At 76.9% G+C, this 42,201-nt stretch carries 42 protein-coding genes and 1 pseudogene; 25 read left to right on the top strand and 18 right to left on the bottom strand.

All coding sequences use genetic code 11. The annotated features are described in order from the left end of the window. Positions 1-64 precede the first annotated feature (64 nt). The gene (locus tag NT8_RS08525) at positions 65-562 is read left to right on the top strand and encodes a MarR family winged helix-turn-helix transcriptional regulator (RefSeq protein WP_245646088.1); all 498 of its coding nucleotides are present in this window, start codon (positions 65-67) and stop codon (positions 560-562) included. Positions 563-737: 175 nt separating this feature from the next. On the opposite strand, the gene NT8_RS08520 is transcribed toward NT8_RS08525, so the two are convergent. Next, positions 738-1,223, bottom strand: a complete 486-nt coding sequence (locus tag NT8_RS08520; protein ID WP_174549543.1) for a GNAT family N-acetyltransferase — start codon at positions 1,221-1,223, stop codon at positions 738-740. Between the two features lie 193 nt (positions 1,224-1,416). On the opposite strand from NT8_RS08520, the gene NT8_RS08515 reads away from it, so the two are divergent. After that, positions 1,417-2,049 carry a DNA-3-methyladenine glycosylase I gene (locus NT8_RS08515; RefSeq protein ID WP_067966041.1) on the top strand — a complete coding sequence of 211 codons (633 nt, stop codon included), beginning with the start codon at positions 1,417-1,419 and terminating at the stop codon, positions 2,047-2,049. 77 nt (positions 2,050-2,126) lie between these two features. After that, complete coding sequence (locus NT8_RS08510) at positions 2,127-2,669, top strand: DinB family protein (RefSeq protein WP_067966039.1); 543 nt, start codon at positions 2,127-2,129, stop codon at positions 2,667-2,669. Positions 2,670-2,717: 48 nt separating this feature from the next. Here NT8_RS08510 and NT8_RS08505 read toward each other — a convergent pair whose 3' ends face one another. Next, positions 2,718-3,044 carry a putative quinol monooxygenase gene (locus tag NT8_RS08505; protein ID WP_067966037.1) on the bottom strand — a complete coding sequence of 109 codons (327 nt, stop codon included), beginning with the start codon at positions 3,042-3,044 and terminating at the stop codon, positions 2,718-2,720. 57 nt (positions 3,045-3,101) lie between these two features. Between NT8_RS08505 and NT8_RS08500 the strand changes: the two genes are divergently transcribed. Then, entirely contained in the window at positions 3,102-3,440 is a 339-nt protein-coding gene (locus NT8_RS08500; protein ID WP_067966035.1) for an ArsR/SmtB family transcription factor, read from the top strand. Between the two features lie 345 nt (positions 3,441-3,785). Next, positions 3,786-5,204 (top strand): MFS transporter, encoded by a 1,419-nt coding sequence (locus NT8_RS08495; protein ID WP_067966033.1) that lies wholly within the window; start codon positions 3,786-3,788, stop codon positions 5,202-5,204. Between the two features lie 55 nt (positions 5,205-5,259). On the opposite strand, the gene NT8_RS08490 is transcribed toward NT8_RS08495, so the two are convergent. Next, positions 5,260-5,754, bottom strand: a complete 495-nt coding sequence (locus NT8_RS08490; protein WP_067966030.1) for an anthrone oxygenase family protein — start codon at positions 5,752-5,754, stop codon at positions 5,260-5,262. An 81-nt stretch (positions 5,755-5,835) separates the two neighbouring features. Next, positions 5,836-6,654, bottom strand: a complete 819-nt coding sequence (locus NT8_RS08485; protein ID WP_067966028.1) for a Rossmann-fold NAD(P)-binding domain-containing protein — start codon at positions 6,652-6,654, stop codon at positions 5,836-5,838. A gap of 181 nt (positions 6,655-6,835) precedes the next feature. Between NT8_RS08485 and NT8_RS08480 the strand changes: the two genes are divergently transcribed. Next, entirely contained in the window at positions 6,836-7,807 is a 972-nt protein-coding gene (locus NT8_RS08480) for an AraC family transcriptional regulator (protein ID WP_067966026.1), read from the top strand. Here NT8_RS08480 and NT8_RS08475 read toward each other — a convergent pair. From NT8_RS08475 to NT8_RS08460, 4 genes are all read right to left on the bottom strand, one after another. After that, on the bottom strand, positions 7,795-8,958 hold the full coding sequence (locus NT8_RS08475) for an acyl-CoA dehydrogenase family protein (protein ID WP_067966024.1): 1,164 nt from the start codon (positions 8,956-8,958) through the stop codon (positions 7,795-7,797). The two genes, NT8_RS08480 and NT8_RS08475, sit on opposite strands and share 13 nt — an antisense overlap. Positions 8,959-9,008: 50 nt before the next feature. After that, the gene (locus tag NT8_RS08470) at positions 9,009-9,806 is read right to left on the bottom strand and encodes a TIGR03084 family metal-binding protein (protein WP_067966022.1); all 798 of its coding nucleotides are present in this window, start codon (positions 9,804-9,806) and stop codon (positions 9,009-9,011) included. 398 nt (positions 9,807-10,204) lie between these two features. Then, complete coding sequence (locus NT8_RS08465) at positions 10,205-10,834, bottom strand: nucleotidyltransferase domain-containing protein (protein WP_067966020.1); 630 nt, start codon at positions 10,832-10,834, stop codon at positions 10,205-10,207. Further along, positions 10,831-11,388, bottom strand: a complete 558-nt coding sequence (locus NT8_RS08460; RefSeq protein WP_067966018.1) for a CGNR zinc finger domain-containing protein — start codon at positions 11,386-11,388, stop codon at positions 10,831-10,833. Before NT8_RS08460 ends, NT8_RS08465 begins: the two co-directional genes overlap by 4 nt. 96 nt (positions 11,389-11,484) lie before the next feature. On the opposite strand from NT8_RS08460, the gene NT8_RS08455 reads away from it, so the two are divergent. Further along, on the top strand, positions 11,485-12,306 hold the full coding sequence (locus NT8_RS08455; RefSeq protein ID WP_067966016.1) for an alpha/beta fold hydrolase: 822 nt from the start codon (positions 11,485-11,487) through the stop codon (positions 12,304-12,306). Between the two features lie 1,539 nt (positions 12,307-13,845). Further along, a complete protein-coding gene (locus NT8_RS08450; RefSeq protein WP_157515611.1) occupies positions 13,846-15,114 on the top strand; it encodes a DUF418 domain-containing protein in 1,269 nt (422 codons plus the stop codon). 45 nt (positions 15,115-15,159) lie between these two features. Here NT8_RS08450 and NT8_RS08445 read toward each other — a convergent pair. Further along, positions 15,160-16,032 (bottom strand): annotated as a pseudogene (locus NT8_RS08445) (winged helix DNA-binding domain-containing protein); the annotation flags it as partial. 1,388 nt (positions 16,033-17,420) lie between these two features. On the opposite strand from NT8_RS08445, the gene NT8_RS08440 reads away from it, so the two are divergent. From NT8_RS08440 to NT8_RS08425, 4 genes are all read left to right on the top strand, one after another. After that, a complete protein-coding gene (locus NT8_RS08440) occupies positions 17,421-18,437 on the top strand; it encodes a tyrosine-type recombinase/integrase (RefSeq protein ID WP_245646087.1) in 1,017 nt (338 codons plus the stop codon). 43 nt (positions 18,438-18,480) lie between these two features. Then, entirely contained in the window at positions 18,481-19,275 is a 795-nt protein-coding gene (locus NT8_RS08435; RefSeq protein ID WP_067966051.1) for an exodeoxyribonuclease III, read from the top strand. 49 nt (positions 19,276-19,324) lie between these two features. Beyond that, complete coding sequence (locus NT8_RS08430) at positions 19,325-20,143, top strand: alpha/beta fold hydrolase (RefSeq protein WP_084468756.1); 819 nt, start codon at positions 19,325-19,327, stop codon at positions 20,141-20,143. A 97-nt stretch (positions 20,144-20,240) separates the two neighbouring features. Further along, positions 20,241-20,900, top strand: a complete 660-nt coding sequence (locus tag NT8_RS08425; RefSeq protein WP_157515613.1) for an HAD-IA family hydrolase — start codon at positions 20,241-20,243, stop codon at positions 20,898-20,900. Positions 20,901-21,351: 451 nt separating this feature from the next. Here NT8_RS08425 and NT8_RS08420 read toward each other — a convergent pair whose 3' ends face one another. Next, positions 21,352-21,891, bottom strand: coding sequence for a PadR family transcriptional regulator (locus NT8_RS08420; protein WP_067966010.1), 540 nt, complete (start codon positions 21,889-21,891; stop codon positions 21,352-21,354). Positions 21,892-21,973: 82 nt separating this feature from the next. Here NT8_RS08420 and NT8_RS08415 point away from each other — a divergent pair, with 82 nt between their 5' ends. Then, the gene (locus NT8_RS08415) at positions 21,974-23,095 is read left to right on the top strand and encodes a serine hydrolase domain-containing protein (RefSeq protein ID WP_067966008.1); all 1,122 of its coding nucleotides are present in this window, start codon (positions 21,974-21,976) and stop codon (positions 23,093-23,095) included. Between the two features lie 25 nt (positions 23,096-23,120). On the opposite strand, the gene NT8_RS08410 is transcribed toward NT8_RS08415, so the two are convergent. Further along, positions 23,121-24,056, bottom strand: a complete 936-nt coding sequence (locus tag NT8_RS08410; RefSeq protein ID WP_067966006.1) for a DMT family transporter — start codon at positions 24,054-24,056, stop codon at positions 23,121-23,123. A 111-nt stretch (positions 24,057-24,167) separates the two neighbouring features. Between NT8_RS08410 and NT8_RS08405 the strand changes: the two genes are divergently transcribed. Then, a complete protein-coding gene (locus NT8_RS08405) occupies positions 24,168-24,749 on the top strand; it encodes a TetR/AcrR family transcriptional regulator (protein ID WP_067966004.1) in 582 nt (193 codons plus the stop codon). 56 nt (positions 24,750-24,805) lie between these two features. Continuing rightward, the gene (locus tag NT8_RS08400) at positions 24,806-25,552 is read left to right on the top strand and encodes a metal-dependent hydrolase (RefSeq protein ID WP_067966002.1); all 747 of its coding nucleotides are present in this window, start codon (positions 24,806-24,808) and stop codon (positions 25,550-25,552) included. 347 nt (positions 25,553-25,899) lie between these two features. Here the strand turns inward: NT8_RS08400 and NT8_RS08395 are convergent, their stop codons facing one another. Together NT8_RS08395 and NT8_RS08390 are read right to left on the bottom strand one after the other, a co-directional pair. Beyond that, positions 25,900-26,502 carry a response regulator transcription factor gene (locus tag NT8_RS08395; RefSeq protein WP_067966000.1) on the bottom strand — a complete coding sequence of 201 codons (603 nt, stop codon included), beginning with the start codon at positions 26,500-26,502 and terminating at the stop codon, positions 25,900-25,902. Next, positions 26,499-27,644, bottom strand: coding sequence for a sensor histidine kinase (locus NT8_RS08390; RefSeq protein WP_067965998.1), 1,146 nt, complete (start codon positions 27,642-27,644; stop codon positions 26,499-26,501). Before NT8_RS08390 ends, NT8_RS08395 begins: the two co-directional genes overlap by 4 nt. A 212-nt stretch (positions 27,645-27,856) precedes the next feature. Between NT8_RS08390 and NT8_RS08385 the strand changes: the two genes are divergently transcribed. The 5 genes from NT8_RS08385 (at position 27,857) to NT8_RS08365 (ending at position 31,590) form a co-directional block, all read left to right on the top strand. Then, positions 27,857-28,714, top strand: a complete 858-nt coding sequence (locus NT8_RS08385) for a GPP34 family phosphoprotein (RefSeq protein WP_245646086.1) — start codon at positions 27,857-27,859, stop codon at positions 28,712-28,714. Then, positions 28,624-29,355, top strand: a complete 732-nt coding sequence (locus NT8_RS08380) for a CPBP family intramembrane glutamic endopeptidase (protein WP_067965996.1) — start codon at positions 28,624-28,626, stop codon at positions 29,353-29,355. Before NT8_RS08385 ends, NT8_RS08380 begins: the two co-directional genes overlap by 91 nt. 70 nt (positions 29,356-29,425) lie before the next feature. Further along, positions 29,426-29,809, top strand: coding sequence for a hypothetical protein (locus NT8_RS08375; RefSeq protein WP_067965995.1), 384 nt, complete (start codon positions 29,426-29,428; stop codon positions 29,807-29,809). Positions 29,810-29,896: 87 nt separating this feature from the next. Further along, positions 29,897-30,886: a GlxA family transcriptional regulator gene (locus tag NT8_RS08370; protein ID WP_067965994.1), complete on the top strand. Its 990-nt coding sequence runs from the start codon at positions 29,897-29,899 to the stop codon at positions 30,884-30,886. A 71-nt stretch (positions 30,887-30,957) separates the two neighbouring features. Further along, positions 30,958-31,590 (top strand): DJ-1/PfpI family protein, encoded by a 633-nt coding sequence (locus NT8_RS08365; protein WP_067965993.1) that lies wholly within the window; start codon positions 30,958-30,960, stop codon positions 31,588-31,590. A 34-nt stretch (positions 31,591-31,624) separates the two neighbouring features. On the opposite strand, the gene NT8_RS08360 is transcribed toward NT8_RS08365, so the two are convergent. The 4 genes from NT8_RS08360 to NT8_RS08350 form a co-directional block, all read right to left on the bottom strand. Further along, on the bottom strand, positions 31,625-32,299 hold the full coding sequence (locus tag NT8_RS08360) for a response regulator (RefSeq protein WP_067965992.1): 675 nt from the start codon (positions 32,297-32,299) through the stop codon (positions 31,625-31,627). A 78-nt stretch (positions 32,300-32,377) separates the two neighbouring features. Continuing rightward, positions 32,378-32,866 (bottom strand): hypothetical protein, encoded by a 489-nt coding sequence (locus NT8_RS31445; protein WP_369406291.1) that lies wholly within the window; start codon positions 32,864-32,866, stop codon positions 32,378-32,380. Positions 32,867-32,905: 39 nt separating this feature from the next. After that, positions 32,906-33,505, bottom strand: a complete 600-nt coding sequence (locus tag NT8_RS31440) for a methyltransferase domain-containing protein (protein WP_369406290.1) — start codon at positions 33,503-33,505, stop codon at positions 32,906-32,908. 196 nt (positions 33,506-33,701) lie between these two features. Then, positions 33,702-34,970, bottom strand: a complete 1,269-nt coding sequence (locus NT8_RS08350) for a sensor histidine kinase (RefSeq protein WP_084468755.1) — start codon at positions 34,968-34,970, stop codon at positions 33,702-33,704. Positions 34,971-35,396: 426 nt separating this feature from the next. Here NT8_RS08350 and NT8_RS08345 point away from each other — a divergent pair, with 426 nt between their 5' ends. From NT8_RS08345 to NT8_RS08335, 3 genes are all read left to right on the top strand, one after another. Further along, positions 35,397-36,740, top strand: coding sequence for a DegT/DnrJ/EryC1/StrS family aminotransferase (locus tag NT8_RS08345; protein ID WP_084468754.1), 1,344 nt, complete (start codon positions 35,397-35,399; stop codon positions 36,738-36,740). Between the two features lie 9 nt (positions 36,741-36,749). After that, complete coding sequence (locus tag NT8_RS08340; RefSeq protein ID WP_084468753.1) at positions 36,750-37,934, top strand: MFS transporter; 1,185 nt, start codon at positions 36,750-36,752, stop codon at positions 37,932-37,934. A 307-nt stretch (positions 37,935-38,241) separates the two neighbouring features. Next, on the top strand, positions 38,242-38,493 hold the full coding sequence (locus NT8_RS08335; protein WP_245646085.1) for a hypothetical protein: 252 nt from the start codon (positions 38,242-38,244) through the stop codon (positions 38,491-38,493). 27 nt (positions 38,494-38,520) lie between these two features. On the opposite strand, the gene NT8_RS08330 is transcribed toward NT8_RS08335, so the two are convergent. Beyond that, positions 38,521-39,000 carry an HIT family hydrolase gene (locus NT8_RS08330; protein WP_067965985.1) on the bottom strand — a complete coding sequence of 160 codons (480 nt, stop codon included), beginning with the start codon at positions 38,998-39,000 and terminating at the stop codon, positions 38,521-38,523. A 407-nt stretch (positions 39,001-39,407) separates the two neighbouring features. Between NT8_RS08330 and NT8_RS08325 the strand changes: the two genes are divergently transcribed. Then, positions 39,408-40,751, top strand: coding sequence for an amino acid permease (locus NT8_RS08325; protein WP_067966046.1), 1,344 nt, complete (start codon positions 39,408-39,410; stop codon positions 40,749-40,751). A 202-nt stretch (positions 40,752-40,953) separates the two neighbouring features. Next, positions 40,954-42,129 (top strand): ABC transporter substrate-binding protein, encoded by a 1,176-nt coding sequence (locus tag NT8_RS08320; RefSeq protein ID WP_157515609.1) that lies wholly within the window; start codon positions 40,954-40,956, stop codon positions 42,127-42,129. The last annotated feature ends 72 nt before the right edge of the window (positions 42,130-42,201 follow it).

Raw genomic sequence — 42,201 nt, 5'->3', positions numbered from 1 at the left:
GGAGGGGCGGGACCGGGGGAGCGGCGGCGCGGCCCGGGCGCGGCGGATGGGCTAGCCTCGGCGCGTGGGCGACGTCGACGCGATGGCCGAACGGGTGGGGGAGCCGGCGGGGTTCGAGCTGCCGCTGCGGCTGCTCATGGGGTTCCGCGTGCTCATCGACGACCTGCACACCGAACTCGCCCGGCAGGGCCACCCCGACGCGCGCCCGATGCACGGCTTCGCCCTCCAGGCCGTCGGCCGCGACGGCACCACCGCCGCCGAACTCGGCCGCCGCCTGCAGGTGTCCAAGCAGGCCGCCGGCAAGACCATCGCCACCCTGGAGCGCCTGGGCTACCTGGAGCGCGCCGAGGACCCCGCCGACGCCCGCCGCAAGACCGTCCGGCTGACCGACCGCGGCCGCGACCTCCTGGCCCGCTCCGCGCACATCTTCGACCGGCTGCGCCGGCGGTGGGCCGAGGAGGTCGGCGAGGACCGCCTGCGCGCCCTGGAGGCCGACCTGCGCGCCCTCACCCCGGGCGACCCGATGCGCCTGGACGCCCCCGGCTGGTTCGGCACCGGCTGACCCGCCCGCCCCGGTGCCCGCTCGCGGTCCGCTCCGCGTCTCCCGCGGGCCCTCCGGTGCGTCCGGCGCCCCGGTCGGGCCCGGCCGGTCCGCCCGCGCGGCCGCCCCCTCGGGGCGCGGCGCCGTGCGGCGCCCGGCGGCCCCGACCGCTCCCGCGGACCGGGCGGCCGCCCCGCTACAGCCGCCGGTGCATGATGTGCAGCCCGACGTAGCCGTGCCGCGGGTGCCGGAACCCCTCGGGCAGGGTGCCGATGACCTCGAACCCCAGCGAGCGCCACAGCGCCACCGCCCGGGTGTTGGTGGCGACCACCGCGTTGAACTGCATCGCGCGGAACCCGTCGGCCCGCTGGACGGCGATGACGTGCTCGCCCAGTGCCCTCCCGACACCCCGCCCGGCGTGGTCGGGGTCGACCATGAAGCTCGCCGACCCGATGTGGGCGCCCGGCCCGCGGTGGTTGCGCACGCTCACCGCGCTGCCCACCACCGCGCCGCCGTCGACCGCGACGAAGGTGCGCCCGGGCGGCGGCGGGAACCACCGCAGGCGGGCCTCGTCCTCGGTGACGTCGGTCTCCCAGGTGAAGGTCTCCCCGGCCGCGACGATGCGGCGCAGGAACGGCCATATCGCGGGCCAGTCCTCGGCGGGGGCGGGGCGGATCAGCATGCGCCCCAGCATGGCCGCCCACCCGCCCCGCCCGCAACGGCGCACCCCCGCCGCCGCGCCGGCCACCACCGCGCCCCGCCCGTCGGCGGGGATCGGACGCCCGGCCGCCCGCGCCCGGCCCGGGCGGCTACCCTGGACCGCGCCCGGGCGGCCCCGCCACGCCCGGCGACGACCCACCCGAGGAGCCGCACCCATGACCTCCGAGACCGCCCCCGCCACCCCCGCCGCGCCCGCACGCGCGGCCGTCGTCGGCGACGACGGGCTGGCCCGCTGCCCGTGGGCGGTCTCCCACCCCCTCAACCGCCACTACCACGACACCGAGTGGGGCCTGGTGGTGCGCGGCGAGCAGGCCCTGTTCGAACGCGTCACCCTGGAGGCGTTCCAGTCCGGGTTGAGCTGGCTGACCATCCTCGCCAAGCGCCCCGCCTTCCGCACCGCCTTCGCCGACTTCGACGTCGACGCCGTCGCCGCCTTCACCGACGCCGACGTCGAGCGCCTGATGGGCGACGCCGCCATCGTGCGCAACCGCGCCAAGATCGAGGCCGCCCGCTCCAACGCCCGCGCGGCGATCGACCTGCGCGCCGACGGCGGGCTCGACGCCCTGATCTGGTCGCACCTGCCCGCCGCGACCCCCGCGCCGCGCACCACCGCCGAGGTGCCCACGGTCTCGGCGGGCTCGCGCGCCCTGGCCCGCGACCTGCGCGCCCGCGGGTTCCGCTTCGTCGGCCCCACCACCGCCCACGCGCTCATGGAGGCGATCGGGCTCATCGACACCCACCTGCTCGACTGCCACCGCCGCGCCACCTCCGGCGTCCACCCCGCCTGACCCCCGGGGCCGGCCCGCGCCGCGCCGGCGAAAAACGCGTTGCCCCCCGCCGCGGCCCGCTGCCACACTCGGCGCCCATGACCGTACCCCGCATCCACCTGCTGACCCGCCAGCTCGACATCGCCTGGGCGCTGTTCGAGCACCACCTGGCCGACCTCGACGACACCGCCCACCTGTGGGAGCCCGCCCCGGGCGCCTGGACGGTGCGCCCCGACGCCGAGGGCCGCTGGGTCCCCGACTGGCAGGTGCCCGAACCCGAACCCGTCCCCACGCTCACCATCGCCTGGCTGACCTGGCACATCGGCTACTGGTGGACCACCACGCTGGGCCACTGCGTCGACGGGAGCGCCCCCGACCGCGAGGAGATCTTCTGGCCCGGGTCGGCCGACGCCGCCGCCGCGTGGCTGCGCGACCTGCACACGCGCTGGCGTGCCGTCCTGGAGCCGTTGACCGACGCCGACCTGGACTCCACCGAGCGCACCGCCACCCTGCCGTGGGGGGCGGGCATGACGCTGGGCGACGTCGCCGGGTGGGTCACCGTGGAGCTGACCAAGAACGTCGCCGAGATCGGCATCGTCCACCACCTGTACCGGGCGCACACCGCCGCCCCCTCGTCCTGACGCGCCCCCGCGCGGCGGCCCCGCCCCCGGGCCGCCGCGCGGCGCGTATCAGGGCGCCGCGCTGAGCGGCGTCAGCCAGTGGACCTCCAGGTCCTCGCGCAGGTAGTCCATGCGCCGCTCCTGGAAGCGGGCGAGCTCGGGGCGGGCCAGGTGGGCGCGCAGGTCCTCGGCCGAACGCCACAGCTCGTAGAACACGAGGGTGCCGGGGTCGGCGGCGTCGCGGTGGACCTGGTACTGCAGCGAGCCGGGCTCGGCGCGGGTCGGCGCCACGAACGACAGCAGCAGCCGCTCCAGCTCCGCGGCGCGCTCGGGCTTGGGGCGGGCGAAGCCGTAGAGGCCGACGGGCCCGTCCGACGAAGGTACGATGATCGTCATACCTGCTGAGGGTAGCCGCCCGTAAGGTACGATGCAATCCGTACCTGAGGGGGACGCATGGACCTGGGCACGGTGTTCGCCGCCCTCGCCGACGCCTCCCGCCGCCGGGTCGTGGCCGAACTCGCGGCCGACCCCGGCGGCCGCGAGCGCGCCTGCGGATCGTTCGACCTGCCGGTGAAGAAGGCCACCCGCACGCACCACTTCCGCGTGCTGCGCGACGCCGGGCTGATCACCCAGCGCGACCACGGCAACGGCAGCACCGTCGCGCTGCGCCGCGACGACATCGAACGGCACCTGCCCGGCCTGCTGGCGCTGCTCGTCGCGGAACCACGACCCGCCACCGGCCCCCGGGACGGCGCACCGCACAGCACGGACCCCGCACCCACCGCCCCCTGACCAGACCGGCCCGTTCCGGCGCGCCCTGCCCCTACCCTTCCTCGGCACGCCCCGGCACCCGCGGTCCGATGCCGGACCACGACCCCGCCCACCGCCCCAACCCGCGCCGCGCCGCGACCGGGTTCGGCGGCGGGTTGAGGGTTGCGCGCCCATCGGCGCCGGTGGGCGCCGACCGGCCTTCCGGGACAGGCTTAACGACACGCTGGAGGCCATGCACCGCAACGACCAACGGGGCCGCACGGCCCCCGCACCCCACCCCGCGCGGCCCCGCCGCGCACCGGCCGCCGCCGACCGCCCCGCGGCCCGCCCGGCCGCCCCCGCCGCCACGCGAACGGGGACACCCGCATGACCACCACGCCCGCGCCCGTCCCGCCCCCCTGGCGGGACCTGCTCGGTCCCGCCTACGCCGGGCCCGCCCTCATCCTCGCCACCGGCGTCCTCATCGGCGCCGTCAACATCTACCTGGCCTCCAGCCTCCTGCCGACGATCATCGCCGACATCGGCGGCGACGCCTTCTACGCCTGGAACATGACGGCCTACCTCGTCGCCATGGTCATCGCCACCATGCTCGTCAGCCGCCTCCAGGCCCGGCGGGGCGACGCCGGCGCCTACCGCGTCGGCTGCGCCGTCTTCCTGGCCGGCTCGCTGGTGTGCGCGGCCGCACCGCAGATGCCGCTCCTGCTGGCCGGCCGCGCCCTGCAGGGCCTGGGCGCCGGCCTGCTGTCCGGCCTGGGCTTCACCGTCATCCGCTCGGCCCTGCCGCAGCGGCTGTGGACGCGCGGCAGCGCCCTGATGTCGGCGATGTACGGCATCGGCAACTTCGCCGGCCCCGCGCTCGGCGGCCTGCTCGCCCAGGCCGGGGCGTGGCGCCCGGCGTTCGCCCTCATGGCGGTCGTCGCCGCCGCGTGCGCCCTGCTCGCCCCCCGCCTGCTGCCCGCCGGCCGCCCCTGCCGCGCAGCGGCCGATGGCACCGGCGAACCGGTCCCGGCCGTGTCCCTGCTGCTGGCCACGGCCGCCACCGCCGCCGTCAGCCTGGCCGCGGTGCTGCCCGGGACCGCCGGCCCCGCGCTCGCGATCGCCGCCGCGCTCCCGCTGCTGATCGCCTTCGCCGCCCACGAGCGCCGCACCGCGCACCGGGTCTTCCCCCGCGCCGCCTACCGCCTCGGGTCCCCCCTGGCCTGGGTCTACCTGACCATCGCACTGCTGGCCTGCGGGGTGGCCGTCGAGTCGTTCGTGCCGCTGTTCGCCCAGCGCCTGGGCGGGCTGGGACCGGCCGCCGCCGGGTTCCTCGGGGCGGCCCTCTCGCTGGGCTGGTCGGCCACCCAGCTCCTCAGCTCCTCGGCCGCCGCCCCGCGCACGATCCGCCGGCTGCACGTCGCGGGACCCCTGGTGCTCGCGCTCGGCCTGGCGGCCCTGGCCCTGCTGCAGCGCGCCGACCCGCCCGCCTGGCTGGTCCTGGCCTGGGTCCCGGCGCTGCTCGCCGCGGGCGCCGGCATCGGCCTGGCCTACCCACACCTGTCCGTGGCGGCGATGTCCAGCACCCGCGACCCCGGTGAGGGCCGGCGGGCGGCCGCCGCCGTCGCCACCGTCACCAGCCTGGCGATCGCGTTCGGCACCGCCGCCGCTGGGGCCCTGGTCCGCCTGGGCGGACCCGCGATGCTCGGCTCGGCCCGCCTGATGCTGTACGCCTTCGCCCTGCTGTGCGCACTCGGCGCCGCCACCGCCTGCGCCGCCGACCGCACCCGCCGCCGGCAGGCGCCCTAGCCGGCACCCCCGGCCGGTCGGCTGGGGCGCGCCCCAGCCGACCGGCCACCGGTCCTCACCCCGCGGCCGCGTGCACCGCCAGCGCCCACGCCGCCAGGCCCAGCGCCAGGACCGACAGCACCGTGCGCACCGTGTTCCACCGCACCCAGCGCCGCTCGAACGCGGCCCGCGCCCGCGCCGCCTCCCCGGCGCCGGCCGGGTCCCCGGCGGCCTCCAGCGCCTCGTTCATCGGCACGTTCACCACCGCCGTGGCGCCCACCGCCGCCACGCACGCCGCCAGCGCCGCCCCGATCAGCGGCCAGGCGCCGGCACCGGCCGCCACGTCGGCGGCCAGCGCCGCCGCCAGCAGCACCGGCGCCCCGCCGAACACCCCCAGGAACCACCCGTTGAGGATCGCGGCGTTGATCCGCCGCATCACCCGCACGAACGCCGCGTCGTCCACCCGGGCCAGCCCCGGCATCACCGCCACCGTGAACCCGTAGAACACCCCGGCGAACACCCCCGTCGCCACCACCGCCGCGACCAGCGCGGCCCCGCTCACCACCGCCATGCCCCCGCCTCCTCCGATCATCGTCCGCTCGTCCGCCACCCCACCCGCTGCCCGCCCCCCGAAGGGCGGGCAGCGGGCCCCTCACACGTCCCAGACCCCGTCGGCCGCCGCCGCGGCGGCGTAGGCGGCGAAGTCGCGCGGCTCCCGCCCCAGCACCCGCCGCACCCCGTCGCCCACGTGGGCGTTGCGCCCGTCCAGCACCTCGCCCAGCAGCGCGGTGAAGGGGTCGGCGAACCCCGCCGGCACCCCGTCGGCGACCATCCCGTCCCGGAACGCGCCCACCGGCACCGGCGTGTAGCCGACCTCGCGCCCGGCCGCCGCCGCGACCTCGGCCACCGCCGCCCCGAACCCCAGCAGCCGCGGCCCCGTAACGTCGTAGGTCCGCCCGATGTGCTCGGGGCCCGTCAGCGCCGCCACCGCCACCTCCGCGATGTCCTCGGCGTCGACGAACGGCTCGCCCACCCCCGGGTCGGCGCAGAACACCACCCGCCCGCCGCGCACCATGTCCACCAGGAAGTCCTCGCTGAAGTTCTGCGCGAAGAACGCCGCCCGCAGCACCGTCAGGTCGGCGCCGGTGGCCCGCACGGCCTCCTCGGTGCGCACCGCGCCCGCCTCGCCCCGCCCGGTCAGCAGCACCAGCCGCCGCACCCCGGCGGCCACCGCCCGCCGCGCCCAGCCGCCCACCGCCTCCGCGGCGCCGGGGAACCCGGCGTCGGGGGAGTAGGCGATGTAGGCGGCGTCCACCCCCTCCAGCTCCGGGCCCCACGTGGCCCGGTCCGTCCAGTCGAAGGACGGGGCGGCCGACCGCGCCCCCACCCGCACCCGGTGCCCGCGGGCGGCCAGCCGCGCCGCCACCCGCCGCCCCGTCTTGCCGGTGCCGCCCAGCACCAGCACCGTCATCGCCTCCGCCGCCCGGGCCCGCCCATCCGCCCGCGCCGCCCGGGCCCGCCCATCCGCCCGCGCCGCCCGCGCCGCCCGGTCCGTCCGTGTCGTCGTCATGGACCCACCCAATCGCGGAACGCGCGGCCCGACCATCGCCCGCACGCCCACCCCCATACGCGCGCGTCTACACTTGGCGCGCATGGACCCCCTCGCCGACCTGCTGGAAGGCCCCCGCGCCCGCGGCGCGTTCCTGCTGCGCACCGTCATGGCGCCGCCGTTCGCCGTGGAGGTCCGCGACGAGGCCCCCCTGACCCTGGTCGCCGCCGTGGCGGGCCGCTGCCACGCCATGGCGGGCGGTACCGCCCCGCGCGCACTGGAGCCGGGCGACGTCGCGCTGCTGCGCGGCCCCGACCCCTACACCTTCGCCGACGACCCCGCCACCCCCACCACGGTCGTCATCCACCCCGGGCAGAGGTGCGCCGCCCCCGACGGCAGCCCCCTGGACATGGACCTGGGCGTGCGCACCTGGGGCAACGACCCCGCCGGCGGCACCGTCCTGCTCGTGGGCACCTACCGGATGCGCGGCGAGCCCACCCACCGCCTGCTGTCCGCCCTGCCCCCGCTGGCGGTCCTGCCCGGCGCCGAACTGGACTCCCCGCTGCCCGCCCTGCTGGCCGCCGAGGCAGCCAAGGACCGCCCCGGCCAGGAGGTCGTCCTCGACCGGCTGCTCGACGTCCTGCTCATCACCGTGCTGCGCGCCCACTTCGCCCGCTCCGCCACCGCCCCCGCCTGGTTCCGCGCCCACGGCGACCCGGTCGTGGGCCCGGCGCTGCGCCTGGTGCACGAGGCCCCCGAACACCCGTGGACGGTCGCCGGGCTGGCCGCCGCCTGCGGGGTCTCCCGCGCCCACCTGGCCCGCCGCTTCACCGACCTCATCGGCGAACCCCCGATGGCCTACCTCACCCGCCGCCGGCTCGCCCTCGCCGCCGACCTGCTGCGCGAACCCGGCACCACCCTGGGGGCGGTCGCCCGCCGGGTCGGCTACGGCAGCCCGTTCGCGCTGTCCACCGCGTTCAAGCGGGTGCACGGCATCAGCCCGCAGACCTACCGCGACCGCGCCGCCGTCGCCCCCGTCCCGGCCCCGCCGGACAGCGGGGATCAGGCGGTGTAGCCCAGCCGGGCCGCCGCCAACTGCGCCAGCACCTCACTGGCCCCGCCGCCGATGCCCAGGATGCGCATGTCGCGGTACTGGCGCTCCACCTCCGCGCCCCGCATGTACCCCGCCCCGCCGTGCAGCTGCACCGCCTGGTCGACCACCCACTGCCCCGCCTCCACCGCCGTGTTCTTGGCCAGGCACACCTGGGCGACGGTGTCCTCCCCGCGCAGGTGGCGCACCGCGGCGTCGCGCACGTAGCAGCGGGCGGCCTCCAGGCGCCGCCGCATCTCCACCAGCGTCAGGCGCACGTGCTGGCGCGAGATCAGCGGGCGGCCGAACGTCGACCGGTCCCGGCACCACGCCACCGACGCCTCCAGCGCCCGCTGCGCCCCCGCGCACGCCTGCACCGCCAGCGTCAGCCGCTCCTCCTGGAAGTTCACCGCCAGCCGCGCGAACCCGGTGCCCTCGGCCCCCACCAGGTTGGCCGCCGGCACCCGGCAGTCGGTGAACGCCAGCTCCGCGGTGTCCGAGCACGCCCACCCCATCTTCTCCAGCCGCCGCGACACCGCGAACCCCGGCGTGTGGCGCTCCACCACCAGCAGCGAGACGCCGGGCGCGCCCGCCCCGCCGGTGCGCACCGCCACCGTCGCGAAGTCCGCCCGGCACCCCGACGTGATGAACGTCTTCACCCCGTTGACGACGTAGGCGTCGCCGTCGCGCACCGCCGTGGTCGCCAACCGGGCCACGTCCGACCCGCCGCCGGGCTCGGTCACCGCCAGCGCCCCGATCAACTCCCCGGCCAGCGTCGGGCGCACCCACCGCTCCACCTGGGCGGCGTCCCCGGCCGCCGCCAGGTGCGGGACCGCGATCCCGCACGTCAGCAGTCCGGCGACCAGGCCGCCCGAGGCGCCCGCCAGCATCAGCTCCTCCACCAGGCACAGCGCGTCGATCAGGTCGCCGCCGCCCCCGCCGACCGCCTCGGGGAAGGACACCCCCAGCAGCCCGGCGGCCCCCGCCACCCGGTGCAGGGCGCGCGGGATCTCCCCGGCGCGCTCCCAGTCGTCCAGGTGGTCGGCGACATGGTCGGCGACGAACCGGCGCACCGTGCGCCGCAGCTCGGCGCGCTCGGCGGCGGCGAAGGGGTCGGCGGGCACGGGCGCGGTCATGGCGGCTCCACGGCGGCGGCGGGGCCGGCCGGCCCCGCGGGGGAGGGGGGTCAGCGGGCGGTGGCGGCGGGGGGACGCGGGGTGCCGGGCGGGCCGGCGAACGCCTGCGCCACGTCGAGCCAGCGGTCGGCCGCCGGCCCGTGGGCGCGCAGCGCCAGGTCGGCGCGGTGGCGGCGCCGGACCACCAGCAGGCAGAAGTCCTCGGCCGGCCCGGTGACGCGCTCGGCGGCGTCGGCGGGACCCCACGACCACGGCGCCCCGCCGCCGGGCGGGTCCAGCTCCACCCGGAACGGGGCGCCCGGGGCGTCCAGCCCGTGCACGGCGAACGCGAAGTCGCGGGTGCGCACGCCCAGGTGGGCGACGTGGCGCAGCCGGCCGGTGGGGGAGCGGCGCACCCCCAGCGCGTCGGCGATGTCCAGGGCGTGCGCCCAGGTCTCCATCAGCCGGGCGGTGAGCATGGACGCCGCCTTCATCGGCGGGCCGAACCACGGCAGCCGGGTGCCGGCCGGCACCCGGGCCAGCGCCTCCAGCAGGGCGGCGCGTCCACTGCGCCACTCGGCGAGCAGCGCCGCGGGCGGGGCGGCGGCCCCGCGCTCGGCGGCGGTGTCGACGTGGGTGTCGGGTGCGGCGGCGGCCGCGGCGAGGGTGTCGGCGAAGGCCGCGGGGTCGGTGGCGGACAGCAGCGCGACCCGGTCGGTCCAGGCCAGGTGGGCGATCTGGTGGGCGATGGTCCACCCCGGGGCGGGGGTGGCGCGGGCCCACTGGGGGGCGGGCAGGTCGGCGACGAGGGCGTCGGCCTCCTCACCCTCGCGGCGCAGGTCCTCGGCGAGCGCGTCGACGTCGGTCACAACGGCACCTCCTGGCCCCACCCTGGCACCCCCGCCCCCCCGAAACAAGCACCCGTGCTGGTTTTTGCGGGCCCCACCCCGCCGGAGCGGCCGCCGGGACTGCCACGGCGTCGGCCTCGCGTTCCGGGCGGGTGCTGCCGAGATGACCGCCACCCGCGGATGGTCGGGGTCGGGGGCGCGGAACCGAGCACCGTCCGGCGGGTGCGCACCGGTCGGCCGTGCGCCGTCATCGGGGGTCATAGGAGCCCGCCTAGTGCAGCACCGTCATCACCGGGGACTCCGCGCAGCGCTCCTCCAGGCCCTCCCGGTAGCGCCGCAAGCCTCGATACCGCTGAACCGCGCACCGGACCGGCCCCGGCGCACCCGCGCCGCCACGGGCGCGCGGGGACCGGCCGCCGTCAGCCGCGCCGGGTACCGGCGCCGCGCAGGCGCGGTGTCCACGGGTGCGGGCCGCAGGTCAGCTCGATCGCGTCGGCCGGCCACCCCCGGGCGGACGGCGCCGGCACGGGCAGCGCCGCGGTGAAGTCCACCTCGTCGCGCGGACGCGGCGACCACGCCTTGTAGTAGAGCTGCACCCGCGGCACCACGTAGGGCACGCCCCGCGCCGAGACCGCACCCAATTCACCGACCGGGAGGCGCACGCGGGCGTCGCGCCGCGACACCCACTCCCCGCCCGCCGCCTCGTCCAACATCACCTGCACGCGCCAGGGGGCGTCCGCACCGGGGCGGCACCACACGTCGTGCACCCCGGCCGGCAGCTCCTCGCCCACCCGCCACGGGCGCAGCCGCCCCGGCGGGTCGGCCGCCCACCACTCCCACCCCGACAGCACCCGCTGCACCAGCGCCTGGTCGCGGCGCAGCACCAGCACGTCGATGTCGCCGTGCTCGCGCAGACGGCGCCCCACCGCCAGTTCCACGGCGTGCCCCCCGGCCACCCACCAGGGGCGGTCGGCGCCGGAGAACAGCCGGGCGACCTCGGCGAGCGGGGCGGCCGACCACCGCCCGAACGGCTCCCGCGCCGCGCTCACGTCCCGCGCGTCGGGGCGGCGCGGCGGGTGCGGTAGGAGCGCATCTTGTGCCGGGCGCCGCAGATCTCCATGCTGCACCACACGCTGTTGGCGGCGGGGGAGCGGTCGTAGAACAGCCACCGGCACTCGGGCAGCCGGCACGCCTTCAACCGCGCCCGGCCGCCCGCCAGCTCCTCGGTCAGCAGCGCCCCCAGCACCTCGCCGACGACCTCCTCCACCGGGGACGCGGCGGCCACGGGCAGCACCGGCCGCCCCTCGGCGGACCAGCGGGGCGGGGCCAGGACCCGCCCCGCCCAGCCGTCCAGGACCGCGCGGTCATCGGCGGCGGCCGTCCCGGCCAGGTGGGCGCGCAGCGCCTCGCGCACCGCCACGAGAGCGGCGCGGTCGGCCTCGCCCGCCGCGCGCGCGGCCCGCTCCCAGCCGTGCCCGCCCAGCCACGCCCGCGCCCCGGCCAGGTCGGCCCACGCGTCCTCGCCGTAGAGCAGGCGCGCGGAGTTGCCGAAGGCCTCCACGCGCTCCAGGGCCCCCGGGGCCGCCCGCCGTTCGTACGCCATGGCGCCGATGTTACCCCCATGGCCGGTCGAGTGGTAACGTCCGCGTTACCGGCAACGACTGCCAACCGGTAACACGACACCACGGTAGGGAACACCATGACCACCTGGAACCTCGACCACCACACCGACACCCCCAGCGGCACCGCCCGCTGGACCGCCCACGGCACCGGCGACCCCGTCGTCCTCCTGCACGGCACCCCCTTCTCCTCCCGCGTCTGGCACGACACCGCCACCGCCCTCGCCGCCCACCACACCGTCTACCTGTGGGACATGCCCGGCTACGGCACCTCCGCCCGCCACCCCGGCCAAGACGTCTCCCTCGCCGCCCAGCAGCGCGCCTTCACCACCCTGCTGCGCCACTGGGACCTCGACCACCCCACCGTCATCGCCCACGACTTCGGCGGCGCCGTCGCCCTGCGCACCCACCTCCTCGACGGCATCGCCTACCGCCGCCTCGCCCTCATCGACGCCGTCGCCCTGCGCCCCTGGGGCAGCGACTTCTTCCGCCTCGTCCACGACCACGCCGACGTCTTCACCGCCCTGCCCGCCCACCTCCACGACGCCCTCGTCCGCGCCTACATCACCACCGCCACCCGCACCCCGCCCCGCGCCGACCTCCTCGACGACCTCACCGCCCCCTGGCGCGGCCCCGACGGCCAGGCCGCCTTCTACCGCCAGATCGCCCAGGCCGACCAGGAGCACACCCACGAGATCGAGGACCGCTACGCCGACCTCGACCTGCCCGTCCTCATCGCCTGGGGCCGCGACGACACCTGGCTGCCCCCCGACCACGCCCGCCGCCTCGCCGCCGCCATCCCCGGCGCCCACCTCCACTGGATCGACGGCGCCGGCCACCTCGTCCAGCACGACGCCCCGGCCCGCCTCACCGCCCTACTCACCGACTTCCTGTCCCGCTGACACCGCCCGCACTTCCGCAGAACCCCTGATCATCGGCCCACCTGGCACCCCCGGCGCCGAGAGCGGGACGCGGGGGAGGGGGGTACAACAAGCACGGGCCATCACGGACGGTGACGATCGATTCCCCCGGGGTGACGACCACCTGCGGTGCGGCGGCGCCGCGCCGGGGCCGGGGGAGTCGCGCAACGGTGTCGCCACACCGGTGCACCGGTGCACCGGTGCCGCCTGCCGTCGAAGCGCCCGGTGGGGCCGGGCGCGATGCCGGTGACCCGCTGATCCGCCCGCGTGCCGGGGTGGGACGCGGACCGCCGGACACCACAGCGAAACCGCGTCGTACGCGTGCCACTCCGGGCCGGTGCGGCGGGCGCCGGATCCGCAGCCGCACGCGGCACGCTCACCGGCGGTCGGCGCCCGGACCGGGACGCCGAGGCGCGGCGCGGAGCGAACCGCACGGTCAGAGGTCCAGTGCGACACGGCGGGGAAGGGTCAAGAAACGCCCAACTTTACATAATGTGCATTATCGGCATACCGCCAGATCCGCGACAGAAGGGGTTTGCGGTGGCCACCCACCCGGCCGCCCAGCCCGTCGACACACACCGCCCGCGCCCCTGCAGCGCCCGCCCAGAGCAACCGACCGCCGGGCGGCCGCGCCAGGGCCGAGCGGTGGACGACGGGCGCCGGGCGTCCGCACACCACGCAACGGCGGTCAGCACCGGCTTAGCCGGACCGGACCCCGCAGGCCGAACCCGGATTCCGGCACCGCCCACAGACGGGTGCCTGTCTTCCGGCGAGAACAGCCGGTTCATCCAGGATCGGATGCTCCTGCTCTGGGCGCGGGCCAACGGATGGAGCCGTGCAGACATCGACTCGGGCCGGGGTGCGGAGCAGCGGGGACTTTGCGTGAGTAGACGCAGACGCCCCCGTCGTACGTGGCTTTCCCGGCGTCGTCCACAGATCCATCGGACGCCCGACCGGGGCGGCTCATGATCGGGTTGACTGGAACAAGGGGTTCCCCCTGGGCCGCTGCCGGACTCCGTCGCCTCGCCGCACCGGAGGGCTTCGACGTGCGCGTATGCGCACTCACCGCCGGGACGGCGGCCGTGCCGACGCCCGAGCGGGACCGCAGGGCCACGTTCGCGCCCGCGCCTGGGGCCTCCGGATGGCCGACGGCCCGGTAGGCCATCCGGGCCGACGGCCTCCCGCCTGCCCCCGGCCGCGCCGACCCGGATGGCCACCCTCGCCGCCCCGGCCGCCGCCGGTCCCCCTGGCCGCCCCCTCGCCCAGCGAACCGGATATTTGATGCATAAAGTGCGTTATGCATCATTCGGGGGAGTAGCGGACAATCAGTGCGCCCGGCCGAGAACCCGCCTCCACCCACCACCCCCGGCCGACCGCCGCTGCCCGCCCCCGACGCGCGACCCCGCACCACCGTTGCCACCCCGGCCGCGGCCGCGCGCCGTACGGCCACAACCGGTCACCCGGCGCCCCTCTCCCCCGCAAACCGCCCCCCGGCGCCGCCCGCCGGGGAATGCTCGATGCGTGTCGCACACTCCCGGCTCCCCCGCCCCCCTCCCCGACGCCGCACCCGCCGCAACGGCGCCCGCCCACCGCCGGCCGCCGCGCCGATCCCCAGCAACCGGCCGCCTCATCGGCATCGACCTGGCCCGCGGCCTGGCCGTCCTGGGCATGTTCGTCGTCCACCTCGGCATCGGCTGGACCCTCGCCGACGGCACCAACGCCCTGCAACCGGTCGCCGCCGGGCGCTCCGCCGCCCTGTTCGCCCTGCTCGCCGGGGTGTCGGCGGCCCTGCTGTCCGGCGGCCGCACCCCCGCCACCGGGCCGGCCATGGGCGTGGCGCTGTGGCGCGTGGTGATCCGCGGCCTGCTCATGCTCCCCCTGGGCACCGCACTCACCCTCCTGGGCACCCCCGTCGCCGTCATCCTCGCCTACTACGCCGTGTTCTTCCTGCTCACCGCCCCCTTCCTGCACGAGCGGTGGACCATCGTCGCCGGCGCCGCCGCCGCGCTGGCCGTCGTCGGCCCCATCGTGTCCTTCCACGTGCGGGCGGCCGCCGCCGACGGCCCCCTGCGCGCCCCGTTCACCGCCGTCAACACCTACGACCCGTTGGAGGCCCTGGCCGGCGAAGGCCTCATCGACCTCCTGCTCACCGGCGCCTACCCGGCCCTGACCTGGATGCCGTTCGTCCTGGCCGGACTGGCCATCGGCCGGCTCGACCTGCGCTCGACCCGGGTGCGGTGGACCCTGGTCGGCGCCGGGGCGGCGACCGCCGCGCTCGCCCACACCGCCTCATGGGTGGCGCTGGGCCCGCTGGGCGGACGGGCCCGCCTGGAGGCGTCGTTCACCCCCGCCGCCGTGGCCGACCACGGGGCGCCGCCCGACGCGGCCACCGCGCTGGCCGACGGGTTCCCCGGCACCGTGCCGGTCCACGACTGGGTGTGGCTGCTGTCCGACGCCCCCCACAGCGGGACCCCGCTGGAGGTGTTCGCGGCGGGCGGCGCGGCGGCGGCCGTGCTCGGGGGGTGCCTGCTGGTGGGCGAGTGGCTGCGGTGGGTGCTGTACCCGGTGGCCGCGGTGGGGGCGCTGGCGCTGACCGCCTATGTGGCGCACGTGCTGCTGATCTGGGTGGCCGAGCGCCCCTGGGGGGCGCTGCTGGACCCGGTACTGGGGCCGGTGGTGCTGGTGGGCTCGCTGGCCGGGGCGGCCGTGTGGCGGTGGACCGGGCGGCGCGGCCCGCTGGAGCAGCCGCTGCACGCGGTGTCGCTGTGGGCGGCGCGCCGCATCCCCTGAGCACCGGTTTCCCCGGCGGCGGGCCCGCCGCCGGGGGTGCGCCCGTCAGGCGGGGGACGCGGCGACGGTGACGCGGTCGCTGTCGCCGTCGGAGAGGAACACCGCCAGCGCCCGCCCCTCCTCGGCGGCGGCGTCGCGGTCGGCCCGGGAGAGCCGGTACAGCGGGGTCACGGCGACGGTCCCGTCCTCGACGGTCCAGGTCGCCGCCACCCGCCCGTCGACCAGGACGACGCGGGCACCGGCGACCGACAGTCCGCGGTGGGCGTCGTCGATGACGCGGGTGCGGTCGTGGTAGCCGAGGACCGTGTTGTCGAAGGCGGGCAGGAACCGCACCGGGGCGGGGGTGTCGGGGTCGGGGCGCGGCGCGTCCGGCAGGTCGAGGAGTTCGCGGCCGCGCTCGTCGCGGAAGGAGACCAGTTCGCCGCGCAGGGCGGCGACCGCCGCGGGCAGCCCGGCCAGACCGGACCAGGCGCGCACGTCGGCGGTCGCGGCAGGACCGAACGCGGCCAGGTAGCGGCGCACCAGAGCCTGGCCCACGGGATCGGCGGCGTCGGCGGGGACGGGGTCGGGGTCGCGGCCCAGCCAGTGGGTGTAGGGGGCGTTGCGCACCCCGGCGCGGGTGCGCCACAGGCCGCGCGGCGGCAGCTGGACCGTGGGGATGAGGGCGGCGACGAGCATCTCCCCCAGGGGCCGGTGCCCGGGGTCGGGCCAGCGGTGGGCGAGGGCGCGCGCGAGGTCGCCCATCGAACGGGGTTGCCCGTCGGCCAGGACGGCGCGGCCGGCGGCGGCGAGCTCTTCGAGGTCGACGCCCTGGAGGTCGCTGCGGTAGGTGGCCAGGACCCGTTGGCGCAGCATGGGGGCGTGGCGGGCGCGCCAGGCGAGGGCGTCGGCGGCGGTGACGGTGGTGGGCGTTCCTCTCGGTCCTCGTGGTGCGGGCGGTGGCGGAGCGGCGCCCGTCGGTGGAGTCGACCGGCGGGGCGGCGGTCGGGCGCCCCGCCGGCCCCGGTGGGGCGGTGCGGGGCGCCGGGTGCGATGTGCGTCGCAGCGGGGGCGGCCGGGTCACTGGCGGGCCTCTCCCCCGGCACCGCCGGGGGTCGGTGTCCTGGTGGCGTGGGCGGTGCCGGGTGGCGGGGTGGCGGCCATTGATGGTGCTCGACCACGGGGTCGGCGTGCGGTGCGGCCTCGGCGGTGCGGCGGGTGGGCGCGGCGTCTCGGGTTCGAGGCACTTCGTCGGTGGGCGTGGCGGGGCGGCGGTGGCCTCCTTGGTGCGGGCGGCGGTCCGGACGGGGTGGCCGGAGTGGGCCCGGTGGCCGTTGGCCCGCTGCTGGGCGGTGCTCCCGGGGCGGTTGCCGTCCCGGCGGCGGTACTACCGGCCCTCTCGGTGTCCTGGTGGTGCGGGCGGGCCGGGTGGCGGGGTGGCGGCCGTCGATGGATTTCGATCACGGTGCCGGCGTGCGGGACGGCCTCGCATCCGATGTGGTGACCGTGGGGACGTGCGGGCGGCCGGGATCACCGGTTGGGCTCTCCCCCGGCGGCGCCGGGGTCCGGGGTCCGGGTGGTCAGTTCGCCCGCTGTTCGGGCGGTGCTCCCCAAATCGGGCGCCATTCCTGCGGCGGTCCGCCGGAGCGGTGGCAGCGCTGGGCGGGTCGGACGTGGAGGTGACGGTGGGCCGGGGTCCGCCGACCTGCGGGGAGGCGGCGTGCTCGCTCGGGCGGCCCTGTGCGCGGGGTCGCCGGGGCTGCGGCGGTCGCAGTGGTGCGTGCGGCGCGGCCCGCTCGGGTGACGGGAGCGGCGGGGGCCGGGGTGGTGGTCACGGTGGTCTCGTTCTTCACAGTGGTGGTGTGCGGGCAAGGCCCACGTTCGCACGGATAGCGGTCAGGGTGTGACCGCTATCCGCACGGGTGGAAGATCCTGGCTGCCGGCGCCCCGTCTTGACGCGGGCCGACCGCGACGGTGCGCCTGCCGCCCCGGCAGCTCCGGTGATCACCGGAGCGGCGCCACCGTCGCACGTCTCCCTCCCCCGGCGCGGCTCCGCCGTACACGGACGGCCGCGACCGGACCGCCGACCGGTTGTGTCAACCGGGCGGCCCTCGCGGAGGGTCTGAGGCCCGCGGTCCTCCGCCGCGCCGTCGAGGGCGCGGCAGCTCCCCCGCCCCGGAGGGGGACCAGGGCGCGCCGGGGCGTGCGCGGCGGTGACGCGGCGCAGGCGGGCGCTAGGGTCGGGTGCGTCGAACAGCGGGCGGCGCGGTGTTCGAACGCGCCGCGGCGGCCGGGTGCGCCCCGGGTGATCGTGGAGGCGGGTGCGGGTGGTGGATGCGGGTCGGGGCGGCGCGTCGCCGCGGGTGGTGGAGGCGGTCGAGGAGTACCTGGTGGCGCGGGCCGCGGGCAAGCCGTCGCCGCACACGCTGGCGGCCTACCGCCGCGACCTGGAGGGGGTGCTGCGGTGCGCGGCGCGGGTGCTGGGCGAGGACCCCGGCCGGGTGCGGCTGGCCCAGGTCGACGGGGCGGTGCTGCGGCGGGCGTTCGCGGAGTTCGCGGCGGAGCGGGCGGCCTCCAGCGTCGTACGGGCGTGGTCGACCTGGAACGGGTTCTTCGGGTTCTGGGTGGCCGAGGGGGCCGTGGAGGGCAACCCGATGCCGGCCGTGCGCCGGCCCCGGCTGTCGCCGTCCCAGCCCAAGCCGCTGATGGGCGAGGACACCCCCGAGCGGCTGCTGGAGGCGCTGGCGGCGGGGTGCCGGCGGGCCCGCGACCCCTGGCCCGAGCGCGACATGGCGGTGCTGGCGCTGGCCCTGCTGACCGGGCTGCGGTCGGCGGAGATGCTGTCGCTGCGGGTGGAGGCGATCAGCGGGCGCCCCGGTGAGCGGCGGGTGCGGGTGGTGGGCAAGGGCGGGCTGACCCGGTCGCTGCCGATCGAGCCGCCGCTGGAGGCCCTGGTCGACGCCTACCTGCGCACCCGCGCGATCCGCTTCGGCGCGGCCCCCAAGGGAGGCGACGCGCTGCTGGTGGACAACCGGGGCGCGCCCCTGCGGCGCGGCGGCCTGCAGTACCTGGTGCGCCAGTGCTACCGGCACGCGGGCGTCCACGACCGGGTCGCGCGGGGCACCCTGGTGCACGCGCTGCGCCACACCTTCGCCACCCGCCTGGCCGAGGACGGGGCCTCGGTCACCGAGATCATGCGGCTGCTGGGGCACACCTCCATCACCTCCTCCCAGTCCTACATCGACGTCACCGCCGCCGCGCAGCGCGAGGCGGCGCGCTCCAACCGGACGTATGCGGCGCTGCGGCGGCTGGCGCCGTCGGAGGCGGAACCGGCGGGCGGCTGAGGCGCGGCCGCCCCTGCGGGGGGCTACCCTGGCGCTCGTGCTGATCGTGTCGACGGTGAACGTGAACGGGTTGCGCGCCGCGGCGCGCAAGGGCTTCCGGGCGTGGCTGGCCGCCACCGAGGCCGACGTGGTGTGCCTGCAGGAGACCCGGTGCGAACCGGGGCAGGTCGAGGCGGGGGTGCTGGACGCGCCGGGCTGGCACGTCCTCCTGGCGCCCGCCGCCGCCAAGGGGCGCGCCGGGGTGGCGGTGTACACGAGGGCCGAGCCGTCGGCGCGGCGCATCGGGTTCGACGCCGCCGAGTTCACCGACGCCGGCCGCTACGCCGAGGTGGACCTGGACGGGGTGACGGTGGCCTCGCTGTACCTGCCCTCGGGCGAGGTGGGCACCGAGCGCCAGGCGGAGAAGGAGCGGTTCCTGGACGCGTTCCTGCCCTACCTGGTGCGGCGGCGCGCCGAGGTCGAGGCGGCGGGCCGGGAGCTGGTGGTGTGCGGTGACTGGAACATCGCGCACACCGAGGCCGACCTGCGCAACTGGAGGGCGAACACCAAGAAATCCGGATTCCTCCCCATGGAACGGGCGTGGATGGGGCGCGTTCTCGGCGAAGCCGGGTATGTGGATGTGGTGCGGTCGCTGCTGCCGGACCGGGACGGCCCCTACACCTGGTGGTCCTACCGCGGACGGGCGTTCGACAACGACACCGGATGGCGGATCGACTACCAGGTCGCCACCCCCGGCCTGGCGGCGCGCGCCAAGAACGCGCGCGTGGAGCGTGCGCCGGCCCACGACCAGCGGTGGTCCGACCACGCACCGGTGACCGTGGAATACGGGACCAGGTGAGGCCGCGCGGCGAGGCTCCGCGCGGCACCAGGAGCAGACGAGGCGGGTTATGAGCGTTCCGATCGTGTTGGTCCACGGGCTGCGGGTGTCGGGGAGCATGTGGCGCCCCCAGGTGGAGGCCCTGCGCGAACAGGGCCGGCGGGTCTCGGCCCCCGACCTGCCCGGCCACGGGTCGCGCCGGGGCGAGGAGTTCACCATGGTCGGCGCCGTGGAGGCCGTGCGCGACGCCGTCGACGGCGTCGGCGGGCGCGCCCTGGTCGTCGGCCACAGCATGGGCGGGTTCGCGTCCATCGCCACGGCCGCCGCCTACCCCGACCGGGTCCGCGGACTGGTCGCGGCCAGCTGCACCGCCCGCCCCGCCCAGGCACTGGCGCAGGTCTACCGCATCCCCGCGGTCCTGCTGAACCGCCTGCCCGACAAGGGCCAGGCCGTCAACGAGCGCTTCCACCGGCTCACCCTGCGCGCCGAGGGCGCCGCCGAGGCCGTCCTCGACGGCGGACTGGCCATGGAGGCCGCGCGGGCGGTCATCGACGAGATCACCGAGATGGAGGTACTCGGCGCGCTGGCCGACTACCCCGGCCCGGTCTGGCTGGTCAACGGGGCACGCGACCACTTCCGCATCCACGAGAAGCGGTTCCAGGACGCCTGCGTCGACGGGCGGCTGCTCAACCTGCCGCGCGCCGGGCACATGGTGACCCTGGACCAGCCCGACAACTTCACCAAGATCGTCGCCGACGCCGCCGACGTGGTCGCGGCGCGCGCCGGCGTCCCGGTGGGCCCGCAGGGCTCCCCCGAGGTCGACGAACCCGCCCCCGTGCGCCTGGAGACCACCGAGGGCCCCGCCGAGGGCCCGCCCTCCCCCGCCTGAGGACCCCCGCCCGCCCGCCCCCCGCACCGGGGGTGGGCGGGCCCACACCCCGCCCCGGTTCCCGCCGCCGGCCGGCGTTCCTAGACTCGGGGCCGTGATGATCCTCGCCGACGCGCTGCTGTTCGACATGGACGGGACCCTCATCGACTCCGGGCCGGTGGTCGAGGAGTGCTGGGCCGCGTGGGCCCGGGAGTACCGCATCGGAGCCGACCGGCTGTCGGGGGTGCTCGCGCACGGCGTCCCGGCCCGGCAGATGATCGCCCGGCTGCTGCCGGCCGACGAGGTCGACGCGGCCCTGGCGCGCATCGAGGCCCTGGAGATCGAGCGGGCCGACGGCCTGGAGGTGCTGCCCGGCACCCGCGAACTGCTGGCGGTGCTGCCCGACGACGGGTGGGCGGTCGTGACCTCCTGCACCCGCCCGCTGGCCGAGGCCCGGCTCAAGGCGGTGGGGCTGGACGCCCCGGTGCTGGTGTGCGCCGACGACGTCGAACACGGCAAGCCCGACCCCGCCCCCTACCTGCTGGGCGCCCGGCTCGTGGGGGTCGCGCCCCAGCGGTGCGCGGTGTTCGAGGACGCCCCCGCCGGTCTGGCCGCCGGACGGGCCGCGGGCGCGCGCACCGTCGCGGTGGCCACCACCGCGGCGGCGGCCGACCTGGACGCCGACGCGGTCGTCGCCGACCTGTCGGCGGTGGAGGTCGGACCGGCCCCCGCCGACGGTGCCCGCTTCGCCGTGCACGCCTCCCCCACCCTGCGCTGACCCCGCCGGCGCCCCGGGGTGCTCGTCACACGAGGGTGAGGGGGCGATGGCCGTCCCGCGCCAGGCGCGCGGGGTGTGCGCCCTCTTCGGCCGCGACCGCTCCTCGCGCATGCGGGCGAGGGCCCCGGTGGCGGCCGCACGCGGGTCCGCGAGGCCGTCGGGCACGGGGGGGGCGGTCAGGACGGGGCTCCGCTCGTCGTGGACCAGCCCAAGGACCGCCGTCGGTGCCGCCCGGCATGTAGCGGTCCACGGCGGGGCCGGTGCGCACCGCGTGGTGCGTCCACACGACGCCGTGGTCGATGTCCATTCGCAGGCCGTGGACGAGCCCGGCGGGAAGCGGGAGCGGGCGCGGGTGCGCCGTGGGTCCCCTCGCTCGGGTGCGGATCGGCGCGGACCTCGGGGCGCCCGGTGGCGGCCGGCCGTGCGCGGGCCCGTTGGCCCGGCGGCCGGGTCAGGGGCGGGGCGGGGTGTGCCGGGCGGCGTGGGCGCGGAACCAGTCGAGCATGAAGCGGTGCGCGGCGATGCCGTAGTCCAGCGCGGCGCGCTGGTGGGCGGCGACGTCGCGGTGCTCCTCGGGCAGGTCGGCGGTGTCCAGGCGCGCGTCCAGGGCCGTGAGCGCGGCGAGGTCGGCCTCGATACGCCCGGTGATGCGGTGCAGCACCGGGGCGCGCTCTGCCGGTTCGAGCAGGCCGAGGAAGTACAGGCGCGCCAGGGCCGCCGTCTCCAGGTCGGGGCCGGCCGGTTCGGCCGCCATCCAGGCGCGGAACTCCGCGCGGCCGTCGTCGGTCACCCGGTACACCTTGCGGCCCCGCCCGCCGGGCTCGACGCTGGCGACCTCGATCGCCCCCCGGGCGAGCAGGGTGTCCAGCGCGCGCCGGATGCTGCCGGAGCTGGCGCTGTAGAAGAGGGCGACGCCGGACTCGAACGCCTTGATGAGGTCGTAGAAGCTCTGCGGGGCGATCAGCAGCAGACCGAGGATCACGTGGGCCATCCGGCGAGTCTAGACCGGTTGACCCCCATAGACATGTCTAGTAGACATATCGCGTCCGGTCGCCCCCGCAGAAGGCCCCCACATGACCACCCCACGCACCCACCCCGCCAACAACGCCCCCGCCGACCTCGACGCTCGCCTCACCACCCTCCTGCACCGCCTCGTCACCCGCCCCGGCATCCACCACGCCACCCTCGCCGCCGCCGACGACACCCACCACTGGTCCGCCGCCGCCGGTCCCGCCGACGACCACCCGCCCCACCCCGACACCCCCTTCTTCATCGCCAGCGTCACCAAGCGGTTCATCATCACCCTCCTCCTCCAAGCCCACGAGCGCCGCGAGCTCGACCTCGACACCCCCATCACCGCCTACCTGCCCGCAGACACCACCACCGGCCTGCACGTCCTCGACGGCACCGACCACACCCCCGCCATCACCGTCCGCCACCTCGCGAGCCACACCTCCGGCCTGCCCGACCAGTTCGAGAAGCGCAGCGGCGGCCCCAGCCTCTACGACCACCTCGCCACCGGCCGCGACACCGCCTGGACCTTCGACGACACCCTCCACACCACCCGCCAACGGCAGCGCCCGCACTTCCCGCCCCAAGACCTCACCGCACCCCGCCAGAAGGCCCGCTACTCCGACACCGGCTTCCAACTCCTCATCCGCATCCTGCAGGCCACCACCGGCCGCACCTTCCCCGAACTGCTCACCGAACGGATCACCACCCCGCTCGGCCTCACCCGCACCTGGCTGCCCGGCCACACCCCACCCGACCCCACCACCCCCGAACCCACCCCCCTGCACGCCCGGCGGCGCCCCGTCCACCTGCCCGCCCTCACCGCCTCCACCAACGACCTCTACAGCACCACCGGCGACCTCATCACCTTCCAGCGCGCCCTGCTCGCCGGCGACCTCCACGACGACCCCCGCACCCTCCACGCCCTCACCGAACGCCGCAACCGGCTCCGCAACATCCCCGTCCTGCACTACGGACTGGGCACCATGTCCATCACCCTCGGCCGGCTCGCCACAGCGGGGCGCCGCCCCCTCACCCTCACCGGCCACTCCGGGGCCACCGGCACCTGGCTCTTCCACTGCCCCGAACTCCGCCTCCACCTCGCCGGCACCGTCGACCAGACCCGCGGCCAGGCCCTCCCCTTCCGCACCATGGCCCGCGTCATCGACGCCTGGCGCCGCTGACAACCCGCCCCGCCCCGCCCCACGCTCAACGGCCCGCGGGCTCGGGGCGGCGCTCCCCCCGCTGCGGCGCCCGCCCCGCGGCCGGAGCCGGGGCCCGGTGCACCAGGGCGACCGCCACCGCACACACCCCCATCCCCACCAGCGCCGGCACCGTCACCGCGTCACCGAACATCACCGCCGCCCACAGCAGCGTCGCCGGCGGCGTCAGGTACAGCAGCGCCGACACCCGCGCCACACCACTGCGCGCCAGCACCGCCCAGTACAGCCCGTAACCGCCGAGCGTGGACAGCACCACCACCCACACCACCGCACCCCAGAACCCCGGATCGGCCGGCGGGGCCAGCGTCCCCGTCACCGCCGCCACCCCCGTGAACAGCACCGCGCTCACCCCGCACTGCACCGCCAGCGCCGCCACGATCCCCGCCCCAGGCCGGGTGCGCCGCTCCAGCAGCGTCGCCGCGACCAGGCTCAGCATCGCGGCCAGCGGCAGCGCATACGCCCACCCGGGGGCCGCACCCCCCGCCCGCAGATCCCCCGCCACCACCAGGGCCACACCCGCCACCCCCAAAGCCAGCCCCGCGTACTGGCGGCCCGTCGCCCGCTCCCCCAGCACCGGCGCCGCCAACGCGGTCGCCGCCACCGGCTGCAGCGCCGCTATCAGCGCACTCGTCCCCGCCGGCACCCCGTACCCGGCGGCGGCCACCACCCCGTACAGGTACCCCGCCTGCGCCAGCGCCCCGATCACCGCGTGCAGCACCAGGTCGCGGACGCCGACGCGGCGCCGCCGCCACACCAGCCAGGCGCCCAGCAGGGCCGCCACCACGAGGAAGCGCCACACCAGCAGCGTCGTGGCGGGGGCGGCGCGGGTGCCCAGTTCGGCGCCGATGAATCCGGAGCTCCACATCACGACCAGGCCCGCTCCGAGCAGGGCCATCGCGGTTCGGGGGCGGGGCGTGCGCATGGGCGGACTCCTCCTGCGAGTGCGGATACCGGGACCAACCGGCCGTTCACCCCGTAGGTAACCACACCGGTCGGTATACTCGCAGTGCACCCACCCCACCGAAAGGCACCCATGGCACCCGCCACCACCGAACCCCGCCTCACCCCCGCCGCCCGCCGCGTCCTCGACACCGCCGCCCACCTCTTCTACACACGCGGCATCACCACCGTCGGCATGGACCTCATCGCCGACGAGGCCGGCGTCACCAAGAAGACCATCTACGACCGCTTCGGCTCCAAGCAGAACCTCGTCACCGCCTACCTGCGCGCCCGCGACCACCGCTGGCGCCACCACCTCACCACCCGCCTCGACGCCGCCGGCCCCGACCCCCGCGCCCGCATCCTCGCCACCTACGACGCCCTGCACGCCTGGACCCGCGCCGAGAACACCCGCGGCTGCGCCATGGTCAACGCCTACGCCGAACTCTCCGACCCCGACCACCCCGGCCGCCGCGTCGCCGAAGAGCAGAAGACCTGGCTGCACGCCCTCTACACCCGCCTCCTCGCCGACGCCGCCCTCCCCGCCGCCCACGCCGACACCCTCCTGATCCTGCACGAGGGCGCCGTCACCGCCGCCGCCGTCGCCGCCCTGCCCGACGCCGCGCTCACCGCCCGCGACGCCGCCGACCGCCTCCTGGGTACGACCCCACCGTGACCGCGCGCCGCCCCGGCCGCCCCCGCCCCCCACCGACAGGAGCCCACCCCGCCGTGATGGCCCCCTCCCACGCCGCCACCGGCCTGCTCGCCGGCGTCCTGGCCACCGCCGCCCTCTCCCCGCTCACCCCCGCCGGCCCCCTCGACTACACCGCGGCGGCCGCCATCGGCGCCGGAGCCGCCCTCCTCCCCGACATCGACCACCCCCGCTCCACCGCCACCCGCTCCCAGGGCCCCCTCACCGCCGCCCTGTCCTGGCTCGCCCGCCGCGCCTCCGCCGCCGTCCACCACCGCACCCGCACCGCCGCCGACGCCGCCACCGACGGCATGCACCGCCACCTCTGGCACACCCCCGCCGCCGCGCTCGCCCTCGGCCTGGCCGCCGGCACCGCCGCGACCCTCAGCACCGCCGCCCTGGCCCTCATCACCTGGTTCACCACCGGCCTCGCCGTGCGCGGCCTCGCCCAGGCCCTGCCGCGCGGGGCCGACCGCGCCCGCCTCACCTCGTGGCCGGCGACCACCCTCATCGCCCTCGCCGCCACCGCCCTGCTCATCGGCTCCGGCGCCTCCCCCGGGCCCCTCGTCGGCGCGGTGCTCGCCCTCGGCATGATCGTGCACGTCCTCGGCGACGCCCTCACCCGCACGGCCGTCCCCCTGGCCTGGCCCTTCCGCGTCGGGGGCCGCCGCTGGGCCATGATCGGGCCGCCCCGCGCGCTGCGCTTCCGCACCGGAACCTGGCCCGAGTACGTCATCCGCTGGACCTGCCTCATCGCGGCCCCCGCTGTGGGGTTCCTCCTCGCCTGACCCGCCTCCCCCCGTGTCCGAGGCGGGAGCTGGCGGGCGAACCGGGTGTGCCCGTTGTTATGGGGGCTGGCGGCGGAGCCGCTCGTTTGGTCTTTGTTGTTGGAGGGGAAGACAGACCTTATCCCCCACCTTGACGGCGTAGATTTCTTAAGCGGGATTGCACGGGAGGGGGCGCTCGGCCGCGCTCCCGGCCAGGTGCCGCCCCGGCCCGCGCCACGGCGGCTCCCGCCCCCCCCCGCCCCTTGCCCTGCGGGACACCCGGACGGCGTTCCGCCTCCCCTCCCCCGCGCGTCATCCGGCGCCGGCGGCCGCCCTCCTCCCCCGTTGCGCGGTACCGCCGCCGCGACTCACAGCCAGTCGTGGGTGCGGGCGTAGCGGGCGGCCTCGTGGCGGGTGCGGGTCTGGGTCTTCTGCATCGCGTTGGACAGGTAGTTGCGCACCGTGCCCTGCGCCAGATGCAGCTGGCGCGCGATGTCGGCGACCGAGTACCCCTCCCCCGTCGCCCGCAGCACGTCGATCTCGCGGTCGGTCAGCGGGCAGTCGTCGACGACGGCGAGCGCCGAGACGTCCGGGTCGATCCACCGCTGCCCCTCGTGCAGCGCCGCGATGACCGACACGATGTGCCCCGGGTCCGCCGACTTGCTCACGAACCCCTGCACCCCCAGCTTGAGCGCCTTGCGCAGCACCCCCGGCCGGGCGTGCCGGGTCAGCATGAGCACCACCTGCTCCGGCCGCTCCCGGCGGATCTCCGCCACCGCCCCCAGCCCGTCCACCCCCGGCATCTCCAGGTCGATCACCAGCACATCGGGCCGGTGCTCCAGCGTGGCGAGCACGGCCGAGGCACCGTCGTGGGCCTCGGCGAGCACGGTGACGTCGCCCTCCAGCGGAAGCAGCGACGCCAGCGCCTTGCGCAGCAGGGCCTCGTCGTCGGCGAGCACCACGGTGGTCATCGGTCGTCCCTCCACGATCGCGGGTGCGGCGCCGACGACGGCTGCGGCAGCGCCGCCTCCGTCGTGAACCGCCCGTCCTTGCGTTCCACCGTCAGCTCGCCGCCGTCGCCCGCCACCCGCTCCCGCAGGGCCGCCAGCCCCCGCAGCCGCGGGGGCGGCCCGTCGCCGGCGCCGTCGTTGACGATGGTGATGCCCGACTCCGAGAGGGTGATCCGCACCTGCCCGGCCTGCGCGTGCCGCAGGATGTTCGTCGTCGTCTCCCGCAGGACCTGCCCCAGCAGCCCCTCCGCCCCGTCGCGCACCCCGGCGCGCCGCTCGACGCGCACGTCGATGCCCGCCGCGTCGAGCAGGTTGCGGGCGTTCTCCAGCTCCGCGGACAGGTTGAGCCGCCGCTGGGCGTAGGCCAGGTCCCGGGTCTGGGCGATGGTGTCGCCGAGCAGGTCGTAGATCTCGCCCAGCTCGGCCTCCGCCTGGTCGGCGTCGGCGCGCACCAGCCGGCGGGCCAGCGCGGTCTTCAGCTTCACCACGTGCAGCGTGTGGCCCTGGATGTCGTGCAGGTCGCCGGCGAAGCGGATGCGCTCCCGGGCGACCGCCAGGTCCGCCTCGCGCTCGCGCGCCTCCGCCAGTTCGGCGACGAGGCCGGAGAACGCCTGGTTCAGCGACGTGAGGACCACCCCCACCCCGCCGACGACCACGGCGGCCACGACGTACTGGAGCAGGTCGTCGACGAGGTCCCCGGGGAAGGCCACCAGTCGCACCACCACCACCGCCGCCGCGTAGGCGACCAGCCCCGCCGCCACCGCGCGCCCGTACCGGGGCAGTTGCAGCACGACGATGGTGCCCACGACGCCCAGGGCGTAGGAGGCCGTCGAGGTGTCCTGCGCCACCAGCACGCCCAGGAACCACACGGCGGCGGCGACGGCCAGGCAGGGGACCGCGAAGGCCAGGGACCGGTCGGTCGACCACCGCCCCACGGCCACCATGGTCGCCGCCAGCCCCGCCCCAAGGACGGCGGCCTCAGGCCAGGACTGGGCGTCGACGGCCAGCAGCAGCGAGCCCACGGCCGACACCGCCGCGGTCACGATGTTGAGGTTGAGGGCACGTAACCGCCCCTGGGTCTCCTCGGTGCGCTCCGACGTCACGTGCGTTGTCCACCCCTTCCCGGGTCTGCGGGACGCGCGACGCCCGGTCCCCGAGCGGCGCGGCGGGGCCGGGCGGCGGCGCCCCCAGTATTCTTCCCGCACCCGGCGGCCACCAGTGACACCGCGTCATGCCCGCACCCGCGCGAACGTCACGGTCGGACGGTGACGCGGCGGCACTGGTGGGCGGGTGCCATCGGCGGTGGGATCGGACCATGCTCGCGCACCGACATCCCACCGACCGCATGGGCCTGACGCTGCCCCAGCGGCTCTACCTGCTCGGCTACGACCCCGACCACGACCGGTTCGACCCGGTCAGCGCCCCCTACCGCGCCCAGCTGCTGGGCGCCGCGGCGCTGGCCGACCTGGCCGTCGGCGGGTGGCTGCACCCGCGCGGCGGCGCGGCCGTGCGCGCGGTCGCCCCGCCACCCGAGGACCCGTTGCTGTCCCGTGTGCTGGACCTGGTGTCCCCGCACGGGACGAGCCCGTGGATCACCACCCTCCACCGCGCGGCGGCGGCCGGGGCCGAGGCGGCGGTGCGCGACGGGCTGGCCGTGCTCGGGGAGGTCGCCGTGGACCGCGGCCGGTGGCTGGGCGTCGTGCCCACCCGCACGGTCACCCCGACCCGCCCCGAGCGGCTCGGCCGGCTGCGCGAGCGCACCCGCGGCGCGGTCCTGGCCGGGCGCGACGCGGCGGACGTCCCCCTGGAGGACGCGGCCCTGATCACGCTGGCGGCAGACGGCGACGTGTGGACCGTGCTCACCGCCGCCGAACGCCACCGGCACCGGGCGGCGCTCACCCCGTCCTGGACCGCTTCGACGCCGAGGTCCCCGGGCTCAGCCTGGCGGTCCGCACGGCCGTCACGGCCACCGGGCGCGGCTCCCCCCGCTGACCGGCCCGCCCACGCCCGCCCCACCCGGCCGGGCCGCGCCCCGGCCCGCCCCGGGAACACCCGACCGACGACACGAAGGAGGCCGCCGACATGGCGCCCCAGCACCCCGACCACCCCCGCCCCGAGGCGCCGGCCCGCACCCCCATCCGCCCCGGCTGGCCCGAGATCGCGGTCGGTCTGACCACCCTGGTCGCCACCACGCTCGCGCTGCTGTTCTTCGGCCCCCTGGGCCCGCTGGACCTCGACCCGGTCACCTACGGCCTGGTGGTGTCCGCCTGGTCGGGCATCGCGGGCCTGGCCGGCTTCGCGGCGGCCGTGCTGGTGCGCCGGCGCCCCCTCGCCGCCTTCGGCGTGCGCCGCACCACCTGGCGGTGGATGCTCGTCGGCGCCGCCGGCGGCGTGGTCGCCCTGGTCGCCAAGGGGGCGCTGACCTACGCCGTCACGGCGGTGACCGGGTACGGCTCCGACCCCCAGGGCGCGTACTACGACGCGGCGGGCGGCGGCGCGCTCGCCCTGGTCCTCACCGTGCTGTTCCTGTCGGTGGTCACGCCCATCGGCGAGGAGTTCCTGTTCCGGGGTGTCCTGACCAACGCCCTGCTGCGCTACGGGCCGGTCGTGGGCGTCGTCGGCGGGGCGGTGGTCTTCGCGCTGTTCCACGGCGTCAACATCGTCCTGCCCGCGGCCATCGTGGTGGGCCTCGTCGCGGGCGAGCTGATGCGGCGCAGCGGGTCGATCTGGCCCGCGGTGGCCGTGCACACCGTCAACAACCTGGCCCTGCCGCTGCTGGTGCTGTTCACCGGCGCCACGGGCCCCACGGGCTGACCCGCGCGCGGAGAGGGGGCGGCCGGCCCCCGCTGCCGGGCCGGCCGCGCCGGTGCGCCACGATGGCGCGGTGAGCTCCCACTACGAAGTCGTCTTCGACTGCGCCCTGGCCCCCGACACCCCGGCGGCGGTGCTGCACGCCCTGCGCTGGCACCTGGAGGAGGCGGCCGAACCGCCGGCCGGGACCGACCCCGGCGACCACGCCTACCCGCTGCTCGCGGCCGACCCGCACAGCCGCCTGCCCGGCGGCGACACCGCCGAGCTGCGGCGCCCCACCGGCGGTGGCCCCTGGGAGCTGCGCACCCGCAACCTGTGGCTCGACGACGACCTCGGCGCGCTCACCGACCTGCTCGACCTGATCGCCCCCTACGCCCAAGGCGTCCGGGTCGGTTTCCTGCGCGAGGTCGGCGCGGAGGAGACGACCGTGCTGACCGTCGGCGGCCCCCGGCCCTAGGCCTGCCCCGCCCCCTGCGGGCGGCGGCAGAATACGAGGGGTGCCCGTCATTGCCGCCCTCGCGGCGGCGCTCCCATACTGGCGGTCATGACAGGTCGCACCGATGTGCGCGAGGTCGTCTTCGCGGTCTACGACGACATGCAGCTCCTGGACCTCGCCGGGCCGCTGGACGTCTTCGACGCGGCCGCCAAGATCACCGGCGGCCGGTACCGGATGCGCACCGCCTCCCTGGGCGGCGCCCCCGTGGTGTGCTCCTCCGGGGTGCGCCTGGGCGTCGACGCCGACCTGGCCGCCCTCGACGGCCCGCTGCACACCCTGGTCGTCGTCGGCGGGTGGGGGTCGACGTCGACCGCCGCCACCCCGGGCCTGGCCGCGTGCGTCGCCGGCCTGGCCGGACGCGCGCAGCGGGTGGCGTCGGTGTGCACGGGCGCCTTCGTACTGGCGCAGGCGGGGCTGCTCGACGGGCGGCGGGCCACCACCCACTGGGCGTTCTGCGCCGACCTGGCGGCCGCCCACCCCCGCGTGGACGTGCGGCCCGACGCGATCTACGTCCGCGACGGGCCCGTGGTGACCGCCGCCGGGGTCAGCTCCGGCATCGACCTCGCCCTGGCGCTGATCGAGGACGACCACGGCGCCGACCTGGCGCGCACCATCGGGCGGTGGCTGGTGGTGTTCCTGCGCCGCCCCGGCGGCCAGTCCCAGTTCAGCGCGTGGACCCGCGCGGTCCCGGTCGGCGACCCCGCCCTGCGCCGGGTGGTCGAGCACATCGCCGCCCGACCCGACGCCGACCTGTCGGTGCCCGCCCTGGCCCGGCACGCCGCCCTGAGCGAACGGCACTTCGCCCGCCGCTTCACCCGCGAGGTCGGGACCAGCCCCGGCCGCTACGTCGAGCGGACGCGGGTGCGCGCCGCCCGAGCACTGCTGGAGAGCGGGAGCGCCGGCGTCGACGCGGTGGCGCGGCGCTGCGGGTTCGGCAGCGCCGAGACCATGCGGCGGGCGTTCCTGCGCGAGATCGGGGTACCCCCGGGCTCCTACCGGGACCGGTTCCGCGCCACCGGGACCACCGCGGACCGCTGACCCGCACCCGACGTTCCCACCGACACCACCGACGCCACCGACGCCACCGACGCCACGAGCAGAGGACCACCATGGACATCGCCTTCGCCCTGTACCCGGGCATGACCGCGCTCGACTTCATCGGCCCCCACGAGATGCTGGCCCACGTGCCCGGCGTCACCTCCCACTACCTGGCCGCGCGGCCGGGACCGGTGGCCTGCGACACCGGGCTGGAGATCACCGCGACCGCCGCCTTCGCCGACCTGCCGCGCCCCGACGTCATCGTGGTGCCGGGGTCGGGGCTGTGGGAGCAGGCCCTGGAGCGCGAGGACGCGCTCGTGGCGTGGCTGGCCGCCGCCCACCCCACCGCCACCTGGACCACGTCGGTGTGCACCGGCGCGACCCTGCTCGCCGCGGCGGGCATCCTCACCGACCGCCCCGCCACCACCCACTGGGCGGTGCGCGACCACCTCGCCGGGCAGGGCGCGCGGGTGAGCACCGACCGGGTGGTGATCGACGGCGACGTCATCACCGCCGCCGGGGTCTCCGCCGGCCTCGACATGGGCCTGGTGCTGGCCGCCCAGCTGTGGGGCGACCTGCGGGCGCAGAGCATCCAGCTGTTCGTGGAGTACGCGCCCCAGCCCCCGTTCTCCGCGGGCAGCCTGGAGACCGCACCTCCGGAGGTGGTGGCCGAACTGGGCCGGATGATGGCGGCGGACACCTGAGGGCCGCCCGGCCCCGCCGTCCCGGTCGGCCGCCTCAGGCGCCGCCGGGGCGGATGAGCCCGGAGTCGTAGGCGGCGACCACCGCCTGGGTGCGGTCGCGCACCCCCAGCTTGCCGAGGACGTGGGAGACGTGCGTCTTCACCGTCTGCACCCCCACGAACAACTCGGCGGCGATCTCGGCGTTGGACAGGCCCCGCGCCATGAGCCGCAGCGTCTCCGCCTCCCGCTCGGTGAGCGTGCCCACCGCGCCCGCCGGCCCGGTCGCCGGCGCGGCGTGGCGGGCCGCCAGCGCCCGGATGGCGGCGGGGAACAGCAGGGAGTCGCCGCGCGCCACCAGCCGCACCGCGGCGAGGATGTCGTCGGGGCGGCTGCGCTTGAGCAGGAAACCCGAGGCGCCCGCGCGCAGCGCCCCGTAGACGTGGTCGTCGTTCTCGAACGTCGTCAGCACCACCACCCGGGGCGGGTCGTCCAGGGCCGACAGCAGGGTCCGCGTCGCCTGGATGCCGTCCACGCCGGGCATGCGCACGTCCATCAGCACCACATCGGGGCGTGTGCGGCGCACCACGTCCAGCGCCCAGGCGCCGTCGCCCGCCTCGCCCACGACGGACAGGTCCGGTTCGGCGTCGATCAGCACCCGCAGCCCGGTGCGGATCAGCTCCTCGTCGTCGACCAGCACCACCGCCACCGCGTGCGCGCCCGTTTCCCCCATGAGGGGCAGCCTAGACGAGCCCGCCCCCCGCCCCGCACCCGGCGCCGGCGTCGGCCGCCGCCGCGCGGGCCCCGCCGCTCAGGCCACCACCCGCGCGGGGTCGTCCAGCCACACCGCCTGCCCGCCGGGGGTGACGGTCACCCCGAACCGGGTGTGGTCGGGCCGCCCGGCACCGTCCCACCACTGGTAGGCGGCCGCCAGCTCGTCGAACAGGCGGCGGGCGCCGTGCTGGCGGACGGGATGGGCGTCGGCGCCGGGCTCCACACGCCACGTCGCCCACGCCCCCGAGACGGGATCCATCAGGTGCACCGTGTACCGGCCCGACGCCGGGTCGTCCCCGTCGTGGACCAGCGTCGAGGTCATGCCGGGGACGCGCACCCCGATGGCGAAGGGCGCCGAGAAGTCGCCCACCGGCTCATAGGGGTGCAGACGGGTGGTCGACGCGGCCGCGCCGTGGTCGGGGCGGACCCGTTCCTCCACCGACCCGTGCGGGGGGCGCTGGTCGCGCACCCACATGAACGCGGTGTCGCCCCCGAAGCGGCCGCGCGCCGTCCCGTCGGCCAGCACGCGCAGCCGCAGCAGCGCCCCGCTGTGGAAGGCCGTCGCTCACGGGGTGACGACGCGCCCGCCGGGCGCCGTCTGCGCCACCCACGCGTAGGGGACGCGGTGCACGGCGGCCGTGGACACCACCCGGTCGTAGGGCGCGCCGGGCGCATGGCCCCGGGTGCCGTCGCCGGTGACCACCTCGACCGGCCACCCGGCGGCGTTCAGGGCGGCGCGCGCCCGCTGCGCCAGACCGGGGTCGATCTCCACCGTGGTGGTGGCGGCGGCGCCGACGCGCCAGGCGATCAGCGCCGCGTTGAACCCGGTGCCGGTGCCGATCTCCAGGACGCGGTGGCCGGGGCGCAGGTGCGCGGCGTCGAGCATGAGGGCGACGGTGGTCGGCATGGAGGCCGAGGAGGTGACGTAGCCGCGCCCGCTGCCGTCGCCGTCGTCGAGCTGGACGGCGAGGGGTTCGTCGGCGTAGCAGGCGGCCAGCCAGGCATCGGGGTCGTGGCGGCGGTGGAGTGCGACCGGGCGGCCGCCGCGGCGCACCCACACGGTGTCGGGGATGAAGGCGTGCCGGGGCACGGCCAGGAACGCGGCCCGCCAGGCCGGGGGCATCGCCTCGGCCAGGCGGGCACGCGGCCCCTCGGTGTCGCGCACTAGCCCTCGTCGTCCCTCTCGTGCCGGCCCCCGCCGCTGCCGCCGTCGTCGGGGGTGGGCGGAGGCGGCGGCGCGTCCTTCTGCCCGTCCCAGCGGGACGGGTCGTCGTGCTTTCCCATTCTGGTCTCCTCTGTCCGGGGCGCGGTTGCGGAATGGCGGAACGCCCCGGGAGATCCCCGATCGTGGGATCGCGGGCTCACGCCGGCGGCCAGGAGATGGTGGCGTGCAGGCGCCAGCGGCCGTCGGCGGTGCCGGCGTCCAGGGTGCCGCCGAGCAGGCGGACGCGCTCGCGCATCCCGCGCAGCCCCCGGCCGCCCGAAGCCCGGCGGCGGGCCGGGCCGCTCGGGTTGGTGATCTCCACCTCCAGGCGGTCCGCGCCCACGTCCAGGCGCAGCGCGATGGGCACCCGCCCGCCGTGCCGCAGCGCGTTGGTCAACCCCTCCTGGCAGATGCGGTAGGTCTCCCGCGAGACCACCCCGGGCACCGCCGCGACGTCGCCGCTCACCCGGGCGTCGAGGTCGGCGCCGATCGCCCGCGTGGCGTCGAGCAGGTGGTCCAGGTCGCCCAGGGAGCGCTGGGGCCCGGTGGCGCCGTTGCGCTCCTCGCGCAGCAGCCCCAGGACGTGGTCGAGTTCGCCGGTGGCGGTGCGCGCCTGCGCGGCGATCGCCTCCAGGGCGGCGCGGGCGAACGCCGGGTCGGTGTCGATGACCCGGGCGGCCGCGCCCGCCTGCAGCGCCACCACCGACAGCGCGTGGCCGATGGAGTCGTGCAGTTCGCGGGCCAGCCGGTTGCGCTCCGCCAGGTTCTCGGCGCGGTCCTGGGCGGCGGCCAGCCGCTCGGCCGCCGACGGGCCCAGCAGCAGCGGGGCCAGTCGCGCCAGGCCCGCCCCGCACAGGCCCATCAACGCGATCAGGGCCAGCAGGACGGCGAGCCCGTTGAACGGGGCGAGCAGCCGGCGCGGCACGTCGAGCGCGCCGGTGCCCGTCAGGTGCAGCAGCCCGCCGGTGGACGAGGACGCCTCGCCGGTGAGCGCGGCCAGGGCCAGGCCCGCCGATTCGGTCAGCCCGACCATGGTCGCCAGGCACGCCAGGAACCCCACCAGCAGGTGCAGGAGCAGCCACACCCCCGTGCGCGCCCGGGAGCGGGCGGTGGCGGCCTCGGCCACCGGTTCGCCGGCGATCGGGCCGCCCAGCAGGGTGCGGGTGAGGTGGCCCTCCAGGGTGCGGGCGCCGGGTACCCAGGCGGTGGCGCCGATCAGCAGGACCGCGACCGGCGCCGCGACCAGGGTCAGCGGAAGGGAGGCGTCGGGGGAGACGGCCTCCCCGTCGCCGAGGACGAGGGTCGCCAGCACCGCCCCGGCCAGCAGGTAGGGCAGGGCCACGGCCCCGCCCAGTACCAGGTACACCCAGCGGGTGTAGGTGAGGGGGCTCCACAGCGGGGACAGCACACGAAGGATCGGCGACACGCCTCGATCCTGGCACGCGCCCCCGGTGCCCCACCTCCCCCGCCGGAGGGAGCCCGCCGGGGGGTCGCCGCGCCGCCCTCGGGGCGGGCTCGGGTCGGAGGTCGCGGCGGTCGGAATGAGCGGCGGATGACGTGGCCGAATAACCGTCGGGCACGGCGATCGGGCACCCGTTCACCAATTCTCCTGCCGGGTCCGCCGTTTCCGAAAGTGAACTCCGGGCATGACGTAGCGAGACGCGGCCGCCAGGAGATCCGGACGGGATTCCCATCGAACGGGAAACACCACCGAAAATCGGTCGAAAATGGCTGGTGAGGACGCACGCGCCCATCCCTCGCCGACACCGCACATCGCCGATCGCCGCAGGCGGGCCATTGGCGTCATTCGATCGCGCCCTCGACACAGCCCCTCGAAACGGAAGGACGGCCAATGGCCACCCCCAAACCCGCGGTCCTCGGCGGCACCCCCGTAGTGGATGTACTGAACCAACCTGAATGGCCCTATTCCGGGCCCATCGAGTCCGCCGCCCTGGCCGAGATCACGGACAGCGGACAATGGGTCGGCTTCGGCCACATTCCAGCGAAATGGCGGGCCATCCTCGAACAAGTGGTCGCCGACGGCACCGGCTACCCCTACGCCGTGGGGCAGCCCAACGGCACCCTGGGCATCGCCGCCGGCTTCCGCGCGCAGCTGCACACCCGCGACCCCGCGTGGGCCACCGGACGCTCCGAAGTCCTGGTCCCCACCCTCACCCACGCCTCCGCCAACCAGGGCGTCCTCCACGGCATCGCCACCAAGCTCGGCCGGGCACCCGACCTCGTCCCCGTCGACTGCCGCAGAGACGGCACCATGGACGCCGACGTCGTCGCCGCCTACCTCCACGCCAACGCCGACCGCGTACTCGGGGTGATGCCCGCCACCATGTACGGCAACTTCGGCGCACTGGACCGGATCTGCGCCCTCGCCGACCAGTACGACGTCATGGTCCACCACGACAACGCACTCGGCGGCGCCGCCCGATACGACGGCGCGAAGGCACCCACCGCGTCCCTGTCCGCCCAGGGCGAGGGCAAGGCCACCCCCTCCTGCGAGGGCGGCGCCCTCACCTGCGCCGACGCCGAGACCGCCGCCGTCGCCCGCGCCGACTCCGACTGCGGCCTCTGGCCGACGCGCTACGACCCCATCCCCCACCGCGACGCCGACCCCCTCGCGGCCGGCAACCAGCGCATGGGGGAGCAACCGGCCGCACTGATGCTCGTGCAATGGCTGCGGGCCCTGCACGACCGCCTCATCGTCCGCGAGAACCGGCGGATCATCACCGAAGCGGTGAGCGCGGGCGACGACGTATCGCCCACGCCCTGGCTGTGGGTGCCGCCGACCGACGCCGAATACCCGCCCTTCTTCTGCCTTTTCATGGAATGCCTGGATTCCATGGAGGAGGAGGTCGGCATATCGCCGGAGGACCTGCGGGTCGCCCTCATCGCCGAAGGCATCTGGGCCGAAGCCGGATACGCCCCCACCCACATGGACCCCGCGTGGGCCCCGGTCGTCGCCGACCGCGGCCTTTCCTACGACGGCGCCCGCAGGGTGCATGAAAGGGCGGTGTTCGTCCACAACAAGTACATGCGGCACCCGGATTTCGCCGACTGGATGCGGGAGATCCTGCTCCGCGTGCGCCGCCACGCCCACGAAGTGCGGGGGGCGGCCGAACGCGCCGGGGAACGGCGGAAATACACCAACCCCATCAACCGGCGCCATCGCGCCCATACCTGAAAGGCCGCGATGCCCGGCACGACGATAACCGGCAGCACCACCACCGTCCATATCGCCTTCGCGGCCAACGGAGTGATGTACGCGGCCCTCGTCAGCCGCGTACCGGCCCTGGGCGCCGAACTCGACCTGTCCACCGCCGAACTCGGCATGCTCCTGCTATGGCTCTCCGCCGGCGCCGTGTCCGGACTCCCCGCCGCCGGCCTGCTGGTCCAGCGCCTCGGCGGGAGCCGGGGCGTCACCGCCGGCGTCTCCCTCGCCGCGGCGGGCCTGCTGCTGCTCGCCACCGGCCTGGGGACCGCCTCCTGGCCCGTCTCCGCCACCGCCCTCTTCCTCATCGGGCTGGGCATGGGGCTGTGGGAGGTCAGCATGAACGTCGTCGGCTCCCGCATCGCCCACCTCATGGGCAGCGACGACCTGCTCCCGCGCCTGCACGCCACCCTCAGCCTGGGCACCGTGGTCGGCGCCCTCCTCGGCGCCCTCCTGGCGGGCGCGTCGATCCCGCTGACCGTCCAGAACCTGGTCATGGTCGGCCTCCTGGCCGTGATGGCCTCCCTGCTCGGCCGGGCCGCCGCCGACGACCCCGAGGCACCCGACGCCGACGGCGACACCCGCACCCCGGGAGCCGTCCTGCTGGCCTCCTGGCGTGAACCGCGCACCCTCCTCATCGGCGCCTGCGTCCTCGGCTTCGCCTTCACCGAGGGAACGGCCAACGAATGGATGGCGTACGTGCTGGTCGACGGCTACGGCGCCGCCGAGCACACGGGCGCCCTGGCGTTCGCCGCCTTCGTCGCCGCGATGACGGCCGGGCGCCTCACCGGGGGCGTGCTCGTCACCCGCTTCGGCCGCGCCGCCGTCCTGCGCGCCTCCGTCGGGCTCGCCCTGTGCGGCGTCCTCGTCGTCGCCTTCGGCGGCACGGTCGCCTGGGCCCTCGCCGGAGCGCTGCTGTGGGGGTTGGGCGCCGCCATGGGGTTCCCCGTCGGCATCGCGGCGGCCGCCGACGACCCCGCCCGAGCCGCCGCGCGGGTGTCGGTCAGCAGTTCGCTGGGCTACGCCGCCTTCCTGGGCGGCCCGCCCGTGCTGGGGCTGCTCGGCGGCGTCTACGGCAGCCGGCAGGCGATCCTGGTCGTCTGCGCGGCCCTGCTGCTGGCCTTCCTCACAGCGGGCGCCACCCGGCGGAAGGCCGCCCGGCCCTAGACAGCGGCCGGCACGGCGCCGCGAACGCGTCCCCCCGGTCCACCGCTCCCGTGGCACCGCCCGGCCGCCCGGCGGCGGCGGGCCGGGGGCCGGGGGATGTCGGGGGCGGCACGGCCCGGCACCGAATCGGTGAATACGCCCCGCTCAGCGACATCGGGGCGCTACGTTCGAACCGGCGACCGCCCCCCGGACGTCGCGCCCCCGACCCGGGGCGGCCGGGAGCGGTCCGGTGCCCGCGGCCCGTGCGCCGCCCCACCCGGGCGGGCGGGGCCCCGGCACCCGCACCCGCCGAGGAGGGGACACGGACATGGACGCGCGCGCGGAACTCATGGCGGCACTGGAGAACGGTGAGGTGACCGACGCCCAGGCCTACCTGGCGCTGAAGCCCTTGTGGCGCGAGGAGCGGCTGCCCCTGCCGCCCGGCCGCCCCCGCCGGCACTACCTGCTGGCCCGCGAGGAGCTGAAGGCGGCGGTCCTGGGCGGGCTGCTGTCGGAGGACGAGGCCCGGGCGGCGCTGTACCCGCCGCGCACCCACGCGCTGCGCCCGCCCGCGCCCTGACCCCTGCCCCGCCGACCCGAACGCGCCTCAGCCGGGGCGCGCGGCGCCGCGCAGGGCGGCGGCAAGGTCGGCGCGCAGCCCGTCGTGGCGCGGCCCGAGGCGGTGGGCGGCGGCGCCGCGCTCACCGCCGTAGAGCCACACCGGCCCGCGCCGACGCTCCTCCGGCTCCCAGGCGTAGCGGGCGTGCACGTGGCCGTGCGGGCGCGGCAGCGCGTTGCCGAGGACCTCCAGGTTGATCCGGGCGAACGCCGGGTCGCGGCGCCGGCACACCCCGGCCACCGCCGCGCCCAGCAGCGCCAGGTCCGCCAGGAACGCCACCTGTTCGGCGCGCGGCAGGTCGAGGAGCTGCTCGGCGCCGCCGTCGTGGAGCAGGACGCAGTAGCCCGGCAGGTGCTGGGTGTCGCCGATGACCGCCCATCCCGTGCTCAGCCGGGCGAGCACGGTGGGGTTGGTCCCGGCGCGGGCGGCGGCCACGCGGTCGTGCGTCCAGTCCGGTGCGGCGTGCATGCGGCCCCCCGCCGTCGTCGGGTTGTGTTGGGACGGGTGTCGGCGCGGGGCCACGTTAGCGGGTGATCCATCATTGCAATTCTGGAACGGCCACCTTGACGGCGTAGATTTCCTCGACCGGGATTGCATGCGGACCGGCGGCGGAGCGCCCCCGCACCGCCCCGCCGCCGGTCCGCGCATCGCCGTACGGTCCCTCCCCCACCCGCCCGGCCGGGACCGCGCACGCCACCCCTCCCCCTCCGCAGCGGAGCGGTGGCGTCGCTCACGTTCTCCCCCGGCGCGGGGGCCGCGGGCGGGACCGCCGCCCCCACCGTCTAGGCTCGATGGGCGTGACCTCGCACGACACCCCGCCCACCGAGGCGGCCACCCCCACTCCCCGACTGGCGCCCGGCCTGCGCCGCCGCCACATGGCCATGATCGCCATCGGCGGTTCGGTCGGCGCCGGGCTGTTCATCGGCTCCGGCGCCGTCATCCACGCCGCCGGGCCCGCCGCCCTCGTCTCCTACGCCATCGCCGGCGTCCTGGTGCTGCTCACCCTGCGCGCCCTGGGCGAGATGGTGGTGGCGCAACCCGCCGCGGGTTCGTTCTCCGACTACGCGCGCATCGCGCTGGGCCCCCGCGCGGGGTTCGCCATCGGGTGGCTCTACTGGTGGATGTACGCCGTGCTCGTGGCGGCCGAGGCGGTGGCCGGCGCGGCGATCCTCGCGGCGTGGGTGCCGGCCCCGGGCTGGCTGCTGTCGCTGCTGCTCCTGGTGGCCATGACCGCCGCCAACCTGGTGTCGGTGCGCGCCTTCGGCGAGACCGAGACCCTGTTCTCCCTCATCAAGGTCGCCACCATCGTGGCGTTCCTGGTGCTGGGCGGGCTGTTCGCCCTGGGCCTGTGGCCGGGCGCCGACGGGCCGACCGTGGCCAACCTGTGGCAGCACGGCGGGTTCGCCCCCAACGGGTGGACGGCGGTGTTCGCCGCGACCGTCGTGGTGCTGTTCTCCTTCGGCGGGGTGGAGATCGTGACCATCGCCGCCGGGGAGACCGACGAGCCCGAGCGGGGCGTCGCCCGCGCGACGACGAACGTGCTGTGGCGCATCGCCCTGTTCTACGTCGCCTCGATCCTGGTGGTCGTGGCGGTGCTGCCGTGGGACACCGCCGAACTGCTGGAGAGCCCGTTCGTGTCGGTCATGGAGACCGTGGGGGTGCCGGCGGCGCCGCTCATCATGCAGGTGGTGGTGTTCGTCGCGGTGCTCAGCGTCCTCAACGCCGCCATGTACACCTCCTCGCGGATGCTGCACGTGCTGACCCGGCAGGGCGACGCCCCGGCGGCGCTGGCGCGGGTGAGCCGGCGCGGCGTGCCGGCCCGCGCCATCCTGCTGGGCACGGTGGTGGGCTACGCGTCGGTGGTGGGCAACTACCTGTGGCCGACCACGGTGTTCGCGTTCCTGGTCGCCTCCATCGGGGCGATCCTGCTGGTGCTGTTCCTGACGATCGTGGTGTCCCAGCTGGTGCTGGGGCGGCGGCTGCGCCGGGAGGCCCCTGAGCGCCTGACCTTCCGCATGTGGGGGTTCCCCTACCTGAGCTGGGCGACGCTGGCGGGCCTGGTCGCGGTGCCGGTGGCGATGGCGTTCCTGCCCGACCAGCGGGGCCCCCTGCTGGCGACGCTGGCCGCGGTGGCCGTGGTCCTGGCCGCCTACGAGGTGCGCCGCCGGGTGGGCCGCACCCCGGTCAGCGACCGCCCCCTGGACCTCGGCCGCGACTGAGCCCGCCACCGGTGCCCGCCCACCCCCCGGGGGGGTGGGCGGGCACCGGCGTTCCGGGGACGCGCCCGAAGCGGCGCTGCTACGATCTGCTGCGGCCCGTCACCGAGCGTCACCGAAGGGGTTTCGGGGCGTCCGCGCGGCGGGCCGCAGCCGACCGCGCGCGGCCCGTCCCGGGCCGCGCCGCCCCCCGAACAACGAGGTGATGATGGGCCCGACCCCCCTGTGCATCGGCGCCGTGGTCCCGCGGACCGGGCGGCTGTCCCGGTTGGGCGACCCGCTGGCGTTCGTGATCGACCGGTCCGCCGCGGGGCAGGCGTCCGTGCGCGGCGCCGACGGCCGGCTCCGCCCGCTGCGCTTCGCCGTGCGCGACAGCCGCTCCGACCCCGCCCACGCCCGCGAGGCGGTGCGCGGGCTGGTGGCCGAGGACGGCGCCGACATCGTGGTCGCCATGGCCGGCACCCGGGTGCTGCCCGCCGTGGTCGGCACCTGCGAGGAGCTGCGGGTGCCGTGCCTGTCGACCACGTTCCCCTGGCAGGCGTTCGCGCGCGGGCGGGCCGCGGCGGCCGACGGCCCGTTCCCGTGGAGCCACCACTTCGCGTGGGGGCTCGACGACATCGCCGAGGTGTTCGCCGAGATGTGGGGCCTGCTGGGCCCGGGCCGGACCGTCGGCTGCCTGTGGAACGACGACCTCCAGGGCCGGCTGCTGCGCGAGGTGTTCGCGCCGACCGCCCGGGAGCGGGGCCACACCCTGGTCGATCCGGGCGGCTACGCCGAACCCGCCACCGACCTGAGCGCCCACGTCGACCGCATCCTGCGCGGCGGGGCCGACGTGGTCACCAGCGCGGCGACGGCCGACGACCTCGCCCTGTTCATCGCGCAGGCGCGCGCCGCCGGGCTGCGGCCGCGGCTGCTGACGTGCTCGCGGTGGCTGGCCTACCCGCACACCCACGCGGGGGCCGAGCTGAGCCGGGCCCGGGTGGCCACCCTGGTGTACTGGACGCCGCGCCACCCCTTCCGGTCCTCCCTGGACGGCACGACCGCCGCCGAGCTCGCCACCGCCTACGAGGCGGCCACCGGCACGCCCTGGCTGCAGCCGCTGGGCCTGGCCTGCGCCCTGGTGGAGGTCGCCCACCACGCGCTGGCGTCGGCCGAGGACCCCGGCGACCGGGCGTCGGTCGCCGCGGCGCTGAGCCGGACCCGCCTGGCGACCATGGCGGGCACGCTCGACTTCACCCGCGGCCCCGCCCCGGGCATCGCCCGGGTCCCGTTGGCGGGCGGCCAGTGGCACCCCACCCGCGACGGCCACGCCCTGGAGGTCGTCACCAACACCGCCGTGCCGGAGGTGGCGGTCACCGCCGACCTGGCGCCCGCCACCTGAGCCGCGGCCCCGGGGCGTCCGGTCCGCGCGGTGCGGCGGCGACGGGCGGGCCCGCCTCGGGCGCCGGGGCGG

It is taken from the genome of Nocardiopsis trehalosi NBRC 14201 (assembly GCF_001552555.1).
Taxonomy (GTDB): domain Bacteria; phylum Actinomycetota; class Actinomycetes; order Streptosporangiales; family Streptosporangiaceae; genus Nocardiopsis_B; species Nocardiopsis_B trehalosi.
Note: the sequence above shows the minus strand (reverse complement) of the source record. Positions and strands in the feature narration are given on the sequence as shown.

Coding starts and splice junctions, on each gene's coding strand:
- NT8_RS08520 (WP_174549543.1), bottom strand. CDS start 1,223: ATGCTGATCCGCCCCGCCCCCGCCGAGGACTGGCCCGCGATATGGCCG.
- NT8_RS08515 (WP_067966041.1), top strand. CDS start 1,417: ATGACCTCCGAGACCGCCCCCGCCACCCCCGCCGCGCCCGCACGCGCG.
- NT8_RS08510 (WP_067966039.1), top strand. CDS start 2,127: ATGACCGTACCCCGCATCCACCTGCTGACCCGCCAGCTCGACATCGCC.
- NT8_RS08505 (WP_067966037.1), bottom strand. CDS start 3,044: ATGACGATCATCGTACCTTCGTCGGACGGGCCCGTCGGCCTCTACGGC.
- NT8_RS08500 (WP_067966035.1), top strand. CDS start 3,102: ATGGACCTGGGCACGGTGTTCGCCGCCCTCGCCGACGCCTCCCGCCGC.
- NT8_RS08495 (WP_067966033.1), top strand. CDS start 3,786: ATGACCACCACGCCCGCGCCCGTCCCGCCCCCCTGGCGGGACCTGCTC.
- NT8_RS08490 (WP_067966030.1), bottom strand. CDS start 5,754: ATGGCGGTGGTGAGCGGGGCCGCGCTGGTCGCGGCGGTGGTGGCGACG.
- NT8_RS08485 (WP_067966028.1), bottom strand. CDS start 6,654: ATGACGGTGCTGGTGCTGGGCGGCACCGGCAAGACGGGGCGGCGGGTG.
- NT8_RS08480 (WP_067966026.1), top strand. CDS start 6,836: ATGGACCCCCTCGCCGACCTGCTGGAAGGCCCCCGCGCCCGCGGCGCG.
- NT8_RS08475 (WP_067966024.1), bottom strand. CDS start 8,958: ATGACCGCGCCCGTGCCCGCCGACCCCTTCGCCGCCGCCGAGCGCGCC.
- NT8_RS08460 (WP_067966018.1), bottom strand. CDS start 11,388: ATGGCGTACGAACGGCGGGCGGCCCCGGGGGCCCTGGAGCGCGTGGAG.
- NT8_RS08455 (WP_067966016.1), top strand. CDS start 11,485: ATGACCACCTGGAACCTCGACCACCACACCGACACCCCCAGCGGCACC.
- NT8_RS08430 (WP_084468756.1), top strand. CDS start 19,325: ATGAGCGTTCCGATCGTGTTGGTCCACGGGCTGCGGGTGTCGGGGAGC.
- NT8_RS08425 (WP_157515613.1), top strand. CDS start 20,241: ATGATCCTCGCCGACGCGCTGCTGTTCGACATGGACGGGACCCTCATC.
- NT8_RS08420 (WP_067966010.1), bottom strand. CDS start 21,891: ATGGCCCACGTGATCCTCGGTCTGCTGCTGATCGCCCCGCAGAGCTTC.
- NT8_RS08415 (WP_067966008.1), top strand. CDS start 21,974: ATGACCACCCCACGCACCCACCCCGCCAACAACGCCCCCGCCGACCTC.
- NT8_RS08410 (WP_067966006.1), bottom strand. CDS start 24,056: ATGCGCACGCCCCGCCCCCGAACCGCGATGGCCCTGCTCGGAGCGGGC.
- NT8_RS08405 (WP_067966004.1), top strand. CDS start 24,168: ATGGCACCCGCCACCACCGAACCCCGCCTCACCCCCGCCGCCCGCCGC.
- NT8_RS08400 (WP_067966002.1), top strand. CDS start 24,806: ATGGCCCCCTCCCACGCCGCCACCGGCCTGCTCGCCGGCGTCCTGGCC.
- NT8_RS08395 (WP_067966000.1), bottom strand. CDS start 26,502: ATGACCACCGTGGTGCTCGCCGACGACGAGGCCCTGCTGCGCAAGGCG.
- NT8_RS08385 (WP_245646086.1), top strand. CDS start 27,857: ATGCTCGCGCACCGACATCCCACCGACCGCATGGGCCTGACGCTGCCC.
- NT8_RS08380 (WP_067965996.1), top strand. CDS start 28,624: ATGGCGCCCCAGCACCCCGACCACCCCCGCCCCGAGGCGCCGGCCCGC.
- NT8_RS08370 (WP_067965994.1), top strand. CDS start 29,897: ATGACAGGTCGCACCGATGTGCGCGAGGTCGTCTTCGCGGTCTACGAC.
- NT8_RS08365 (WP_067965993.1), top strand. CDS start 30,958: ATGGACATCGCCTTCGCCCTGTACCCGGGCATGACCGCGCTCGACTTC.
- NT8_RS08360 (WP_067965992.1), bottom strand. CDS start 32,299: ATGGGGGAAACGGGCGCGCACGCGGTGGCGGTGGTGCTGGTCGACGAC.
- NT8_RS08345 (WP_084468754.1), top strand. CDS start 35,397: ATGGCCACCCCCAAACCCGCGGTCCTCGGCGGCACCCCCGTAGTGGAT.
- NT8_RS08340 (WP_084468753.1), top strand. CDS start 36,750: ATGCCCGGCACGACGATAACCGGCAGCACCACCACCGTCCATATCGCC.
- NT8_RS08335 (WP_245646085.1), top strand. CDS start 38,242: ATGGACGCGCGCGCGGAACTCATGGCGGCACTGGAGAACGGTGAGGTG.
- NT8_RS08330 (WP_067965985.1), bottom strand. CDS start 39,000: ATGCACGCCGCACCGGACTGGACGCACGACCGCGTGGCCGCCGCCCGC.
- NT8_RS08325 (WP_067966046.1), top strand. CDS start 39,408: ATGGCCATGATCGCCATCGGCGGTTCGGTCGGCGCCGGGCTGTTCATC.
- NT8_RS08320 (WP_157515609.1), top strand. CDS start 40,954: ATGATGGGCCCGACCCCCCTGTGCATCGGCGCCGTGGTCCCGCGGACC.